Here is a 54106-nt window from a genome sequence, read left to right as displayed (position 1 = left end):
TTCTTGCAGGCCCAGACGAACTTGCCCGACCACTTGAGGGCCGAGGCGACCATGTCATCGATCAGGCGGTGCTCGTACGTGATGCCGGCGGCCTTGAACTTCTCGGCGAAGCCTTCGGTGTCGAACACTTCCTGGAACAGATCCTTGAAGCGGCCGTCATAGGCCTTCATGATCGTGTTCTTGGTGGAGAGGTACAGCGGCCACTTGAGGTTGAGCGCGTAGTTCATCGAGGCGCGGGCGAAGTCGCGGATCGATTCGTCGAGGTTGTACATCGCCATGGCGACCCCCGAACTCGGGAAGTCGAACACGTCGAGGTCGATCTTCTCGCCGTTTTCGCCGTCCCAGACGAGGCGCAGCTTGCCGGCGCCGGGGATCAGGGTGTCGGTGGCCTTGTACTGGTCGCCGAAAGCGTGACGGCCGACGACGATCGGGTCGGTCCAGCCCGGAACCAGGCGGGGGACGTTGCTGATCACGATCGGCTCGCGGAAGACGACGCCGCCCAGGATGTTGCGGATGGTGCCGTTGGGCGACTTCCACATCTTCTTGAGGCTGAATTCCTCGACGCGGGCTTCGTCGGGGGTGATGGTGGCGCACTTCACGGCCACGCCATACTGCGCGGTGGCGTTGGCGGCATCGACGGTGATCTGGTCGTCGGTCTCGTCGCGCTTGGTGACAGAGAGGTCGTAGTACTTGAGGTCGACGTCGAGGTAGGGGAGAATCAGACGTTCACGGATCCACTGCCAGATGATCCGCGTCATCTCGTCGCCGTCCATCTCGACGATGGGGTTTACAACCTTGATCTTTGCCATTCGCGAAAGCTCCCCTGGGGATGAGAATTTGGCCGTCTCTTAGGCACGCCGGTTGCCGCTGGCAAGGCAAGTATCGGCTTTACAGGCCGTGTTTGCGACGCCAGCCTGACACAAATCGCAGGGAGGAAGGGTTGCATGAGTGAAGAGGTGCTTGTCGCGGTGCGCGATGGCGTGCTGGAAGTGACGATCAACCGGCCCGAGGCGCGCAATGCCATGACCAAGTCGGCGGCGGAAGCGATCGCCGCGGCCATGGACCGGCTCGACGCGGAAAGCGATCTGCGCTGCGCGATCCTGACCGGGGCAGGGGGCACGTTCTGCTCGGGAATGGACCTCAAGGGCTTCCTGCAGGGCGAATTACCTGTCGATTCGCGCGGCGGATTCGGCGGTTTGACGACGTGGACGCCGAAAAAGCCGGTGATCGCCGCCGTCGACGGGTTCGCATTGGCCGGAGGCATGGAACTGGCGTTTGCCTGCGACCTGATCGTTGCCCATGCCGAGGCGAAGTTCGGGATACCTGAAATCAAGCGCGGCCTGGTCGCGGCGGGGGGCGGGGCCGTGCAACTGCCGCGCCTGTTGCCGCGTCCGCTGGCGATGGAACTGGCGCTGACCGGCGATCCGATCGGAGCGCGGCGGGCACTGGAACTGGGGCTCGTCAACCGGATCACCGAGGGGCCGGCGATCGAGGGCGCGCGCGAACTGGCTGGCGCCATCGCGGCGAACGGACCGCTGGCAGTGGTCGCCACCAAGGGAATCGTGCGCGATTCGTGGCTCTGGCCGGTAGAGGAGATCAACCAGCACCAGAATCCCTACATCGCGCACATCTTTACCTCGGAGGACGCGAAGGAAGGCGCACGCGCCTTTGCCGAGAAGCGCAAGCCCGTGTGGAAAGGGCGCTGAAAGCAGAAAACCCGCCGTTTGCACGGCGGGTTTTCAAGGAATGGTGGGCGTAGCAAGGATTGAACTTGCGACCCCTACGATGTCAACATAGTGCTCTACCACTGAGCTATACGCCCATTCCAATCGAGCATCCTTGCAGCGTTGCCCGGTGAGGCTGGCCGCTCGGAGGACTGGCCCTTTAGCGTTGCGATTTTATCTATGCAAGACGCTTTGGGCAGGAAATTTCATGTCAGAGTTGCGCGTGGGCGCTCAGGCCGAAGACGCGCTGCACTTCCATCACGAGGTCGCGCAGGTGGAAGGGCTTGGAAAGAACCTTGGCCTGTGGGGCCTCGCGGCTGGCGCGTAGGGTCACCGCGGCAAAGCCGGTGATGAACATGACCTTGGTCATCGGCGAAACCTCGGCGCAGTGCTGGGCCAGTTCGATACCGTCCATTTCGGGCATGACGATGTCCGAAAGCAGCAGGTCGAACTCTTCGGTCTCCAGATAGGGCAGGGCTTCCGTACCGCGATCGACCGCAACGACATCGTAGCCGGCGTTTTCAAGGGCCCGCGCCAGGTAGGTGCGCATGGCCTGGTCGTCTTCGGCTAGGAGGATGCGGATCATTGCCTTAATATCCAGATTGTTGTGGGCGACTGCGACTGTGTGTGATGGCCCTTGCCATAGCCTTGTGCGGGTTAATTTTCTTGCCCGGATTTGGCACTGCCCAGTAACGGGACGCTTTGACACGGCAAGATGAAAAGGACAGCCTTGGAGGCATGGCCGAGAGTTTCCCCGAGAGTGATTCGCAAAACGAGGCTGGGGGGCGGATTCCGGGCGCACCGGGAATTCCAGCGTTCGCTTTGCAGGCCCATGAACCTTCGGCGATCCCCGTCCTGATTGCCGTGCCTCACAGCGGCCGGGCCTACCCGCGCGCGCTGCTGCGCGAGATGCGTCACGCCGAATCGGTCGCCGTCCGGCTGGAAGACCGTTACGTCGATCGCCTGGCGCACGGAGTTGCGCGCGAAACGGGAGCCAGCCTCCTGGTCGCCAATGCGCCGCGGGCGATGATCGACCTCAATCGTGCGCCCGACGATGTCGACTGGGAAATGATCGTCAAAGCCGATCGTCCCGAAGGCGCGGCGGCGCTGCCCAGTCGGCGCGCACGTAGCGGCCTCGGCGTGATCCCGCGGCGGCTGCCGGGAACCGGCGAGCTTTGGCGCCGTCGGCTCCAGCTCGCTGATCTCAAAGGCAGGATCGAGGGGGTTCACGAACCCTATCATGCGGCACTGGCCGGTGCACTGCAGAAGCTGCACGAACGGTGGGGCGCGGCCCTGCTGGTCGATCTGCATTCGATGCCACCGTTGCAGGTGCGGGCCGGCATGGCGGCGCCCTCAGTGGTGGTCGGCGACCGGTTCGGCGCAACCTGCCACGGCAGCCTGATTGCGACGACGTTTTCGCAACTCGCCGAGTCGGGGCGGGAATCGGCGCACAACCGGCCTTATGCGGGCGGCTATGTTCTCGAACGGCACGCCGATCCGCGCGGCGGGTTCCATGCACTGCAGTTCGAGATCGACCGCAGCTGCTATCTGGACAGCGCGCTTCTCGAGCCCGGGGTGGGCATGGCCTCGATGATCGAGGATCTCAGCGCCCTGGTGCGCAGGCTGGCGGCAGTCGTGTCCGACCTGGGGCAGGAAGCCGGTTCCAGAGGATGGTCGCTGGCGGCAGAATAGGCTGACCGCAGAAAGCTGATGCGCCCAATAAAAAACCACCTCGCGCATTGCGCGAGGTGGCCAAGGTTCAGGGAGGAGGTGCACGATGTGCACCAACCCGACCGGGCCATGAGGGTAGCGCCGATCAAGCATTGCAAGCATACGCATGCCTGAAGCGACATTCAAGTGATTCGTGGATGCAAACCGAACGTGATTTGTCCAGCGCTGGTTTGCTGCGCCGGGAAGATTGGGTGGAAGTGTGACAATTCTGCCATAACTTCCACCCGATCCTTTGAAATCAGGCGTTTGCCATCGGTTGCGGCATCTTGCCCTGGGCCATCTGGCGGCCGAAAATGTCGCGCACGAGGTCCAGCGAGAACAGGTGGGCGTAGATCAGCGGCAGCATACCGTTCTGGTTCCACTGGCGAAGGATATCGCCGCGCACTTCGCGCAGCTTGTTCTCGTCGACCATCTGGAAGCCACGGTAGTTGAACGGCTGGCCGTTGCCGATGTCGATGTTGAGCTCACCGTCCATCAGCAGGTCGTGCTTCTTGAGTTCGGCCATGAAGTTGCCGGTCTTGGACCCGGCCATCTCGAAGTTCTCGCAGAACTTGAGCATGTTCGTCGTGGTCTCGGACGGTTCCGCGCCGGAGAACAGGGCCTCGCCCTCCTCGATCTCGCCGATGAGGTCGCTGGTCGGATCGACACAGAGCGAAAGCTCCTCGGCGTCGGGCCGCAGCCTGGCGAGCATGAAGGGATAGCGGCGGACATAGGCCGGGACGTAGATCGGCGTGTTCACGGTGCCGTCCTCGTCGACGAAGACGTTGACGCCCTCGTTCATGCCCATCAGCACCAGCGGCACCGGGTTCTCGCCCGACGTGAAGATGATCGGGAAATTGCGCTGCGCCTGCGGGAACTCCTCGACGGTCAGCGGAACGGAGTTGACGCCGACCAGCCAGGTCGCCTTGTCGGTGGAGCGCGTCTTCCAGTTCGCATGCTGCTGCGAATTGAGCGGGATGAGATCCTTGTAGAACAGGGGCAGGGCAGAATTTTGCGGCGCGGTGGCCATACGGTAATCTCCGCGGATGTGGGCTCTGATTTTTACGTGCCGACGCTTTAGGGGCAGGCTTCGGTGCGCGCAAGCGCGGCGCCAGCGATCCGGGGGATTGCCCGGGCCGGAAGAATCTAGATCAGTTTGCCCGGGTTGAGCAGCCCTTGCGGATCGAGTGCATGCTTGACCGCGCGCAGCATCGAGAGAGCGACGGGATCGCCAAGGCGGGCCAGTTCGTCTCTCTTGAGCTGGCCGATGCCATGCTCCGCCGAAATCGATCCACCCCACTCGGTCACGAGGTCGTGCATGCGCCGGCTGATCGCCTTGCCATCGGTCTTCTGCCAGGCAAGCCCGTCGGCCACATGCGGGGCGATGACGTGGTAGTGGACATTGCCGTCGCCCAGATGGCCGAAGGCGACCGCTTCCGTGCCGGGCCACTCGGCCTCGATCATCGGCCCGGTGGCCTCGACGAATGCGGGCATCTTCTCGACCGGGACGGAAATGTCGTGCTGTACGGCGGGGCCGCGTTCGCGTTCTGCCGGCGCGACCGATTCCCGCAAGAGCCAGAACGCTTCTGCCTGCGCTTCGCTGGCGGACATGGTCGCGTCCTCGAGCAGGTCCTTGTCGAAAGCTTCGGCCATCATTGCCTCGCAGCGTTCGCGCAGGGTGGCGGCAGAAGTACGATCGGCGACCACTTCGATCAGCACATGCCAGGCATGCCGGCCGGCCAGCGGCGCACGCGCATCGGGCAGGTGGCGCAGGACAGCATCGAGGCAGGCCTGGGGCATGACTTCAAAGCCTTCGAGTGCGTCTCCGGCCATGTCCTCGCAGTGGAGCAGGAGGGTGCGGGCGGCGCCCAGCGAGGGCAGGCCCGCCCAGATCACCACGCGATCGGCAACCGCGGGCACCAACTTGAGCGTGGCGGCCGTGACGATCCCCATCGTACCTTCCGACCCGATCAGCAATTGCTTGAGGTCGAAGCCGCGATTGTCCTTCTTGAGTGGGGTGAGCATGGAAAAGACCTGCCCGTCCGCCAGAACCGCTTCGAGCCCGAGCACGAGTGCCCGCATCGAGCCGTGGCGCAGCACCTGCGATCCGCCGGCATTGGTCGAGATCAGCCCGCCCACGGTCGCCGACCCCTTGCCGCCCAGGGTAAGCGGAAAGCGCAGGCCCTTGTCTTCCACCGCTTCGTGCAGTGTTTGCAGAACCACGCCTGCGCCGCAGGTAACGCGCCGCGCTTCCACGTCGATCTCGTGGATCGTGTTCATGCGGCGCAGTGACAACAGCAGCGCCTTGCCCGAATCGTCGGGCGTCGCGCCGCCCGACATGCCGCTGTTGCCGCCCTGCGGCACGATCGGTACGCCATGGGATGCGCACAGGCGGACGAGCCGGGACAGCTCCTCTGTGCTGGCCGGTGATGCCATGGCGCAGGCGCTTCCGGTAAAACGGCCTCGCCAGTCGGTGAGCCAGGGCTGGATCAGATCCGCATCGCGGGTCAGGCCGCGCGGCCCAAGGCTGGCGGCGGCATCGTCGAGAAAGTCGGTGGTCGTGGTCATGTCGACGCTATGGCACAGCCTGCGGAGGGTTTCATCCTCCCACGTTGCAATCGTGTCGCAAGACGATGCCGAGTTAAGCGGCGGTTCAAGGTCTTGCGGTAAAGCGGCGGGATCGGCATTGCCGTGTTTCCGGGGACCCGCACAAGAATGAATCTCGCTTCCGCACTGCTCTATCCGATCGCCATGCTGCTGCCCGCAGCCGGCGCGATCGATAGCGATTCGCGGGGGAACGAGGTGATGGTCCAGGCCGTGCCGTCCGGCGAGGACGGACAGGCTTATGCATGGCCCCGGGTTGCGCCGCAGGCGGTGGCACCGGGCTGGTCGGTCAGGATGCGGATGCTTCGGGATGTCGAGCCGGAGCCGGCCTGGCAGGTGCATATCGAGCAGCGCATGCAGATCCGCATCACGCCGCGCGCGCCGGCCCGCATGCCGCCCGACATGTACGTCGGCATTCCAGAGGGCGACATCAGCGTGCAATTCACCGAACGCAAGATGGGCAAGTGCCTGCCGGTGTCCGGGATTGCCGGTGTCCAGCCTGATCGCGGAAGCCGGTTGCTGCTCTACATGCGTGATCGCCGGCTGGTGGTGGCGGAGCTGGAACGCTCGTGCCGCGCGCGCGATTTCTACTCCGGCTTCTACCTCGCGAAGACTCGCGACGGGCAGTTGTGCGTCGACCGCGACAGGCTGCTTTCGCGAAGCGGCATGAATTGCAAGCTGACGCGTATTCGGCAACTGGTCCGGCGCGAACGCTGATCAAAACCGCGCCTGAAACCGCCCTCAGGCCGGAATTCCTTGACTTTGACGCTCTATCGCGCATAGGGCGCGCGCAGTCGCACAAACGGCTTGCGACGGGGCGTTTCATCCTGCCTTGAGCCGATGGCCTGCGGGTACTCTCACATTTCCGGAAAACAAACTGCCTATGAGCTTCGCCGATCTCGGCCTGTCTGATGAATTGCTGCAAGCGGTGGAAGCCGCTGGCTACACCGAGCCGACTCCGATCCAGGCGCAAGCCATCCCGCCGGTCCTGATGATGAAGGACCTGATCGGCATCGCCCAGACCGGTACCGGCAAGACCGCCAGCTTCGTGCTGCCGATGATCGACATTCTCGCCCATGGCCGCCGCCGCGCGTTGATGCCGCGCTCGCTCATTCTCGAACCGACGCGCGAACTGGCCGCGCAGGTGGCCGAGAATTTCGAGAAGTACGGCAAGAACCACGATCTCAAGATGGCGCTGCTGATCGGCGGCGTGCAGATGGGCGATCAGGTGAAGGCGCTGCAGGAAGGCGTCGACGTGCTGATCGCCACGCCGGGCCGCCTGATGGACCTGTTCGAACGGGGCAAGATCCTGCTTACCGGCTGCGAACTGCTCGTCATCGACGAAGCCGATCGCATGCTCGACATGGGCTTCATCCCCGATATCGAGACGATCTGTTCGAAGCTGCCGGTCAACCGCCAGACCCTGCTGTTCTCGGCAACGATGCCGCCGGTCATCAAGAAGCTGGCCGACCGTTTCCTGTCGAACCCGAAATATATCGAGGTTGCGCGTCCGGCGACGACCAACACCAATATCGTCCAGCACAAGGTGGCGGTGAACGCGCGCAAGAAGCGCGAAGTCCTGCGCCACCTGCTCAGGACCGACAACGTCTCGACTGCGATCGTGTTCTGCAACCGCAAGACGACGGTGCGCGAACTGGCCAAGAGCCTGAAGCGCCATGGTTTTGCGGCAGGCGAGATCCACGGCGACATGGATCAGCCCGCGCGTCTGGCCGAGCTGGAGCGCTTCAAGGCGGGAGACGTGAACATCCTGTGCGCCTCCGACGTCGCGGCTCGCGGGCTCGACGTGAAGGGCGTCAGCCACGTCTTCAACTTCGATACGCCCTGGCACCCGGACGACTACGTGCACCGCATCGGCCGTACCGGGCGTGGCGGCGCGACGGGCCGGGCCTTCACGTTTGTGGCCCCCGAGGACGCGGAAGCGATCGATAATGTCGAGAAGCTGACCGGGGGCAAGATCCCCGAGTTCGATCTCAAGCTCGAAGAGCCTGTCGAAGCGCGTGAGGAAAGGCCGAAGACGAAGTCGAAGCGACCCGCGCCGGAAAAGCGCGAGGAGCGTGTCGAACGTGCGCCGCGCCGCGAGCCTCGTGCCGAGGAAGAGCCGCGCCGGGAGCGTCGCCAGCGCCGTGCCGAGCCCGAGCCGGCCGACGACGGCTGGAACGGGCCGGTCCCCGATTTCCTCAACGTTTCGGCTTTCGCCTGATCGCGATCGATCGACGCTGGCCATGCCGATCGCCCCGGTCGGGGCGGGTCCTACTGGTTAGGAAAGTTTATACGATGTCCTACTAAGAAACTCCGGAGAGGCGTTCGGAGTTTCTGATGCAGGAATTGATCTGGACCATCGTTATCGCGACGCTGGTCTTTCTCCCGTTGGAGCTTGTGCTTCCGGCGCGCCGGGCCGGTTGGGGGGGCTGGCAGCGCATTCGCACCGATTTGCTGCACGTCTTCGTCGGGGGCATGGCGATCCGGTTCGGTACCGCGCTGCTGGCCGTCGCGCTGCTGTTCCCGTTCCGTATCGAAACGGCAATCGATCTGCCGCTCTGGCTGCAGGTTCCGGCCGTGCTCGTGCTGTGCGACCTGATGTTCTGGCTGGCCCACCGCCTTTTCCATGCCGTGCCTGTGCTCTGGCGTTTTCATGCCATTCACCATTGCAGCGAGAAGCTCGATTTTCTGGCTGCCTTTCGCGTCCATCCAGTCGACCAGATCGTCAATTCGACGATTATCGCGGCGCCCGTCGTTCTGCTCGGCTTCTCGCCCGAAGCCCTGGCGATCTATGCGGTGGCGTACAAATGGCACGCGCTCCTGCTGCATTCGAACGTTCGTCTGTCTCTGGGGCCTCTCGACGCCCTGATCGCGACACCGGCTTTCCACCACTGGCACCATGCCGATCAGCCGGACGCCTACGATCGCAATTTCGGCGGCCAGCTCCTCATATGGGACCGCCTCTTCGGCACGCTCAACTGGCGCGGAGGGACCTTCCCCGAAACGTACGGAATCGAAGAGAACCTGCCTGAAAACTACATTTCGCACATGGTCGCGCCTTTCGTGCCTTCCAAGGAACCCGCTTATGAAGACGCAACTGCTCCGCTTCGCTGAGTGCTCGTTCATGCTCTGGCTGGGGATCCTCGCGATCTTCCGGCTGGCACCTGCCTTCAGTACGCACCCGCAGGTTGCGCTGTTCATTCTGGGCGAGATCATCAACATCGTCCTGATCATCAGCCAGCGGCGCGGGCAGGTGGCGGAACGCCTCTTTCCGGTAACGGTGGCCTTCCTCGGAACCTGCATCGGCCTGCTGTTCATCCCGCAGGGCGTGACCCTGCTGCCGGAATTCGTGACGACGACGCTGATCATTTGCGGGACGCTGATCGCGATCGCCGCCAAGCTTTCCCTGCGTCGCAGCTTCGGGATCATTGCCGCAAATCGCGGGGTCAAGGACAACGGGGCCTATCGTTTCGTACGCCACCCGATGTACCTGGGCTACATCGTGAGCCAGGTCGGCTTCCTGACGATCTACTTCTCGTTCTACAACGTGCTGATCTACAGCATGACGTGGCTTTGCTTCTGGCTGCGTGCCGTGGAAGAGGAAAAGGTGCTGCTTCTGGACCCTGCCTACAGCGCTTATGCTACCCGTGTTCGTGCGAGATTGGTGCCCGGCCTGATCTGAGCGCGAGTACTCGGGCTGTCCTCAGGTTCGAATGGGCCTAGCTCGCAGGTTTGACGAAGCTGTCGATCACACGCTTGCGGCCTGATTGCTCGAAATCGATTTCCAGCTTGTTGCCTTCCTGCGCCGCCACGGTGCCGTAACCGAACTTCTCGTGAAACACGCGGGCGCCGATGGCGATGTCGGTGCGGGGTTTGGCCGCGAAGCTGGCGGCGCTGCGGGTGCTTTCGGCGATCTTGCGCGGTTTGGGATCGAATTCCTGCCGTGCCGCGCGTTGCCAGCCCGGGCCGCGCGTCGCCGTGCGCTCGGGCTGTGCGCGGGCGACGTCGGCAAAGGGATCGGCATGTTCAGACCACTGCGCACGCCAGAGCGACGCGCCGCCCGAGAGCGTGGTTTCGCTCTCGACATGATCTTCGGGCAATTCGGCGATGAAGCGCGAGGGGATCGAACTGGTCCACTGGCCATAGATGCGCCGGTTGGCGGCGTGCAGGATCGTGCACTTACGCCGCGCGCGGGTGATCGCGACATAGGCGAGGCGGCGTTCCTCCTCCAGACTGGCGAGCCCGCCTTCGTCGAGCGAGCGTTGCGAGGGGAATACGCCTTCTTCCCAGCCGGGCAGGAAGACGTGGTCGAATTCCAGTCCCTTGGCACCGTGCATGGTCATGATCGTGACTTTCTCCTCGTCCGCGGAGGCGTCGTTGTCCATGACGAGGCTGACGTGTTCGAGGAAGTCGCCGAGGCTCGCGTACTCTTCCATGGCCCGCGCGAGTTCGACGAGGTTCTCGAGGCGTCCGGCGGCTTCGGGCGTCTTTTCCGCCTGCAGGGCATCGGTATAGCCGCTCTCGTCGAGGACGGTGCGCATGAGGTCGGCCGGGTTCTCGGTTTTCTCCAGATCGCGCCAGCGGGCGAAGTCGCGCATCAGCGCAAGGAACGTATTGCGCGCGCGGGCCGGCAGTTCGTCGGTATCGACAATCTCGATCGCGGCCGCCGCCAGGGGAATCCTCCGGCTGCGGGCAAGCAGGTGCAGCTTTTCCAGCGCCTTTGCACCAAGCCCGCGCTTGGGCGCATTGTAGATACGCTCGAAGGCCAGATCGTCCGCAGGCTGGGCAATCACGCGCAGATAGGCGAGGGCGTCGCGGATCTCGGCACGTTCATAGAAACGAAAACCACCGATAATCCGATACTTGAGGCCGATGCTTATGAAGCGGTCCTCGAATTCTCGGGTCTGGTACTGGGCGCGCACGAGGATTGCGATCTGATCGAGTGGCGCGCCTTCGCGCTCCAGTCGCTCGATCTCGTCGCCCACGCGGCGCGCCTCTTCGGGGGCATCCCAGACGCCGATGACGCGCACCTTGTCGCCGGGGTGCTTCTCGGTCCACAGCGTCTTGCCGAGGCGCTGGCTGTTCTCGTTGATGAGGCCGGATGCAGCGGCGAGGATCTGCGGCGTGGAGCGGTAGTTTTGCTCCAGCCGGATCACTTTTGTTCCAGGAAAATCCTTTTCAAACCGTAGGATATTGGCAACTTCTGCACCGCGCCATGAATAGATGGACTGGTCGTCATCACCCACCACGCAGATGTTCTGGCGGCCTTGCGCGATCAGCCGCAGCCACAGGTACTGGACCTGATTGGTGTCCTGATACTCGTCGACCATGACGTACTTGAAGCGCTGCTGGTACTGTTCGAGCACATCGCGATGGGTGCGCAGGATGTTGAGCATGTGCAGCAGCAGGTCGCCGAAATCACAGGCATTGAGCGCCTTCAGGCGGTCCTGATAGACCTGATAGAAATGGCGGCCCTTGCCGTTGGCATAGGACTCGTTCTCGCTGGCATTGATGTCGGCGGGATTGAGACCGCGGTTCTTCCAGCGGTCGATACAGCTTGCCAGCTGGCGCGGCGGGAAGCGCTTCTCGTCCACCCCCTCGGCCTGGATCAGCTGCTTGAGCAGGCGCAGCTGATCATCGGTATCGATGATCGTATAGTTGGACTGCAGGCCGACCAGCTCGGCATGGCGGCGCAGCATCTTGGCTGCGATCGCATGGAACGTGCCGAGCCAGGGCATGCCTTCCACGGCAGGGCCGACCAGTTGCCCGACGCGCTCGCGCATCTCGCGCGCGGCCTTGTTGGTGAAGGTCACGCAGAGGATCTCGCTCGGCCAGGCAAGCCGGTTGCGGATCAGGTTGGCCAGCCTGCGGGTAAGGGCGGCGGTCTTGCCAGTGCCGGCGCCCGCCAGCATCAGCACGGGGCCTTCCGTCGTCAGCACGGCTTCGCGCTGGGGCTCGTTGAGACCTTCGGTCAGAGGGTCGTCGTTTTCGGCGGGCACGCCGTTGGATCGGGGTTCTTGCAGGCTGTTCACCCGTGAACAACTAGGGAACGAACTTTCCCTGCGCAAGGCCGCATCGGGTCGATCAGTTCGTGCGGCGAAGGATGTGCAACCGGGCCTTGCCGATGTCGCGCATGGTTTCTGACTCGAAGCCCTTGATAGAGGGGGATTCCCCCTTGCTTGTCTCTAGGCTCACCCATGTCGTGTCGCCGATCCATCCCAGCCGGGCGAGCTTGTCGATCGCGACCGAGCCCGCCCCGGTGTCGTAGGGCGGATCGAGCAGTACGAGATCGAGCGGTTCCTTCGTCGGGCCGAGCGACAGCACCGAGCAGGCGCGCACGTCGCATCGTGCTTGAGCTTGCAGGTTGGCGATGTTGCGCCGGATTGCCCGGATTGCGGCGGCATCCTGATCTACGAACAGACAATGCGCGGCGCCGCGCGAGAGCGCTTCGAGACCGAGCGCGCCCGAACCGGCGAACAGATCCGCCACTTTCAGTCCCTCGAACGAACCCAGCCGGCTGGTGAGCATCGAAAACAGCGTCTCGCGTGTGCGGTCCGCAGTCGGGCGCGTGGTGTCGCCTTCCGGCGCTGCCAGCTTGCGGCCGCGCCACTCGCCGGCGACGATCCGCATCCCTGTCTTCGCCGGTTTCATCAGGCTTTACCTCCCGGCAGCGTGCGGCGGAAATTGGCAAGATCGCGCTCGGAGACTTCCCCGGCCGCGCCCTTGGGCAGATCGCCCAGCACGAAGGGGCCATAGGCCACGCGGATCAGACGGCTGACCTTGAGACCGAGATATTCGAGCACGCGGCGCACCTCGCGGTTCTTGCCCTCGGTCAGCGTCATTTCGATCCACTGGTTGCGCCCGGTCTTGCGCTCCATGTTGGCGTCGATCTTGCCGTAGCGCACGCCGTCGATCTCGACGCCGTCGATCAGGTCCTCGAGCTGGGCCTGCGTGACATCGCCGAACGCGCGCGCGCGGTAGGTGCGCGGCACCCCGGTGGCGGGCAGTTCGAGCTGGCGCTTGAACTCGCCGTCGTTGGTAAGGAGCAGCACGCCCTCGGTATTGAGGTCGAGGCGCCCGATCGGCATGACGCGCCCAGTGCCGGGCGGCAGGGCATTGCGTAGCGCGGCGTAGATCGTCGGCCGCCCCGCCGGATCGCGCTCGGCCGTGAGCAGCCCTGCGGGCTTGTGGAAGACGAAAAGGCGGGTGGCTTCCGCCGCCTTCACCGGGTTGCCGTCCACCGTCACGCCCCTGAGGCTGGTGAGCACGGTGGAAGGTGTCTCGATTACCTCGTCGCCCAGCTTCACCCGGCCCTCGGCGATCATCCGTTCGGCTTCACGCCGGCTGGCGACACCCGCGCGCGCCAGCAGCTTGGCAATGCGCTCGCCTTCGCGGGCGGGAAGTGAGGGATCCTTCGGGGTGGGGGCGGCCTTGTGCGAGCTGCCACTCGGGTGCGCTCGGCCGCCCTTTGGAGAGCGGGCACGGGGAGGGCCATTGCAGGAAACGCCGCCGCGCTTCGGGCCGCCGGGCTTGTGGGGAGGTCTGGACATCGCGGCGCCATACCTGTTGATCGCGCGTTCATCCAGTCTTCCCATAGTCGGGTGGTACGCTAAGTTGGCCGGCATCTGTTGAAGGAGCAAGGCGTGGACGCCCATACCCGTACCGAGCGTCGCAGCGTCTTGGATTCGATCAAGCCCTATCTCGAAAAGGAATCGCTGGCGGCCTTCTTCCTGGGGGTTTCGTCGGGCTACCCTTTCGCCTTGCTGGCGGCCACGCTGACGACCCGGCTGGCGCAGGATGGGATCGAGAAGTCCACGATCACGGCCTTCACGCTCGCCTTCTTCGTCTACAACCTCAAGCCGCTCTGGGCCTGGGTCGTTGACGGCGTGAAGATCCCGGTGCTGGTCCGGATGGGGCAGCGCGTTTCATGGATGCTCGTGGCCGGCGTATTGGTGATGGCCGCGACCGTGAACCTCGGTCTGGTCAATCCGTCACCGGACAATATCGGCCCCACCGTGCTGGCAGCCGTCCTGCTGGGACTGGCGGGCGCCAGCTTCGATATCGTTATCGATGCCTTTCGTATCGAAACGCTCAAGCCCTACCAGCTCGGCATCGGATCGGGCATGAGCCAGTATGGCTGGCGTATCGGGGCTGCGGCAGCGGGAGCCGTGGCGCTGGTGCTTGCGGCGCGATTCGATTGGCACCTTGCCTATGCCGCATGTGCCGTCTTCGCCCTTCCTGCCATGTTGACGGCAATCCTGATGGGCGAACCGAAGCGGCACGAAGTCCTGCATGAGAAACGCGAACTGACCGAACTCTGGACCTCGATTGCCGGGCCGTTCCAGGAATTCTTTCAGCGCAACGGCGCCTTCCTCGTTCTCCTGTTCATCCTCGTTCACAAGATCGGCGATACGCTGGCGAACCTGACGTTTCGCCTGCTGTTCAACGATCTCGGTTTTACCAACGATGAGATCGCCTTGTACGACGTGGGCTTGGGATTCTGGGCGCTGATCGTTGGCGTCTTCGTGGGCGGTGTGATCTACTCGCGGATGGGCCTCAAGCGCTCGGTGCTGATCGCGCTCGTTCTCATGGCGGTGTCGAACCTGAGCTTCGCGGCGCTGGCGGCGGCTGGCCATAGCAACGTGGGAATGGCCGGGGCGATCGGCTTCGAGAACTTTGCCAGCGGCTATGGCGGCGTAGTCGTCGTCGCGTACTTCTCCGCGCTGTGCGACCTGCGCTTCACGGCCGCGCAATATGCCCTGATTTCGGCAGGCGCGAGCATTGTCGGCCGGTTCCTTACGGGGACGACTGCAGGTGCGCTGATCGAGGCTATGGGCTACGTGAACTTCTATCTGCTCACCACGGTCGCGGCATTGCCGGGCATCGTGCTGTTCTGGTGGATGATGCGCACCGGGCTTGTAGACGATGCGATGGGCACGGCCGGCGAAGTTGGCGAGGGCGACGCCCGCGACTAGTCCGGGATTTCGCCGTTCTCGCGCAGGACGGTCCCGGCAAGGTAGAGCGACCCCGCAATCAGGACGATCTCGTCCCCGACAGGCTTCAGGCGCCGCAGGGCCTCGGTCACGTCGCTGGCTGCTGTTGCCTCCGGCGCGAAGACGCGCTGGAAGGCCGAAGCGTCGTGGCAATCATGGGCCGGCACGGGAACAACGGTCACGCTGGCCAGACGACCTGCCAGAGGGCCGATCAATGCGTCCGGGTCCTTGTTCTTCAGCATGCCGATGACGAGGTGGACGTAGGGGCGCCGCTCGTTGAAATGTCTGGCCAGTGCCTTGCCCGCATCGGGGTTGTGCCCACCATCGAGCCAGCAAGGCGTCCCGGGCGGCAGCAACGCGGTGAGCGGGCCGTCGCCCAGCCGCTGGAGCCGGGCTGGCCAGCGGGCCCACTCCATGGCGGCGACGAGTGCGGCGTCGGGAACATCGACGGTGTCCTGATGGCGCAGCATGGCAATGGCGAGGCCGGCATTGATGGCCTGATGCTCGCCGGCCAGGCGAGGGTGGGGCAGGCGCAGGCTGCCTTTCCCGTCGCGGTAGAGAAGGCCGTCGCGGGTGGGGGTGATGGACCAGTCGAGTGCCTGCCGGATCACCGAAGCGCCGGCTTTGGCGGCCTGCGCTGCGATGGTCTCGTTCATTCCCTGCGTGTAGTCGAGTGTCACCAGAGGCGCGCCGGGCTTGGCGATACCGGCCTTTTCGAAAGCGATGCGATTGTGTGGCTCGGCGGGGGTATCGGCGTCGGGAGACAGCAGGAACGCCTCGTGATCTATGCCGAGCGTTGCAATGCCGCATACGGCCGGAGTCTCGATCACGTTGGTCGCATCGAAACGGCCGCCGAGGCCGACCTCGATCACGCAGGCATCGGCAGGCGTGCGGGCGAAGGCGAGGAACGCGGCCGCCGTGGAGACTTCGAAAAAGCTCGCCCCGATCCCGCCAACCTCGGCGGCATCGAGCACTTCGCCGAGGAGGTCTGCCAGCATCTCGTCCGAGATGAGCTGGCCTGCCACGCGGATGCGCTCGTTAAAGCGCACGAGGTGCGGGCTGGTGAAAACGTGGACGGTCTTGCCCGCCGCTTCCAGCGCGGCCCGCAGGAAGGCGCAGGTCGAGCCCTTGCCGTTGGTTCCGGCGACATGGAATACCGGCGGCAAGTCATGCTGCGGATTGCCGAGGCAGTCCAGCAGGGCGCGGATCGTCTCAAGGCCAATCCGTCCCTGCGGCACGGACAGTGCGCCAAGCCGGTCGAGCTGGGCCTGAACGCGCGGATCGTCGGACACGGCGAAGTCGAAAGGCCGGACCACGGGGCGCTCAGCGCGCCGAATGCACCGCTTCGGCGAGCGCCGAGGTCAGTTCCTTCAGGGGACCGGCAGCCTTGTCGCCGTGCTGCTTGACCAGATCGACGAAGGCCGAGCCGACCACGACGCCGTCCGCGACCTTGGCGATCTTGCTTGCCTGTTCGGGCGTGCGCACGCCGAAGCCAACAGCGACGGGGATATCCGAGGCGGCCTTGAGCCGGGCGACTGCATCCTCGATCGATGCCTGCGCGGCCTGCTGCATGCCGGTGATGCCGGCGACCGAAACGTAATAGAGAAAGCCCGAGGAGCCGGAAAGCACAGCGGGCAGACGCGCGGCATCGGTGGTCGGCGTGGCGAGGCGGATCAGCGATACGCCTGCTGCGCGCAGGGCCGGGCCCAGCGCGGCGTCTTCCTCGGGCGGAATGTCGACGCAGATCACGCCGTCCACGCCTGCCTTGGCGCATTCGGCGGCGAACCACTCTGGGCCGCGGATTGTCATCGGGTTGGCATAGCCCATCAGCACCAGCGGCACCTGCGGATGGCGCGCGCGGAACTCGGCGGCCATGCGGAAGATGTCGGCCGTGCGCGTGCCCTTGTCGAGGCTGCGGATATTGGCTTCCTGGATCGCCGGGCCGTCGGCCATAGGATCGGTGAAGGGCATGCCCAACTCGATCACATCGGCGCCGCCTTCGACCAGGGCGTCGAGATTGGCGGCAGTGTCGCCGTCACCCCCGGTGATGAAGCAGACGAGGGCGGGGCCGCGCGAGAATGCGGTGTTGAAACGGGTCATGTCGGCTTTCGATATGCGGTTGAATACAAGCCCAGTACGATTGCAAACCCGAGGCTATAGATCAAAGCTGCAATCCAATCGCGTTCAAGCGTCGGAAAGGCCAGCCAAGCAAGCAGCCTCAATGCAAAAATGGTCGCGAATACGATAGACGCTCTCTTGAGCGCATCCCATGGCCGCAGCTGGAGTTGGCCTTGCAAGATACGGATTGCAGCGTTCATCAGCAGCAACAAACCTCCAGCGAGGATGGTCAGGCCTGCCATCGCTTCGCTCCCGTCCCATTTTGAGGGGAGAATGCGGAGAACTATTCCGCCAATGATGCCGGCAGCTCCCAAAAAGTAGCCAAGGCGTTTCAGAGCTCCACCCCCAGCGCCTCGGCTACGGTGAAGATGTCCTTGTCCCCGCGTCCCGAGACATTGACGACAAGGATCTTGTCCTCGTCCATCTCGGCGGTGAGCTGGGGCAGGGCCGCCAGCGCGTGTGCGCTTTCGAGCGCCGGGATGATCCCTTCCAGCGAGCAGCAAAGGGTGAAGGCTTCCAGCGCCTGATCGTCGGTGATCGGCACATAGCGGACGCGGCCGCTTTCATGGAGCCACGAGTGCTCGGGGCCGATGCCGGGATAGTCGAGGCCGGCGCTGATCGAGTGGGCTTCGGTGATCTGGCCGTCCTCGTCCTGCAGCAGGTAGGTCTTGTTGCCGTGGAGAATGCCGGGGCCGCCGCCGGTGAGGCTGGCTGCGTGCTCGCCGCTCTCGATCCCGTGGCCGGCTGCCTCGATCCCGGTCATGGCGACTTCGGGATCATCGAGGAAGGGGTGGAACAGGCCGATGGCGTTCGAGCCACCGCCCACGGCCGCCACCAGCATGTCGGGCAGGCGGCCTTCCTTCTCCATGATCTGTTCGCGGGTTTCCTTGCCGATCACGCTCTGGAAATCGCGCACCAGCTCGGGGTAGGGGTGCGGCCCCGCCGCCGTTCCGATGATGTAGAAGGTGTCGTGGACGTTCGCGACCCAATGGCGCAGCGCGTCGTTCATCGCGTCTTTCAGCGTCATCGCGCCGCTCTTCACCGGCACCACTTCGGCGCCGAGCAGCTTCATGCGGAACACGTTAGGCTTCTGCCGCTCGACGTCGGTCGCGCCCATGAAGATCTTGCATTCGAGGCCGAAGCGTGCGGCGACTGTCGCCGTGGCGACGCCGTGCTGGCCCGCACCGGTTTCGGCAATGATCTTGGTCTTGCCCATGCGCAGGGCGAGCAGGATCTGGCCGATGCAGTTGTTGATCTTGTGCGCGCCGGTGTGATTGAGCTCTTCGCGCTTGAAGTAGATCTTCGGGCCTTTCCCGGCGGGCGCGGCCTCGCGGAAGTGCTCCGTTATACGGGGCGCGTAATAGAGCGGGCTGGGGCGGCCGACGAAATCCTTCATCAGGTCATCGAACTCGGCCCAGAATGCCGGATCGTCCTGCGCCTTGCGATACTCTTTCTCGAGATCGAGAATGAGCGGCATCAGCGTCTCGGCGACATAGCGCCCGCCGAACTGGCCGAAGTGGCCGGAGTCGTCGGGCAGCGAACGCAGCGAATTCACGGGCGGTTGGACAGTCATGCGCCTGCGCTTGGCAGAGGGTCCGGCGCTTGTCCAGAGTGCCATTGTACAGGCTTGGCGGCGCGACCGGATGCGGGCTCTTCCCGATCGGCAGGCGGGCTGTCCGGTTCGCGGCACGGGCACCGTGAATCGCGTCCTTCGGAGCTTGACACGGGTGCGCGACGATCCGCCTTTCCAGACACTGAACGACAGTTGGGAAATGCGCTGAAATGACAAGAATTACCGTTGAATTTCAATTGTATCATGATTGTCGCGGAGTGGCCGGAGAGCTGCGACGATTTGCCCCGAATTTGCCCTGATTGGTTCAGCCAGCGGCAAGTGGAGCGGGCCTAGCCGGATGTCTCCCGGTCTGCCGGGAAGACTATCTGGAGTATCGAATATGCGTATTGCCATCGTCTCGCTTGCCGCTGCGGCCACGGCCGCGCTTGCCACCCCGGCGCTTGCCAATGAGACCCGTGTGGAGACTCGTGGCGGTGTCATCTGGAATCAGGGCGATACCGAAGCGATTGCGGGTGTCGCCGCCGGCTACGACTTCGATCTGGGTGACAAGGCCTTTGCCGGTGTCGATGTTTCGGCTGACAAAGTGCTGACATCCGATACCCGCGTCTCCTGGGGTTTCGGCGGGCGCGTCGGTCTCAAGACCGGTACGGGCGGCAAGCTCTATGCCCTGTCCGACTACCAGACCAAGTTCTGTGCCACCTGCAATGAATCGGTCGCGGTCGGCGCCGGCTACCAGCAGGACCTTGGCCAGAAGCTCTACGGCAAGCTTGAATACCGCCACTATCTGGTCGGCGACCACACGCCGGACGCCGATGCGGTCCTAGCCGGTGTCGGCATGAAATTCTGATCCGATTCACCGAGTTCGGAGCAGAGGGCGGTCCGCATCGCGCGGACCGCCCGTTTTCATGTGGGATCCGCGCAGTCTGTGGGCATTTTCGCCTCGATATCGCCGTAGGGCGGGACGCGAACAAAGGCTTCCGATGGTGTCCCGACGCCTCGTTTCAATTGCAATATGTGCATCATAAAATACCGAAAATACAAGAGAATATGAAAAATGGCAGTTTTGTGACGGTTTGGTCGACGGAGGAAAATTCCGTTCATCTGGGCGCAAGGAAAGGAGGCGCAGCGGGCGCCTCCCCCGAGGGGCGAATGAGGGCGGGACGAAAAGAAAGAAAGCAGGAGTCCTAACATATGCGTATTGCACTAGTTTCACTCGCAGCGGTTGCCGCAGCGGCTGTTGCCACCCCGGCCATTGCCAACGAAGTGCGCGTGGAAGCGCGCGGCGGCGTGATCTGGGATGGTAGCGACAGCGATGCCGTTGCCGGCGTGGCAGCAGGCTACGACTACGATCTCGGCGACAAGCTGTTCATCGGCGTCCAGGGATCGGCCGACAAGGTTCTGGCCAGCGACACCCGCGTTTCGTGGGGCGTGGGCGGCCGCATCGGCGCCAAGGTGCTTCCGGGCACCAAGCTCTATGGCGTGGCCGGCTGGCAGTCCAAGTTCTGCCGCTATTGCAACAGCGCCGTCGGTGTCGGCGGCGGCGTCCAGCAGGACGTCGGGCAGCGTTACTACGTCAAGGCCGAATACCAGCACCTGCTGGTCGGCGACCACACGCCTGACGCGGACGTCGGCCTTGTGGGCGTTGGTGTGAAGTTCTGATTTCGCTTCGCAAGAAGCAAATGCAGGAAGGGGCGGTCCGCGAAAGCGGGCCGCCCTTTTTCTATGCGGCGTGCACCGCCGCGCAGAAGGCTGCGATCCTGCCCTCGTCCTTTACGCCGGGCGCGCTTTCCACGCCCGATGAGGTGTCGACCAGCGGAGCCCCGGTCAGTGTGACGGCCTCGGCGACGTTTTCGGGTGTGAGGCCGCCGGCGAGACCCCAGGCGAGCGGGCCTTTCCAGTGCGCCACCAGTCTCCAGTCGAAGCTCAGGCCCATGCCGCCGGGAAGGGCGCCCTTTGGGGTCTTGGCATCGAACAGCAGGAGGTCGGCGGCGCCGGCATAGGCATGCGCGCGCGCAACGTCGTCGGCGCTCGCGACGGGCAGGGCCTTCCAGACCTGCAGGCCAAAGCGGGCGCGCAACTGCGCGGCGCGCTCGGGGGTCTCCTGGCCGTGAAGCTGCAGCACGTCGAGCCGGGCGGCGCTTACGGCTTCGGCGATCGCGGTATCGTCGGCGTCGACGAACAGGCCGACCCGGGAAATCCTGCCTTGCGCGGCCTCGGCGAGCTGCGCTGCCTGCGCGAGCGTGACGTTGCGCGGGCTCTTGGGAAAGAACACGAAACCGGCAAAGGCAGCGCGCCCCCGGATCGCCGCCTCCAGAGCGATGGGCGTGCTGATTCCACATATCTTGATCGCCGCTGTTGGCATTGGTGCGTTCTTGCCTAGACTGGGTCCCCGACGTTCGAAGAGGGACCGGGATGAACCGTCTGGCGCGCTATCTAATGCCATTTGCCGCAGCTGCAATGCTTGCAGGCTGCGGCGTCAAGGAGTCCATCGAGGATGCCTCGGCCCAGGTCGACCAGTTTCACGCCGCGCTCGATGCCGGCGACTGGCAGGCGGTCTGGAAACGGGCGGACCCGGAATTGCGCAAGGCCACCCGGCGCGAACAGTTCGGCAGGCTGCTCAAGGCGGTCCACCGCAAGCTGGGTAATGTGCAATCGAGCAGGCAGGTAGGCTGGAACGCCAACGCCACGACCGGTGGATCGTTCGTGACGTTGACGATGCAGACGACGTTCGAGAAGGGGGTCGGGACCGAGCAGTTCGTCTACCGCAAGGGGGATGGCGGCAAGCTCATGCTGGTCGGTTACGACATCCAGTCCCAGGACATGATGCTCAATTAGGAGCCAGTTCGAACTGGACGTTCAGATTGACCTGGACGTCCAGTTCACCGGCCGCGACCGGGGGCGGTGCCGGCGATGCCTCGGCGTACATCCGCTTGGCCGCGGTCACCATGATCTGGGGGGAATAGCCGCCGGATTCCGAGATCGACAGGATCCGCACGACATGCAGGCCCGCCGCCTGTGCGTAGAGATCGGCCCTGCGGCGTGCTTCCTTGATGGCGTCCGCGCGCGCTTCGTCCTCTGCCTGCTCGGGCTCGGCCAGCGTGAAGCCGGGGCCATTGACTTCGTTGGCGCCTGCGGAAACCAGCGCATCGATCACCTTGCCGTAATCCTCCAGCTTGCGCTGGCGTACGTTCACCCGGTTGCTGGATTCGTAGGCGACGATGCGGCGTTCGTTGGGATCGTAGCTGCCGTCCGGCTTGCGCGCGGGCTGCGAATAGACCGGATTGATCGAAAGGTCGCGGGTCTGGATATCCTTGCTGGCGATCCCCGCACGCCTGAGCGCGGCGATGACCTGGTTCATCAGCCGGGCGTTTTCCTTCAGGGCCGCGCTCGCCGTATCGCCTCGCGTCGTCACGCCGGCCGAGAAGGTCGCCATGTCCGGCTCGCGGGTCGAGGTGCCCTGGGCGTTGACGGCCAGCAGCGTGTGTCCCTGCTCGATCGGCGCGGGCGCCGCAGTCTGCGCGGATGCCGAAACGGCGCTGAACGCAGTCAAGGGAAGGGCGAGTGCAAGCGCACTGGCCAGGGTCTTCGATTTCATCGGGCGTTCTCCAATTTCATCTTGGAGCAACTGTCTGGCGTGCCTGAGGTTTCCGCAGGCTGAACTGTTTTCAGAGCGTGGCTTCGATCGCCTTGGCCGCTGCCATAGGATCTTCCGCACGGCTGATCGGACGGCCGATGACGAGCACGCTGGCGCCGGCATCGCGTGCCTGACGCGGAGTGACGATGCGCTTCTGGTCGCCTTGCTTGCCATCGTCGAGGCGCAGGCCGGGGACGACGAAGAAGCCGTCCTTCCACTGCTTGTGGACGGCGCCGACTTCGTGGCCGGAACAGACGATGCCGTCGAGCCCGGCGGAATGGGCCAGCTCGGCCAGCCGCAGTGCCTGTTCGTTCGGATCGGACTTTACGCCGATGGCGGTGAGGTCGTCGTCATCGAGACTGGTGAGCACGGTGACGCCCACGACCTTGCAGTTTTCGCCCGCCGCGGCCTTGGCATCTTCCATCATCGCGCGGCCGCCGGCGGCATGGACAGTGACGATCGACGGTTCGAGAACGTGGATTGCCTGCATCGCCGCGGCCACGGTGTTCGGAATGTCGTGCAGCTTGAGATCGAGGAAGATCGGCAGGCCCAGCTTGTGCAATTCATGCACGCCGTGGTGGCCGTGGGCGCAGAAGAACTCCAGCCCCAGCTTGATCCCGCCGATATGGCCGGAAACCTTGCGGACCAGCGCCTCCGCGGCGTCGAGGCGAGGCATGTCGAGGGCCAGAAAGACGGGATTGTGGTTCATGGGTTCAGGCTTCCGGGGTACGGGTTGGCGAAGATGTCGGTTCGGGTGCCGTTTCGGTTGAGACGGTCTCGGCGGGGTGGGCATTGATCGAGGGCAAGGAACTGGCACGCAGCGAGTTCTCGAGGTTGGCGATCCGCCGGCTCATCCGCCAGCGCATGGCCCGCAGATAGAGCCAGACTGGCGCCATGCCGAGCAGGAAGAACACCAGCGCGACGATCCCTACCGGCCATTCGAAGTGGATGTAGTTGCCATCATCGAGCGGCCAGAAATTCACTGGCACCTTCGTCCAGTTCATGGCGATGAAAGCGACGAGGATCGCGGTGATCGCAATCCATGTTACAGTCCGGATGATCTGCATTCTTCCTCCTGCTCTCTTCGCGAATGCCCGATGCTAGGCGGGAATGCGCGGCAAGTGAAGAGTGGCGGTCAGGCTTGCTTGCCGAACACGCGATCGAAGATCGTGTCGACGTGCTTGAAGTGATAGTCGAGGTTGAACTTGTCCTCGATCACCTTTGCAGGCAGCGCTGCGGCGACATCGGGATCAGCCTTGAGCAGTTCCATCAGGCTGAGCTGACCATCCGATTCCCACACCTTCATGGCGTTGCGCTGGACGAGGCGGTAGCTCTCGTCGCGGGTAAGGCCGGCCTGGGTCAGGGCCAGCAGCACGCGCTGCGAATGGACGAGGCCGCCCATGCGATCGAGGTTCTTGAGCATGCGCTCGGGGTAAATGAGCAGCTTGTCGATGACCCCGGTCAGGCGGGCCAGCGCGAAGTCGAGCGTGATCGTCGCGTCGGGCCCGATGAAACGCTCAACCGAGGAGTGCGAGATGTCGCGCTCGTGCCAGAGCGCCACGTTCTCCATTGCCGGCATGGCGTAGGAACGGATGATGCGGGCCTGACCGGTGAGGTTCTCGGTGAGCACCGGGTTGCGTTTGTGCGGCATGGCCGACGAGCCCTTCTGGCCGGGCGAGAAGTATTCCTCGGCCTCGAGAACTTCGGTGCGCTGCAGGTGGCGAACCTCGACGGCAAGGCGCTCGATCGAGCTGGCGATGACGCCCAGCGTCGCGAAGAACATGGCGTGGCGGTCACGCGGGATCACCTGGGTGGAGACTGGCTCGACCTCGAGGCCCATCTTGTCCGCGACATAGGCTTCCACGGCCGGGTCGACATTGGCGAAGGTGCCGACCGCGCCGGAGATCGCGCAAGTCGCCACTTCCTCGCGCGCGGCGATCAGGCGCTTCTTCGCGCGGGAGAATTCGGCATAGGCCTCGGCCATCTTGAGGCCGAAAGTCACCGGCTCGGCGTGGATGCCGTGGCTGCGGCCGATGGTGGGGGTGTACTTGTGCTCCTCGGCGCGACGCTTGATCGCGGCGAGCAGGCCGTCGAGGTCTTCGAGAAGGATGTCGGCGGCACGCACGAGCTGGACGTTCAGGGTCGTGTCGAGCACGTCGGAGCTGGTCATGCCCTGGTGCATGAAGCGCGCTTCGGGGCCGACCTGCTGGGCGACCCAGTCGAGGAAGGCAATGACGTCGTGCTTGGTGACGGCCTCGATCGCGTCGATCGCAGCGACGTCGATCCTGGGATTGGTGGCCCACCAGTCCCACAGGGCCTTGCCGGCGCTTGCGGGCACGGTGCCCATTTCGCCCATCTTGACCGCGGCGTGCGCCTCGATCTCGAACCAGATGCGATAGCGTGCTTCGGGCTCCCAGATCGCGGTCATCGCGGGGCGGGCGTAGCGGGGGACCATGTTCGACTCCTTTTGCTTCCGCGCGAGCCGCTAGGGGGAGCGGGCGCGGAAGGCAAGAGGGCGTGGCCCGGCATCGGTGCCGGACCAGGTGGTTCAGAACGGCCAGATCATCGGAATCATGATGAGTGTCGTGATCGAGACGATCAGCGTCAGCGGGAAACCGAACTTGTAGAAGTCGGTGAACCTGTAGCCGCCCGCGCCGTAGATCAGGGTGTTGGTCTGATAGCCGATCGGGGTGAGGAAGCTAGCCGAGGCCGCGAACATGACCGCCACGACGAAAGGCCGCGGATCGACGTGAAGCGCATTGGCAAGGCTGATGCCGATGGGCGTTACCACCACTGCCACCGCGTTGTTGGTGACGAGTTCGGTCAGTACAAGGCTGAGCAGATAGATCGTGACCAGCGCGGCAAAGGGACCCATCGTTCCAAGCCAGGGCGTGGCCAGCGATACTATGGATTCGACAAGGCCGGTCCTTTCCAGCGCGGTGCCGATCGACAGCATGGCGACGATGAGGGCGATGATGCGCCAGTCGACCGACTTGAACGCCTCGTCCGGCTCGACGCAGCGCATGCCCAGCACGATGGCGACGCCGAGCACCGCCAGGCCTGCGAGGGGCATCACGTCCAGGGCGGCGGCAATGACGATGCCGATCATCGTGCCCACCGCGATCCAGGCCTTGTTGCGGCGGAAGCCCTGGAACGTCGGCTCGGCGATGTTGACCAGTTGCTGATCCTCGACAAGCCGGCGCAGATCCTCGGGCGCGCCTTCCATCAGCACGGTGTCGCCCACCTGCAGGGGCACTGTCTCGTAGCGCTCCTCCAGGTTGGTGCCCTTGCGATGGAGCGCGATGGGATAGACGCCGTAGCGACGGCGCAGGCGCAGGTCGGCCAGCGTGTGACCGATGATCGCAGCGCCCGGCGCCAGCAGTGTCTCGACCATGATCGAATTGCGGGTGGAAAGTTGGACGAGGTGCGGATCGGTGGCGGAAGCGGCCGTCAGGGCGTGCTGGCCGCGCTCCTTGATCGTCATGAGGTCGGTGGCGGACGTGCGCATCACCACGATGTCGCCTTCCTCCAGCAGGCAGTGGGCGAGGTCGCGGCGCAGCGATTCGTCACCGCGAAGGACATCGACGAGGCGGCGCTCGGGGCGCGAGAAGAGATCGATCTGGCGCGGATCCTGGCCGATGTAGGGGGAGCCCGCCTCAATGAAGACCGACACGACGAAACGCTTGTTGTCGCTTGTGGCGGTTACGCCCGCGACCGTGTGACGCTCGGGCAGAAGGCGGTGCGAGATCGCCAGCCAGATCACGCCGATGACCGCCACGACCATGCCCACCGGCGCGATCTCGAAAAGGGACAAGGGCGCAAGGCCGGCCTTGCGGGCCACGCCATCGACCAGGATGTTGGTCGATGTGCCCAGCAGGGTCACCGTGCCGCCCAGAACCGCAGCGAACGAGACCGGCATCAGAATCTTGGACGGGACGATGTTCAGTTCCTTTGCCAGCGTCATGGCGACCGGGATCATCATCATCACCAGCGGCGTGTTGTTGGTGAAGGCCGACATCGCCGCGATTACCGCCAGGAAGGCCGCGATCGAGAGAGTCGGCCGGGTCTTGCCGATGCCGGTGATGCGCGTGGCCAGATGGTCGAGCGCGCCGGTGCGCACCATCGCCGAAGAGATCATGAACATGCACACGATCGTCAACGGGGCAGGGTTGCTCATGGCATCAAGCACGTCGTTCGTGGCGAGGACGCCGAGCAGAAGCAGCACGGCGACAAGCACGATGGCGACCACTTCGGGAGCGGCCACCTCGAACGCGAAGGCAAGGAAGAGCAGGACGAGAAGAACGCCCATCACGGCAGGCGAGCCCACGTCGAATCCCAGGATCATTCTGTCCGCAGCCCTTTCATCCGATCGGCGTCATAGCCCGGTACGACGAGTTAGCGGGAATTGCGCGGCGTGCAAGTGTAATTGTCTATTAAAACGATTGAGAATGGCGCCGTTCCGTCAAAATCTCGTGACATAGAAACCCTTGCTTAGACTAGCTGACCGGCCACATGAAGCTTTCGGTGCATTCGCCTGTCATTTCGCCCAGTGGCGAAAAGCTGCGTTCGATAATCGTGCCGCGGCCATCGTGGCCGATCGCCAGGACGGTGCTGCAGCGCGTGCCGTAGCTCTCATCGTGGATGAAGACGGGCGAGAATCGCGGTTCGGGGCCATGTTCCGGGCGTTCTGCATCGATGGCGGGCGTCTCGTCGCGCAGGGCGTCGAGAAGGGGGGCGAATGTGCGATCGCCATCCGCAAGCCACCGTTCGAGCGCCTTCTCGACTTTCACGGTCTTGGGCCAGGGGACATCGAAGCCGCCGTTCGAAAGGCCGTGAATGCCCGTCGAAAGGCGCCTGCGCTCGAGTTGGGGGTGGTTGGTCAGGAACCATGCCTTGGCGTCCTCGACGAGCACCAGGTTGAACGGATTCATCGCCGTCATGTTTTCCGGATCGGCTCCGGTAAGCAGATCCGTCACGAGGCGCCCGCGCGAGGGACGGCCGGGCTGGGGGCCTTGCGGTACCCGGTAATTGGTGACCAGCGCGAAACGGCCCGCCTCGGTGACGCCCAGCCAGGTGCCGCCGCCGGTCAGGTCGGTGCCTGCGATGATTCCTGAGCCGTCCTCCCAGCACGCGAGCGGTGCGGCGGGCCGGGCGTGGAATTCGTCGCGGTTGCCCGCGCAGACGAGTAGCCAGTCGGGATGTGCATCCCATGCAACGGCGGCAACGCACATCAGATAAGTCCCTTGGCTCTCAGGCTGACATGCCCTTCGCGACCGATGATGACATGGTCGTGAACCGTGATGCCCAGCAAGCGTCCTGCTTCGGCGATGCGGTTGGTGATTTCGATGTCCGCGCGGCTCGGCTGGGGGGAGCCCGAGGGGTGGTTATGGACGAGGATCAGCGCTGTCGCGCCGATGTCGAGCGCGCGACGGATTACCTCGCGGGGATGGATGGCCGCTTCGTCGACCGAGCCTTCACCGACCAGATCGTCCAGCACCAGCATGTTGCGCGCATTGAGGTGAAGCACGCGTACGCGTTCCACGGTGAGATGGGCCATGTCGATCGTCAGGTAATCTATCAGTGCCTGCCACGAGCCGATCACCGGCGCCTCGCGAACCTTCTGCCGCGCCATGCGGGTGGCGGCGACGCGGACCAGTTGCAGGGCCGCCGCGCTCGCCTCGCCCATGCCGGGATGGCTGGCGAGCGTGTGCGGATCGGCCTGCAGCACGCCCGCGAGCGATCCGAAGCGCTGCAGCAGACTGCGCGCCAGCGGTTTCATGTCGCGGCGGGGAACAGCCTGGGTCAGCAGGAGTTCGATCACCTCATGATCGGCGAGCGCATCCTGTCCGCCGTCCAGCAACCGTTTGCGGAGCCGCTTGCGATGCCCGCTGGGATCGTTGGCCGCGTCGATGTGCCTTGGCACGGGAGCAGCCCGTTCATCGAAGAGTGGGGCGTCGTCTGGCATAGAGTGCACAAACAATTGCCTTTCTGGCGCTGTCAGCGCAAGTGATGGAGTGCATGGCGCAAGAGCAGGACCAGCCCCCGGAGCCCGATTTCGCGGCGAGCGAGACGAGCGTGACGCCTGCGCGCTGCGTGCGTTGGCGCAGGGTAATGCTTGCGCTTGCTGCGCTGCTGGTCGTGGTGCTCGGCTCCGTCTGGGTCATGCGCAAGGATATCGCTGACGATGTGATCTCCGGCGAACTCGAATCGATGGGACTGCCGGCGCACTATGAAGTGGTATCGATCGGTCCTTCTGAACAGGTGGTCCGCAATCTGGTGATCGGCGATCCGAAGAAGCCGGATTTCAGCGCGGCGGAACTTCGCGTGGCGACCCGGCTGTACTGGGGCCTTCCGGGGATCGGGCGGATCACCGTGGTGCGCCCGCGCCTCTATGGCGCCTACCATGATGGCAAGATGAGCTTCGGCAGTCTCGACAAGGTGCTGTTTACCGGGAAGGCTGGGCCCTTCGAGATGCCCGACCTCGATGTCGCGGTAGTGGACGGGCGCGCTTTGATCGAAAGCGACAATGGCCGGATCGGTGCGAAGCTGACCGGTGAAGGCCCTTTGCGCGGCGGTTTTTCCGGCGAACTGGCAGCAGTCGCGCCGGAATTGTCGTTCGACGGCTGCAAGGCCGGGCGCACCAGCATTTACGGCAAGGTGACCACGGCATCCGAAAAGCCGCGCTTCGAAGGGCCGGTGCGCATGGCGGGCCTTGGCTGTCCGGACCGTGAAGTCGCGGTGGCGCAGGCAGGGCTGACGCTCGACGTCACGCTCGACAAGGCGCTCGATGGCGGCGAGGGCAAGCTCGGCTTCAAGGCCGGGGCAGGGCGCTATGGGGACAATCGCCTCGATGGCGCGTCCGGTACTGCCAATTTCACCTACCGTGGCCGTTCGCTCAATGCCCGCTACGACCTTGAGGCACGCGGTGTCAGGACGCCGCAAGCCCGGCTTGCCCGCCTCTCGTTCGATGGCCGGGCCCGTTCCGCCGAGGGGCTCGCCCGCTTCGATGTCGACAGCGACATCGGCGGAAAGGGCATCGCCCTGGGGACCGCGCTGGACCAGACCCTGCGCGATGCACAGCGGACGGGCGAGGGCACGCTCGTGGCGCCCCTCGCCGCGCAAATGCGCAGCGCGCTTGCCCTGGAAACCCGCGCCAGCACGCTTGTTGCCAACGTGCTCCTTCGGCGAACGGACGAGGGGTTTAGTCTCGTCGTGCCGCAGGGCTCTCTCAAGGGAGGCAGTGGGTCTTCGCTGCTGACGCTTTCGCGCGTGCAGGCGATGTTCGGTACGGGTGGACTGCCTCGCGTGACCGGCAATTTCGCCACCGGAGGGCGCGGATTGCCACAAGTCTCCGGCCGGATGGAAAGCGGCAACGACGGCAGGCTGGCGATGCATGTGACGATGCCGGGTTACCGCGCCGGCGACACGCGCGTTGCATTGCCGCAGCTCGCGCTGGTTCAGGGTGCCGACGGTGCTCTGACCTTTACCGGCAAGGCCAGTCTCACGGGCGATCTGCCCGGCGGACGGGCGGAAAACCTGATCCTGCCGATTGCGGGAAGTTGGGGAGCGAATGGCGATCTTGCGGTCTGGCCGCGCTGCGCTCAGGTGGCTTTCGACCGGCTGCAGTTCGCCAGCCTGACACTCGACCGGCGCAGTCTGTCGGTTTGCCCTGTGGAAGGGCGGGCTGTCGTTCAGGGCAGGGGTGGCAATCTGCGGGTGGCCGCGGGCGTTTCCGGGCTCGACCTGTTCGGGCATCTCGGGGAAACGCCGATTCGCATCGTCAGTGGGCCGCTCGGGTTCGTTCAGGACGGCACCGGCCCCGGCGTGCTCAAGGCCACGGCACTCGCGGTCGATCTCGGGCCGGAAGACGGCGTTTCGCAGTTCCGAATCGCGGATCTCGACGCGCGCGTCGGTGCCGAGACCGCCGGGACGTTCGGCGGGGCCGACCTGGGCCTCTACGCTGTTCCCCTCGATTTGCGCAGGACGGCCGGCAACTGGCGCTATGCGGATGGCGTGCTTACGATCGATGGCGCCATCTTCACGCTCGTCGACCGTGAAAAGGTCGCCCGTTTCCAGCCCATGGTCGCGCGCGATGCTACCCTGCGCCTTGCCGACAACATAATCACCGCGCAGGCGGTCATTCGCGAACCGGAAAGCGGCCGGGAAGTTGTGCGCGCAGACATCGTGCACGACCTCGGCAGTGCCACAGGCCATGCCGACCTTACCGCGGACGGCATCCGGTTCGACGACAAGCTGCAGGCCGATACGCTCTCCGCCCTGGCGCTGGGCATCGTCTCCAGTCTCGAAGGAACGGTTCGCGGGACCGGCCGAATCGACTGGAACGAGAAAGGCGTCACCAGCCATGGCCGCCTTGCTACCGACGGCGTCGACTTCGCTGCGCCCTTCGGTCCGGTAAAAGGGCTGTCGGGCGAAGTGGTGTTCACCGATCTTCTCGGCCTCGTCACCGCGCCCGACCAGCGATTGAAGCTTGCCTCGATCAACCCCGGCATCGAAGTGACGGACGGCATCCTCTCCTTCGAGATGAAGCCCGACCACTACCTGCAGGTCAATAGTGCCCACTGGCCTTTCATGGGGGGCACGCTTGCGCTCGAACCCGCGCACATGAAGATCGGCGTTGCCGAGACGCGCTACTACACGCTGAAGGTCGAAGGGCTCGATGCGACGACGTTCGTGCGGCATCTCGAAATGGACAACCTCAACGCATCGGGTGTCTTCGACGGCCGTTTGCCGCTGGTGTTCGACGAGAACGGCGGGCGGATCGAGGAAGGCCATCTCGTTTCGCGGCCACCGGGCGGCAATGTCGCCTACGTCGGCGAGCTGACGTACAAGGACTTGTCCGCAATGGGTAATTTCGCCTTCGATACGCTCAAGTCGGTGAATTTCCAGAGCATGGAGATTTCGCTCGGCGGCGATCTGGCGGGAGAGATCATCACCCGCGTCAGCTTCACCGGCCTCAGCCAGGGGCTCGGTGCCAAGCAGAATTTCCTGACGAAGCAGGTCGCGAAGCTGCCGATCCGTTTCGTGCTCAATATCAAGGCGCCCTTCTTCAGCCTGTTCGCGCCGCTGCGGTCGCTCTACGATCCCAGCTACGTGACGGACCCGCGCACGCTCGGCCTTATCGGCATAGACGGTGTCCCCAAGGCGCGGGGACGGCAGGCTCCCGCCGTTTCAGCCATTCAGCCTCCAGTCAGTGAGAATAACCCATGACGGCATGTGAATTGACCGGAGGCTTTCCGGCTGCAACAAATCCGGCGATGAGATGTCGGGGCAAGATGAAATTGCAGCAAGGCCAAGGGTTCGGCGGGCGCGCCGTTCGCGCCGTATGGAAGCAGGGGCCGGTGCTGATGGTCGCGGGTGCGATCGGGGTGCTTGGGGGATGCGTCAATCTGGCGGCGCCCGACAAGCCGATCGTGATCGAGCTGAACATCAATATCCGGCAGGAAGTCGTCTATCGCCTTGACGCTGAAGCGGCCAAGACGATCGAGGAGAACAAGGACATTTTCTGATGACCAGGTTGTCTATCAAGGGTTTCAAGGTGGCCGGGATGGCCGTGGCGGCCGCGCTCATGGCGACGGGCCCCGTCGTGGTCCAGGCGCAGGGTCGCAGCCCCGAATATGCCGCCGCGCGCGCCGCGGGGCAGATTGGCGAGCAGCAGGACGGCTACCTGGGCGTGGTCGGCAGCCAGTCGCAGGACATCGTCAAGATGGTGCGCGATCTCAACAACAAGCGCCGTGCGGTCTACACCGAGGGCGCTGCCGCCGCGAAGAGCACCGTTCAGGAATATGCCACGGCAACCGCGTGCCGCCTGCTGGCCGACACCAAGCCGGGCGAGAAATATCAGGCGCCCGATGGCTCCTGGCAAACGCGCGGCGCAGCGATGCCGTCGCGCCCGGCGGGCTGCAAATAGGGGCGACTGTCGGGACGGGGCGCGAACGCCTTTCCTGATTCGTTCGAAAAGGCCGGTCGACAGCGATGTCGTCCGGCCTTTTTCGTGACCTATCGCCAACGCGGTATCGGTCCGGCAAATCCGGGGCATTGTGGCTGTGCGGGCCGATGCGGTATCTTGCCCTGCGGAAGAGTTGCAGCGCAGCACGCGCCACGGTTGACTCGGGAAAAGCCGCAACCTAAGGGGGCGGCGCTCTTGGCGGACGGCCGTTGTGCGCGTCGTGTGTTCCCGTGTCTCATGAGGAGCCTGACATGAACGACGAGCCTGAAACCCGGGACCCTGTTGGTGAGGATGCGCGTATCGACGCGCTCGACGAGCGGCTGAAAGCCCTTCGTGAGCGGGAAGAGAAGCGCAACCAACCGACGGCGGGCGTGGAATCGGACGAGAATTATCGTCTTGGGAACCGCGTGCTGTCGGAATTGCTGGGGGGTGTCGCGGGCGGCCTGTTTCTCGGTTGGGTGATCGATCACTTTGCCGGAACGTCGCCCTGGGGTCTGTTGGTGATGTTGTTCTTCGGAATCTTCGTCGCCTTCAGGAACATTATCCGGATTTCGAACCGGCGTCCCGACTGATCCCAAATTTCTTTTTGGGCCAGGGGAAGGGGCGCTGTTGTTCAACAGGCGACAGGGATATTCGCGTGGCAGCTGAAGGCAAGGTCGACCCGATGCACCAGTTCACCATCGAGCCGTTGTTCGGCTCTGATGGCTGGCAGATTGCGGGCTATAATATCGCCTTCACCAATAGTGCGCTGTGGATGGCGATCGCTACCGTGCTTCTGCTCGTTTTCGTGGCAGGCGGTGCCAAGCGTCAGCTCGTGCCCGGCCGCTGGCAGATGGCGGTGGAAACCTTCACCGGCTTCATCGATGGCATGCTGGCCGCCAATGTTGGCGCCGCCGGCAAGAAGTATGTGCCCTACATCTTCTCGCTGTTCATGTTCATTCTCTTCGCCAACTTCCTCGGCCTCATGCCGCTCGGCGTGCTGGGGCTGCATCCCTTCACGTTCACCAGCCACTTCTCGGCCACCGGCGTTCTTTCGATCCTGTCGTTCTCGATCGTGATCATCGTCGGTTTCGCCAAGCACAAGCTGCACTTTTTCTCGCTCTTCGTGCCGCACGGTACGCCTGCTGCGATGATCCCGGCCATCTTCGTGGTCGAGCTGATCTCGTTTCTGGTGCGTCCGTTCAGCCTCGGCCTGCGACTGTTCGTCGCGATGATGGCCGGCCACGTCCTGCTCGAAGTGCTCTCCAGCTTCGTGATCAGCTCGGGTAACGCCAGTATCGGCCTCTTCGCCATTGCCGGCCTGCCCAGCTTCATCCTGATGGTCGGCATCTGCGCTCTCGAGCTGCTGGTGGCCGCGATCCAGGCATACGTTTTCGCTCTTCTCACCTGCGTCTATCTGAACGACGCCGAGAACCTTCACTGATTTTACCGCCAATCGAGTTTTCCAAAGGGAGTTTTTGAAATGGACGCAGAAGCTGCAAAGCTGCTTGGTGCTGGTTTCGCCGCTATCGGCGCTGGCCTCGCTTCGATCGGCGTGGGCAACGTTTTCGCCAAGTTCCTCGAAGGCGCGCTGCGCAACCCGGGCGCCGCTGACGCCCAGCAGGGCCGCCTGTTCATCGGCTTCGCCGGTGCCGAGCTTCTGGGCCTGCTCTCGTTCGTTATCGCCGCGCTGCTGATCTTCGCCTGATCGCACGCGTTTCCGTTTGACCGGGCTGCCCGAACCCTTTGGTGGGGCGGCCCGGATCGACGGACCTGAAGTTTTTGACGGCCACCTCGAGACAAGGCTGACCCATGCCTCAAATCGAACAGCTTGCCGCGACCTATTCCAGCCAGATCTTCTGGCTGCTGGTCTTCTTCGGCTTCACCTTCTTCGTCGTCGGGCGGGGCATGGTGCCGAAGGTGATGGATACGGTCGCGCAGCGCGACAAGCAGATTGCAGACGACCTCTTCGCCGCCGAGCGCGCTCGCAAGCAGGCCGACGAGGAAGAGGCTGCCTGGCGCACGCGTGAAAACGCGAACCGTGCCGAGGCACAGAGCCTGATCGCGGATGCACGCGGCAAGGCTGCCGCCGCCACCGCAGACCGCCTTGCGGCTGCACAGGGCGTCATCGACGGCAAGCTTGCCGATGCCGAAAGCCGTATCGCCGAGGCACGTCGTTCGGCATCGGCCGAGATCGAGGACGTCGCGGCAGACGCTGCGCGCGAAATCGTCAGCCGCGTCGCCGGCCTCTCGGTCGACGAAGCTGCTGTCCGTTCCGCCGTGAAGGAGAACCTGGTCCATGGCTGACAATGTTGCCGTAGAGCAGGGCCTTGCCCATGAAGGTGCCGAAATCACCGGCGCGACCACCGCGCATGTAGAGCACCACGCCGAACCGGCGCTGCTCGGCATTGCGCCGCCGGTCGCCGTCGTCAGCGCCTCGATGATCGTGCTGCTCGCCATCGCGATCTGGAAGGGGGCTCCGAGCCTCCTGACCAAGGGCCTCGATTCCCGGATCGCCGAGATCAAGGCGCAGCTCGAGGAAGCCAAGACTCTTCGCGCGGAAGCTGAAGCGCTGCGCAAGGAGTATGCCGACAAGATCGCCAATGCCGAAAAGGACGCGGCCTCGATGCTCGAGCATGCCCGTCACGAGGCTGACGCGATTGTCGCCAAGGCAGAAAAGGACGTGGCCGACGTCATCACCCGCCGCGAGAAGATGGCGCAGGACAAGATCGCGGCCACTGAAATCGCTGCCGTCACCGATCTGCGCAATCAGGCCGCCGCCGCCGCAGCAGCAGCAGCCAAGGGGCTGATCGCGACCAACCATTCGGCAGATGCGGACAAGGCGCTGGTCGACCAGGCGATCGCCGGGATCTGAACGCCTCTTTCCGGCTAGCCGGTACAACAAAAAAGCCCCCGTCCCCGGACGGGGGCTTTTTTGTTGGTGGGGTGATGGCGTTCGTCGATGGCGATTGCCGTTTCGGCGGCCCTGGACGGTGGCAGTTCAAGCTCTGTCGAAGTGGCATTGAGCAAGAAGGTGGTGCGGGCGAGGGCGTGGGCACGTTCTTTCAAATGCGAGCCCGCAGTTCATGGTCCGTCGTCTTGCCGTTTCGTTTTCGCTTGGTCTCCTGACCGTTGCCTCGCCTGCGCTTTGCGATGATCGCGCCTTCGAGGCAGATGCTGCGGCGGTCTACCAGGGGCTCGCGCCGACCGGCATGGCAGTGGCCGTCGTCAAGGATGGCAGGCTGGCCTTCGACCATGGGTTCGGCACGCGAGAGGTCGGCAAGGCGCAACCGGTCGACGCGGATACCGTGTTTCCGATCCATTCGATGACCAAGGCCTTCACCGCCGCGGCACTGGCCGTGCTGATCGACGAGGGCAAGCTGAACTGGGACGACAAGGTCGTCGCGCACTTGCCCGAATTCGCGATGAGCGACCCCTATGTGACCCGCGAAATGACGGTGCGCGACCTGCTCGTTCATCGTTCGGGCCTTTCGCTCGGGGCAGGCGACCTGCTGCTCTGGCCCGATGCGAAGGCGACGCCGGGCGAGGTCGTTGCGGCGTTGAGGCATCTGCCCCTTGCCACCGGCTTTCGCGAGCGTTTCACTTACGACAACATCCTCTACATGGTCGCCGGTGAAGTGGTGGCGCGGGTGTCCGGAATGTCCTGGGCGGATTTCGTCGAACAGCGGCTGTTCGTGCCGCTTGGCATGACCTCTTGCTCGGCTGACCCCGCGAGACCCAGGCCGCTGCCGACGGCCTTGCAGCATTCGCGGGCCGGAGCCGATGCAAAGGTAGAAGCTCTGACGGATCTCGATGCCGTCGCCGATCCGGCGGGCAGCATTTCCTGTTCTGCACGTGACATTGCGCGCTGGGCCGTGTTCCAGATGGGCGACGGCACTGCCGCCAGCGGCGTGCGGGTCCTGACGCCGGAGCGCCTGCACGAGATGCAGGAAGGCGATGTCATCATGCACACGTCGGGCATGCGCCGCCGCCTGGCCAATTCCCATCTGACGGCCTACGGCTTGGGTTGGACGGTTTCGGACTTCGCCGGCGAACGCCTCGTTGAGCATGGCGGTGCGGGGCCGGGTGGCCTTACCAACCTCGTGATGCTGCCGGACCGCAAGGTGGCGGTGGTGGTGTTGACCAACGATATCGTTCCCGCCCACCTGCTGGCCTATCAGCTTGCCGACCGGGCGGTGCGCGGTGAAAACGCTGCCGACTGGAATGGCGAGGTCGTTCGCCGGTATCGCGAATTCATGGCGGAAAAGACGAAGGCATCGGATGCGGCCGCAACTGCGGATGCCGCAACGGGCATGGCCACAGCGCACCCGCTGTCAGCCTATGCGGGGACTTATCGCGATCCCTGGTATGGGGACATCGTCGTGCGCGAGACGGGCAGCGGGCTGGAAATCCATCTGACCCGCTCGAAGTTGCTGCGCGGCCCGCTGGTCCATCGCGACGGAGAGACGTTCGTCGCGCGCTGGCCGGACCGACATCTCAATGCCGATGCCGTCGTGACCTTCGTTGCCGACGGGGAGGGGCGTCCGGCGAGGCTCACGATTGCGCCGGCCACCCCTGACGTGGACTTTTCCTTCGACTATCGGGATCTTCACCCCGTGCGCGTGGCGGGTCATTCCTGGAGCGCCTTGCCTTGAATGCTCATGTGGGCCCCGCAGGGGCGCTGCCGGGGAGCCGGTCTACGAGACAGAAAAGCCTCCGTCCTTCGATGGAAGCTTTTTCTTTTGCGCTTCTTTCTTTCGTTTTTGATTCAGATCTCTGGCTTTGTCCGGATGAAGGTCTAGGCTTGCCGCATTGCCCTTGAGGAGAGGTGATGCATGTTTGTGAAGCTGACCAGTGTCGATCGCACCCCGACCGTGATTAACGCGTCGCAGGTCACGTTCATTTCGCAGATATCGGAAGGTACGCGCATCCGCTTCGGCGAGGGGCGCAGCATTACCGTTGTCGAGCCGCTCGAAGAAGTGATGAGCAGGCTCGACCGCACCCAGTCGTTTCGCGAGACCTGACGGGAAACCGGTTGGCTGCCGGCGGCCTGTTCGTGTTCCGGCTTTGCCCGGCACGAACGGGCGAAGGCTGGCGAGAGCCTTCAGAAGCTGTCCTTGGCCGCTCTCAGCGCGGCGAACGTCGCCACGGCATCACCGCCGCCCCAGCGTGCCCGCATGTCCGGATCGTCGGCGCGCAGGAAGGGGTTGGTCCTCAGTTCCCGTTCCAGCTTCATGGGCACGGTGGGCAGGCCGGCGGCACGCAAGCGCGCGATGTCCTCGGCATAGGCTGCCAGATCGGCGTTGTCGGGATCGGCATGAAGCGCGAACCTGAGGTTCGCTTCGGTATATTCGTGTGCGCAGTAGAGCATCGTTTCGCCGGGCAGGGACTTGAGCCGCTGCAGACTCGCCCAGAACTGCGGCGCGGTACCTTCGAACATGCGGCCGCATCCCAGTGCGAATAGTGAATCGCCGACGAAGGCCATGCGTGCACCGGCCAGGTGGTAGGCGACATGACCCATCGTATGGCCGCCCACGTCGATGACCTTGCCTTTGCGGTCGCCGATCGAGACGGTGTCGCCGTCCTCCACGGTGCGGTCGACCCAGGCGATCTTGCCCGCATCGCCGGCAGGCGCGGTGACATGGCAGCCCGTGACCGCCTTGATCGCCTCGTTTCCGCCTGCGTGATCGGGATGCCAGTGGGTGTTCCAGATCTGGGTGATCTGCCATCCCTTGTGTCCCGCCTGACGGAGGTATTCGTCCGCGTCGGGCGTGTCGATGCAGACGGTTTCCTCGCTCTCCGGATCGTGAAGCAGATAGCCGTAGTTATCGGACAGACAGGGAAACTGGTGAACTTCTAGCATGGAGATCTCCTTGCCTTCCTATGTAGCCATGTTGGCCCAAAGCAAAAGCCCGCCCGGATTGCTCCGGACGGGCCCTTGGTGATTTCGGTGTCCCGGAAGGGACGCCTCAAGATCAACGGTTCTTGAGCGCCTCGCCGAGGATGTCGCCGAGCGACGCACCCGAGTCGGACGAACCGTACTGTTCCACGGCTTCCTTCTCTTCGGCCAGCTGGCGGGCCTTGACCGAGAAGTTCGGCTTCTTGGAGCGGTCGAAACCGGTGACCATGGCATCGAGCTTCTGGCCGACCTGGAAGCGGTCGGGGCGCTGCTCGTCGCGGTCGCGGCCGAGGTCCGAACGCTTGATGAAGCCGGTGGCGCCATCGTCGCCAGCCTGGACTTCCAGGCCGCCGTCGCGGACTTCGAGGACGGTGACGGTGACGACTTCACCACGGCGCAGCGAACCGCCGGCCGCAGCCACGCCGCCAGCCGCCGGAGCGCCACGCTCAAGCTGCTTCATGCCAAGGCTGATGCGTTCCTTCTCGACGTCGACGTCGAGAACCACGGCCGAGACTTCCTCGCCCTTGCGGTGCAGGGCCAGCGCGTCCTCGCCGGAGATGCCCCAGGCGATGTCCGACATGTGGACCATGCCGTCGACGTCGCCGTCGAGGCCGATGAACAGGCCGAATTCGGTCGCGTTCTTGACTTCGCCTTCCACGGTCGAGCCGACCGGGTGCTTCTCGGCGAAGGCTTCCCAGGGGTTCTGCTGAGCCTGCTTGAGGCCGAGCGAGATGCGGCGCTTGTCGGAATCGACTTCCAGCACCATGACTTCGACTTCCTGCGAGGTCGAAACGATCTTGCCCGGGTGGACGTTCTTCTTGGTCCAGGACATTTCGGACACGTGGACGAGGCCCTCGATGCCCGGCTCCAGCTCCACGAAGGCGCCGTATTCGGTGATGTTGGTGACCGTACCGGTGAGCTTGGCGCCGACCGGGTACTTGGCGGCCGCGCCTTCCCAGGGATCGCTCTCGAGCTGCTTCATGCCCAGCGAGATGCGCTGTGTGTCCTGGTTGATGCGGATGATCTGGACGGTGACGGTGTCACCGATGTTGATCACCTCGCTCGGGTGGTTGACGCGCTTGTAGCTCATGTCGGTGACATGGAGCAGGCCGTCGATACCGCCGAGGTCGACGAAGGCGCCGTAGTCGGTGATGTTCTTGACGACACCCTCGATCACCTGACCTTCGGACAGCTTCTCGATCAGCTCGCTGCGCTGCTCGGCACGGGTCTCTTCGAGGACGGCGCGGCGCGACACGACGATGTTGCCGCGGCGACGGTCCATCTTGAGGATCTGGAAGGGCTGCGGCACGTCCATCAGCGGCGCAACGTCGCGCACCGGACGGATGTCGACCTGCGAGCCGGGCAGGAAGGCCACGGCGCCATCGAGGTCGACCGTGAAGCCGCCCTTGACGCGGCCGAAGATCACGCCCTCGACGCGCTTGCCTTCGCCGAATTCGTTTTCGAGCTTGTCCCAGGCGGCTTCGCGGCGAGCGCGGTCGCGGCTGAGCATCGCTTCGCCGTCGGCGTTCTCGACGCGGTCGACATAGACTTCGACTTCGTCGCCGACTTTCAGGCCGTGGTCGTCTTCACCGCGCGCGAATTCGCGCAGCGGCACGCGGCCTTCGCTCTTGAGGCCTACGTCGATGACGGCCTTGTCGTTCTCGATGGCAGTGATGGTGCCCTTGACGACACGGCCTTCGAAGCCGTCGTCGGCAACGCCGCCGAGCTGTTCGTCGAGCATTTTCGCGAAATCGTCGCGAGTCGGATTGGCAGAAGTAGCCATTATCAGGTCTTTCCTGTTCAACGATTTTTCCGGCCAGGCGGTTGTTTCCGCCGGTCTTTCTCCGCCATCCGCACCATTGCATCGGCGGGCCAAAAGGGCCGAACTGCCACGGGCGCCGGATGCGGTCCGCAGCGTCCTTCGGGCCACGGGGGCCTTCGGACCGGCGCGCCCTACGCGCGCGGAGCGTGAAATGCAAGGAAAATGGCGGCCTTCGCCTGGATCAGTGCTGCGGTTGATGGCCCGCTTTGCGCATGGTCAGCATCCATGTGGCGAGATCGCGCGCTTGGGTGCGGGTCACCGTGAAATCCATCGCAACCGGGAAGTTGTGCGAATCGACCAGGAACTGGCCCAGCGTTTCTACCGTCAGTCCGTTTCGATTGGCGATATCCTCGAACGGCGGGGATTCGGGATTTGGAGAAACGGTGTTGGGGACCACGCCATGGCAGGATGCACAGCGTTCCTGCGCAAAGGACAGGCCACGTTCGGCACTTGCAAGGGGCGAGGCCGTGACAGCGGGCGGCGCAGCCGTTGCGGTACAGCCGGAAGAAAAAACGGCGAGGAAGGCCGCAAGACGGATTCTCATCACTGGCCTTTCTCCTTGACCGCGGAGATGGCCGCCGCGATGGCCTCGTCGCGCGACAGGCTGGACGTGTCCAGCCGCACCGCGTCTTCGGCTGCGCGCAGGGGTGCCTCTTCACGCTCGCGGTCGCGTTTGTCGCGTTCGGCCAGGTCGGCGGTGATCTCGGCGAGCGAGACGTCGCGGCCTTGCTCCTGCATTTCCAGGAAGCGCCGACGGGCTCGCGCCTCGACCGACGCGGTGATGAATAGCTTTACATCCGCGTCGGGGGCAATGACCGTTCCGATATCGCGTCCGTCCAGCACGGCACCGCCCGGCTGCGTGGCAAAGGCACGCTGGCGATCATGGAGAGCCCGACGAACGGCAGGATGCCTCGAAGCCTTGCTGGCAAGGCCGCCCGTCGCCTCGGAACGAAGTTCGGGGTCGTCGAGCAGAGTTTCGGAGAACTGGCAGGCGGCCAGTGCATCGGCGGGATTTTCGGGGTCGCCGCCATTGAGAAGGCATTGCCGCCCGACGGCGCGGTAGAGCAGGCCGGTATCGAGATGCGGCAGGCCGAAATGCGCGGCGAGGGCCCGGGCAATCGTGCCTTTGCCTGATGCGGTTGGTCCGTCGACGGCGATGATCATGCGCCGCCCCATGACCTGCTGCGTCCGTGTTGGCAAGGTGCCGCCTTCATGCGTTCGGCCGAACGAGAACTCAGTCAGCGATGTCCTCGGCCCAAAGTGCTCCGTTTTCGGCAATGAAGCGGGCCATCAAGTCCACGCAGCGGAGGTCGTCGACGATTTCGACGTCGACGCCATGGTCGCGCAGGAATTGTTCGTTTCCACCGAAATTGCGGTTCTCGCCGATCACCACGCGGGGGATCTTGAACTGCACGATCGTGCCCGCGCACATCATGCAGGGCGAAAGCGAGGTGTAGAGCGTGCAGTCGCGATAGCTGATCTGGCGTCCGGCGTTCTGAAGGCAATCCATTTCGCCGTGGAGGATCGGGTTGCCCTGCTGCACCCGTCGATTGTGCCCGACGGCAATGATCTCGTTTCCGCGTGTGAGCGCCGAGCCTATCGGCAAACCGCCTTCGTTGAAGCTCTCCAGGGCTTGTTCATAGCAGGCGTCAATGGCGCGGCGGTCGATTTCCGAAAGACCGCTCCCTGTCATGCGGACAGCCTTTCCAGCATCGCCTCGAACACCGGGAAGCTTGTCGCGATCGGGCGGGTGTCGTCGACTTCCACGCCTTCGCGGCTCGCGAGGCCGGCGATGGCCATCGACATGGCGATGCGATGATCGAGATGCGTGGCGATGGCTTCGCCGTTGCCCTTGGGGGTGCCGGGCAGCAACTCGCCGCCGGTGCCGGTGATGACGAGCCCGTCCTCGCGTTCCTCGATGCGGGCCCCCGCGGCAGTGAGTGCTGTCGCCATGACCGCGAGGCGATCCGATTCCTTGACGCGCAGTTCGTCGAGGCCGCTGGTCACAGTGACGCCGTCAGCCAGTGCGGCGGCGACGAAGAGGGCGGGGAACTCGTCGATCATGCTGGGCGCAACGGCCGGATCGACCTCGATCCCCTTCAGCGCGGAATGCTTCACCAAGAGGTCTGCCACGGGTTCGCCGCCGACTTCGCGGGCGTTCAGTTCCTCGATTCTTCCGCCCATCTGCCGCAGTACGCCGACCAGTCCCGCGCGCGTGGGATTGAGGCCGACGTTCTCGATCACGACTTCACTGCCCGGCGTGATCAGCGCGGCGACCAGGAAGAAGGCGGCGGACGAGGGATCGCCCGGTACGTCGATGGTCTGCGGCTTCAGTTCCGCCTCGCCGCGAATGGTGATGACGCGGGTGCCGTTCGCCTCGATGTCGACGTTCAGGTCCGCACCGAAGCCACGCAGCATGCGTTCGGAGTGGTCGCGCGTGGGGACTGGTTCGATGACGGTAGTGATTCCCGGGGTGTTGAGCCCGGCCAGCAGGATCGCGCTCTTCACTTGCGCGGAGGCAACCGGCAGGCGGTAGGAAATCGGAACGGCCGGGCAGGCACCGTGCACGGTCAGGGGAAGGCGTCCGCCCTCGCTCGGCTCGAAGCTGGCGCCCATCTGCGACAGCGGCTCGATCACGCGGCCCATGGGGCGCTTCGACAGAGAGGCATCGCCCACGAACGAGGTGGTGATCGGATGGCTGGCGACCAGCCCCATCAGCAGTCGCGTCGACGTGCCGGAGTTGCCCATGTCGAGCGGGCCCGCGGGCTGGAGCAGGGCGCCCACGCCCACGCCGTGCACCGACCATGCGCCTTCTCCAGTCCGTTCGACCGTGGCACCCATTGCCCGCATCGCCGCCGCCGTGGCGAGAACGTCCTCGCCTTCCAGCAGTCCGGTGACGCGTGTCTCGCCCACGGCCAGGGCGCCGAGCATGATCGAGCGGTGGCTGATCGACTTGTCGCCGGGTACCCGGATCCGCCCCTTCAGAGGCCCTGCGGGCAGGAAGCGGCGGGGGCGCTTGGCGGTCGGATCGGCATGGCTCACGGGATGGCGGTCTTTCGGGGACAGGAGGGCCTAATTTCGCCGGGCTTTTGACAGCGCGGGCCGCCTATGGCAAGGCGCGCGCCCTGATGGGGCCGGCACGCTTGATTTTGCGTGTGCACCCTACCATCAAGACACGGAATTTCTGCTTCCGCGCCTTTGCGGTTGCACAAGACGAGGACATTTCATGGCCAAGCCTGAGTGGGGCGCCAAGCATGGCTGCCCGAAATGCGGCACCCGCTTTTACGATCTGGGCAAGGACGACCCGGTCACCTGCATCGAGTGCGGCTACGCGTGGCACCCCGAGCCGGTGCTGAAGTCCAAGCAGCCGATTCCCTTCGAGGAGGTCCAGAAGAAGGAGACCCCCGAGCAGGAGGACAGCGACCTGGCCGATGACGATCTGGACATCGACGAGGATAGCGATTCGCCCGACAACGACGTCGATCTCGGCGGCGACGACGATCTCGGTATCGGCGGCGGCGGGGACGACGACGACCGCGACGAGTGAGTTGGCGGGCGCCCGGCGGAAAAAATCGGGCGCCTCCAAATTCCCTCTTGCCAAGCGTGGAGCCCCCCACTAGAGGGCGGCCTCCCAGACGCCAAGCAAGGCACAAGGGACGGGACGGACCACCCAGGACCGCCCCGGATGAAATGGCACGGGGCCGTAGCTCAGCTGGGAGAGCGCTACAATGGCATTGTAGAGGTCAGGGGTTCGATCCCCCTCGGCTCCACCATTTCACGAAAGTCTCGGTTTTTCCTTGGCTTTCGACATATGAGTTTCGCGTAATAGCGATACGCTGGCCGGCGAGGTTTCGTCCGCCGGCGTTTTTCGCGTAATGTTGCGCTCACGCCGGTCCGCGAGGTTTCGCCCACCGGCGTTTTCGGCGTTTCGACGCCTTGTGAAGGAGTGAGCGGCCCATGTTCGCCACAAGCGACGTAAGGAGCGACCATGTTTGACTCTCTGTCCGATCGTCTCGGCGGCGTGTTCGACAAGCTGCGTGGTCGTGGCGCGCTCAAGGAGCAGGACGTTCGCGATGCCATGCGCGAAGTGCGCATCGCGCTGCTCGAAGCCGACGTTGCGCTTCCGGTTGTCCGCCGCTTCATCGATCAGGTGACCGAGAAGGCCGTGGGCCAGTCGGTGCTGCGCTCGGTCACGCCGGGTCAGCAGGTGGTCAAGATCGTCAACGATGCGTTGGTCGAGATGCTCGGCGGCGATGTGACGCCCGAACTCGATCTCAATGCCGCCCCGCCGGTCGTCATCATGATGGTCGGCCTGCAGGGCTCGGGCAAGACCACCAGCACCGCCAAGATTGCCAAGCTGCTCAAGGACAAGCAGGGCAAGAAGGCGATGATGGCCTCGCTCGACGTCAACCGTCCGGCGGCGCAGGAACAGCTCAAGGTTCTCGGCGAGCAGGTGGGCGTTGCCACCCTGCCGATCATCCCGGGCCAGCAACCCACTGAAATCGCCACCCGCGCGCTGCAGGCTGCGAAGCTGCAGGCGATCGACGTGCTGCTGCTCGACACCGCCGGCCGTCTCCACGTCGATCAGCAGCTCATGGACGAGATGAAGGCCGTCGCCCAAATCTCGAACCCGCGCGAAACGCTACTCGTCGTCGACTCGCTGACCGGTCAGGACGCGGTCAACGTCGCGCAGAGCTTCTCCGGGCAGGTTGATCTCACCGGCGTCGTGCTGACCCGCATGGACGGCGATGCCCGCGGCGGCGCGGCGCTGTCGATGCGCGCGGTCACCGGCAAGCCGATCAAGTTCGCCGGTACCGGTGAAAAGGCCGACGCGATCGAGGTCTTCCACCCCAGCCGCGTCGCCAACCGTATCCTCGGCATGGGCGACATCGTCTCGATGGTCGAAAAGGCCGCCGAGGCCGTCAAGGTTGAGGATGCCGAAGCGCTGGCCAAGCGCATGGAGCAGGGCAAGTTCGACATGAACGACCTGCGCATGCAGCTCAAGCAGATGCAGAACATGGGTGGTCTCGGCATGCTGGCGGGGATGATGCCCGGCATGAAGAAGGCCAAGGCCGCGATGGCCGCCTCGAACATGGACGACAAGGTGCTGGTCCGCATGGACGCGATCATCGGCTCGATGACGCCCAAGGAACGCGCCAATCCCGCGCTGCTCAACGCCAAGCGCAAGATCCGCGTCGCCAAGGGGTCCGGCACGCAGGTCCAGGACATCAACAAGCTGATCAAGATGTATCAGGAAATGTCCAAGGCCATGAAGCAGATCAAGAAGATGGGTGGCCTCAAGGGCCTCGCCGCGATGTTCGGCAAGGGCGGGCTCGATGCCGCCATGCCGGGGCTTGGCGGGCAGGGGCTCGGTCCCGGTGCGGGCGGACTGCCCGGCCTCGGCGGCGGCGGTGCACCCGATCTCAGCAAGTTTTTGAAGAAATAAGCATTCGAATTTGAAGGAAAGGTAGAACAATGTCCGTTTCGATCCGTCTGTCGCGCGGTGGCGCGAAGAAGCGTCCGTACTATAAGGTTGTCGTTTCCAACTCGCGCTCGCCGCGTGACGGCAAGTACCTGGAGCAGGTCGGCACCTACAATCCGCTGCTCGCCAAGGACGACGAGAACCGCGTCAAGCTCAACGAGGACCGCGTGAACTACTGGCTCGGCGTTGGCGCCCAGCCGACCGACCGCGTCGCCCGCATGCTCGACAAGGCCGGCATCAAGGAGCGCAAGGCCACCAATAACCCGCAGAAGGGTGAGCCGGGCGAAAAGGCCAAGGAACGCGCGGAGGAAAAGGCCGAGAAGCTGCGTGAGGCCGAAGAGGCCGCCGCCGCTGCTGCTGCCGCTCCGGCCGAGGAAGCTCCGGCCGCCGAGGAAGCTGCCGCAGAGGAAGCTTCCACCGAGGAATCGACCGAGGCCTAAGCCTTGGCCGGTAACGATCGCCCCGTCACGCTGGCAGCCATCACTGGCGCCCACGGCGTGACGGGCGAAGTACGCCTCAAGCTGTTCGGAGAAGGCGTGGCTGCGCTCAAGCGCTACCGCGCCTTCAATGATTCATCGCTGACGCTGAAAAAGCTGCGCGACGACGGCAAGGGCGGCGCCATCGCCCGCTTCGAGGAAGTGGCGGACCGTAACGCGGCTGAAAAGCTGCGCGGTACGGCGCTAACCGTGCCGCGTGCGGCGATGCCGGCGTTGGGAGAGGGCGAGTACTACCACGCCGACCTGATCGACCTGCCCGTCGTTTCGGATGAGGGCGAGGCGCTTGGCACTTGTGTCGCCGTCGAGAATTTCGGCGCCGGCGACGTGCTCGAGATAGAGCGGCCCGCAGGCGAGGACGGCAAGAGCAGGCGTTTCATGGTGCCCATGACCCGGGCTGCCGTGCCCGAGTGGAACGCGGAACGCATCCTCGTCAGTTCGGCCTTCGTCGAAGCATGACCTTTGCTGCTACTGTCCTGACGCTTTACCCCGAGATGTTCCCCGGCCCGCTCGGCGTGTCGCTGGCGGGCAGGGCGCTCGAACAGGGCAAGTGGTCGATGGACGCGGTTCAGATCCGCGATTTCGCCACGGACAAGCACCGTACCGTCGATGACACGCCGGCGGGTGGCGGTGCTGGCATGGTGCTCAAGGCGGACATCCTGGCCGCCGCGATCGATCATGCGCGCGTGGCCAATCCCGATGCGCCGGTCATCGCCATGACCCCGCGCGGAAAACCCATCACCCAGGCCCGCGTGCGTGAGTTGGCAGCGGGGTCGGGCGTGATCGTCCTGTGCGGCCGCTTCGAGGGTTTCGACGAGCGGATCTTCGAGGGCCGGGACGTGGAAGAGGTCTCGGTCGGTGACATCGTGTTGTCCGGCGGAGAACCTGCCGCCCTGATGCTGTTAGACGCTTGCATTCGCTTGCTTCCCGGCGTAATGGGCGCGCCTTCAAGCGGAACCGAGGAATCGTTCGAGGACGGTCTTCTCGAGTATCCGCACTATACCCGACCTGTCGAATGGGAAGGGCGCACGATCCCTGAAGTGCTGCGATCGGGGGATCATGCGAAAATCGCCGCCTGGCGGAAACAACGGGCGGAAAATGACACACGGTTACGCAGGCCGGACCTTTGGGAGCGTCACAGGGACGCTCGGGTCCAGTCTGCCTCTGGCGCGCGGCATGAAGATGAGGATTTGGGTTCATGAACCTGATTCAGCAGATCGAGGCCGAGGAAATTGCCAAGGCCGGCAAGGATATTCCCGAGTTCCGTCCGGGCGACACCGTTCGCGTCGGCGTGAAGGTCGTTGAAGGTACGCGTAGCCGTGTGCAGAACTTCGAAGGCGTGTGCATCGCGCGTTCGAACCGTGGCTTCAATTCGAACTTCACCGTTCGCAAGATCAGCTTTGGTGAAGGCGTGGAGCGCGTGTTCCCGCTGTATTCGCCGAACCTCGATTCGATCACCGTGGTCCGCCGCGGCGTCGTGCGTCGTGCCAAGCTGTACTACCTGCGTGGTCGTACCGGTAAGCGCGCCCGCATTGCCGAGCGCCGCGATGTTCGCACCGGAGCCGAGGCGTAAGCCAGGCAGCTCGCCCGGTCGCTTGCGGCCGGGTAGCAGAAGAGGCGGTTCGCTTTCGGACCGCCTTTTTTATGCCCGGTCCCCGGGCATGCGGTCCGGGTCGATTTCCGATTAAGGAATTTTCATCGAATCGCCGTATCAGCATGAGGCGTCCCGCCGGGGCGCTTTATGTTGCGATGCGGCGACTCCGGGCTCTGCGCGAGTCCTGTGCATCGCAGCCTATGAGTTGCTGCGTTGCACAAACAGGAATTGTCGTAAGAATGGCGGAAAAACGCGTTAAACTGCGGGTTTTGGGGCGCTTTAGGCCTTGCCAGCGCCGATAAAACCCGCTCAATTCCGTCGCACCCGAGGCGATTCAAAATATCCCATCACAACCGGTTCCACTAAAAAGGTAGGGGGTTCCCGCAATGAACAAGAACGATCTCATCAGCGCTGTTGCCGACACGAGCGGTCTGACCCGCAGCGATGCGACCAAGGCCGTCGAAGGTGTGTTTGACGCCATCACTGGTGCGTTGAAGAAGGGCGACGAAGTGCGTCTGGTGGGCTTCGGCACTTTCTCGGTTGCCAAGCGCAAGGCTTCGACCGGTCGCAACCCGCGCACCGGCGAGCCGATGGAAATCAAGGCTTCGGCTCAGCCGAAGTTCAAGGCCGGTAAGGGCCTGAAGGACGCTGTCAACTAAGCAGCCTTCCGGTCTGTAACGCCTCACAGGCCGAAACGAATACGCCGCGCCAACCTTCGGGTCGGCGCGGCGTTTTTCATTTGGACGGCGGTTCTTTCAACGACTGGCGTATCGTCCTCGTCCCGGGGCAGTGCCCGGGACGAATGAAGCGATCCTACCGTTCCGTCTTCAGCAGGGCCATCGGTGCGATCTTCGAGCGCGGGTTGACCGTCCACGACAGGGCGGCCCCGCCGGGTGCCGCCTGCGGCCCCTCATCGGTATTGTTGGCCAGGACCTGGGCGTCCGTGAGCACGGTGAAGGTGCCATCGGCCATTGCGGTGGGGCCGTCGTCCGAATCGTCGGACTTGGGCATGCCCGACATCATGCCAGCCATCGCACCGCCGCCGCTCGGCGGCCCGAAGCCGGGCGCATCGATGCGCACCGAGCCGTCCTGTCGCAGCATGACCTGCACGAAGGCATTGCTCATCGGGAACCCTTCCATGGTCGGGAACACGAAATCGTGGTCGAGCTTGCCCGAAATGGCGAAATCGACGTCGAACTTGCCGTTGCCAAGATACTCGACCTTGTTCCAGCCGGCCTGGCGCCGAAGCTTCGCCGCCAGTTCGTTGCCCGATTCGGGATTGCTGGGGTCCATGCCGCCCAGCAGCATCTGCGCGGCCTGGGCGTCGCTCTTCTTCTTGCTTTCGCGCTGGCTTTCCCATTCCGCCTTTTGCTGTGCGATCTCTTCGGGCGTGCAATCGCGTTCGTCGTAGGTTTCCTCGCCGTGGCACGCCTCGGGGGTGAACGTGCTGTCCTTTTTGGATTCCATCAGCGGTGCCATCAGGATCTCGCCGGTGTAACGGAACGCAAAGCTGCGGTCCTTGCGCAGGTCCAGCTGCGAGGTGAACTTGCCCGGCGCGAAGATGCAGGCTGCGGCCAGCAGCGACAGTGCGGCGACGGCAAGCCCCGCCAGCGTGCGTCGCACGCCGGCTCGTTTGGAAATTCCTGGCATTTAGCCCCTCCTTGAATCGAGTCCCCGCGTCTTTTTACACAGGTTCGCGCGTTGCCGCTGCATAGAGTGCGATGGCGGCCGCATTGCTGACGTTGAGGCTCTCCATGGCGTGGCTGATCGGCAGCTTGGCAATGGCATCGCAGTGCTGGACGATATTGTGCCGCATGCCTTCGCCTTCGGCGCCTAGAACCAGTGCGACGGGACCGGCGGGCAGGGCTTCGGCCAGCGTCGCTTCGGCCTCGCCGTCCAGCCCGATGCGCCAGTAGCCGGCCTCGGCGATGTCCTCGAGTGCGCGGGCGAGGTTTACCACGCGCACCCACGGCACGATTTCGAGAGCGCCGGAGGCGGATTTTGCCAGCGTGCCCGATTCGGGCGGGGCATGCCTGTCCTGCGTGACGATCGCGCAGGCATCGAAGGCTGCGGCGGAACGAAGAATCGCACCGACGTTATGCGGGTCGGTCACCTGATCGAGCACCACGACCGGGCGCGCGGGATCGCCGTCCAGCACGTCGGAGAGGAACAGGTCGTCGAGCGGCTCGCATTCGAGCACGAGTCCCTGGTGCGGTGCATCGCGCGCAACGAGGCGCGCGAGATCGGCGGGCTGTGCCCACTCGACCGGGAAATCGGCCGGGAGTTCGCCATCGAGCGATTCGACGCCTTCACGCGTGGCCCAGAGCTTGCGGTGGCTGCGGTTCGGGTTCTTGAGCGCGGCCTCGACCGCGTGCCGTCCCCACAGGCGCACCATCCCCGAACTGGCCCGGCCGCTGCCCCTGCCGTTCTTCATCCGGCCGGCGCGCCCGCGCAGGGCCCGGCCCGGGCGTTCACCGTCCCGGCTGTCGCCGCGCTTACTCATCGATTGTCCTTTCAGCGAAAAATGGGCTGTCGCAAAAATGTGGTACCGCTTTGGCAGCGACCCCATTGACAGGCAAGGCTCGGTTCGGCAAAGGCGCGGCTCCTCGGCAACGGGGCTCCCTTCACGGAAGCCTCGACCACGCCGATTTTCCCGCAACCGGGACGATCGGCAGCCAGCAACTGGTGTGGACAGGTGGCCGAGTGGTTAAAGGCAGCAGACTGTAAATCTGCCCGCGCAAGCGTACGTTGGTTCGAATCCAGCCCTGTCCACCACCAGCTTTCCCGTTATTGCACGTGAAAGCCCGTAGAAATCCCGGAAATCCTAGGGTATTCTCTCCGCGCAGGACCGCCTGCGCCCGCCGCATTTCGCCTGCAACCGGGCTGGAATGTGGGGGAAGTGTGGGGGAGGATTGGCTTTCCCCCACATTCTGATCCTCCAATGTGGGGGAGGAAAGTGTGGGGGAATGACATGGGAAAGCTGACGGCAGTGGCGGTTAAGGCCGCTTTGGCAATTCCCGGTACCTATCAGGACGGCGACGGGCTGTTTCTGAAAGTCGACAAACGCGGCGGCGCATCTTGGACTTTGCGACTCCAGCGCGACGGAAAGCGGCAGGACATCGGGATTGGTTCTGCCCGGCTGCTGACACTGGCGGAAGCCAGAGAGCGAGCGAGAGAGCTTCGCAAGGCGGTAAAGGTCGAACGTCGTGACGTTCTGGTGGAGAGAAAGGACGAAGCCGCTGCCAAGGTGACGTTCCGCGAAGCTGCGAAGACCTACCACGCTGAAAACGAATCAGGTTGGAAAAGCGAGGTCTATCCGCGCCAGTGGCTCGCCAGTCTGGAGAATTACGCTTTCCCCAAGCTCGGTGATCGTCCGACAGGCGGGATTACGGCGGCTGATATTATCGGTGTGCTGACGCCGATCTGGCAGGACATTCCAGAAACCGCCCGCCAAGTGCGCAACCGAATATGCGCTGTGCTTGATTATGCCCATGCAAAGGGCTGGCGCTCGACGGAAGCACCATCGGGCAGCGGAAGCCTAAAGGCGGGTCGGGGCCTGCCCCGGCAAGTGAAGGAGCGGGAAAACCGGAAGGCAATGCCCTACGTCGCGGTGCCTGCGTTCATCACCGCTTTGCAGCGAAAACCATCATATGGGCGGCTCGCGCTCGAATTGCTGATCCTGTGCGGCGTGCGCTCGCAGGAGGTGCGGCTGGCGACATGGGCTGAATTTGACCTGGAGGGCCGTCTGTGGACGATTCCAGCCGATCATATGAAAAGGGGTAAGGCGCACATCGTTCCGCTCTCTGAGGCTGCTCTGGCGGTTCTGGCGAAGGCGGCAGCATTGAAGCTGGCGGGCACCGAAATTGTTTTTCCCGGCACGGGCGGCAAGCCCATGTCAGATATGACGCTGTTGAAGGTGCTGCGTGACGCTAGCGAGCCCTACCATGTCCACGGCTTCCGTTCGGCTTTTACCGATTGGGCCGCAAACGAGGGCTTTGCCGATGCCGTGGTGGAAGCCGCCCTTGCGCACAAGACGCCGGACGCCGTGCAGGCTGCCTATCGCCGGACTACCTATTTGGGTACGTCGAAACAGCCGGGCGCGCGTATAAAGCTCATGACGGCGTGGGGGCAGTATTGCGCAAGCGGTGCAGCGGGCGGGGGCAATGTTGTGCGGATAGTGGAACTTCGCAATGGTTGATGACCATGACCCGGCCGATACGTCGTGCTGGCCTCCGGAGTTCCTGCTGTCAGGCGATCTAGACGAGGCTGAAAAACAGCTTTGGATGTCGTTGCGGATTGAGATTGGCTTGAAGGACGGAAACCTTAAGCCGCTGGCGGAACATCTCCGCAGAGGTTTTCCATTGCCGCAGAAGATTGCCGAAATGATTGCTGATGTCATTGAGCGCAGACCCGGTGCGGTTTGCAGCATCACCGCGAGGAAAGCGAAGCGGGGAAGACAGCCCGATCCCTTGGGGCAGAAGCGCGAAGAATATCTTCAAATCGGCCGCGTCGTTGATCGGGCGATAAATTCTGCGAATCATGGAGAATATGAGGCCGCATTGCTCCAAGCGGCTGAGGGTCTCGGTATTGGCCGGACAAAAGCTTACCAAGCACACCAGACATTTCTTGGGCATTTGAAGGAAGTGGCAGGGGAGGTCGGGGCTCCCAAAGCCAAATAGCAGAGCATGATTTCCTTCGCCGTAAATGTACATTTGGGCGAAGCGCTATCTTGCTGACACGTTCTGAAACGTGCGTAAATTCACAAGCCGTCTAACTGAAACAGGAGGCGGCAATGAATATCGATCCGATCCTACCGATGCCTGACATTTTGAAGGCATCAAATCTATCGGCACCCACAATCTATCGGGAGCAGCGCGCAGGGCGCTTTCCGCCGTTCGAGCGAATTTCTGCCCGGCGTGTCGGGCTGCGACTATCTGTACTGAACGAGTGGCTCGGCGGGCGCAGGCAGTGGGGAGATGTCGCATGAGCAGAAAGGCACCCATTGAGCAGTTTGATTGCGAAACGGCGATCCCATCTGAACATTTTCGCGTTTGCCCGAGCTGTGGGAGGACACCCCAGTTGGAAGCGATCCTTTGTGCGCAAGAGGACGCTTGGAGAATGTTGGCAATCGGAAAAACTCTCGGAGCCTCACTTTTGGCAAGCGGCGAGCTAGAATCTGTCCGGATTGGTGCTCGGCGGCTGGTGAAGATCGCTAGTGTCCGGCGCCTGGCTGGCATCGAACCCGATCAGGACGGGGAGGGGTGATCCATGGCTTCTCCGAAAGCGGTGGTGGTTGCGCAGCCCGCCGCCCCTCGGGCTGATGGCCAATTGGATCGGTTGTCCAGAAGGCCAGCAAGTGATCAGCGGCAAAATTTCAAGAATTCCCGCTTTTTGAAAATTTGGAGTTCCGGAAATTTTTCCTCCGGATCTGCCACGCGCAATCACCGGGTTGAACGTGAGGTTGCTCTGAGAGGGCGAGGTGATCGAAGAGCATCGCTCACTACCCGCGCACGCGCGATTATAGAGCAAGCCCTTTTTAGGCCATGCCACGGTTTTCGGCCATTTTTCGCGTAAATTTGCGCAAATTTCGCCGATATTTTTGTGACCGGAATGGACTGGAAACGTCCATTTTAAGACTTTCAAGGAATGATCCGATGAATATCTATGAATTTTGCGAACAATTCAGAGTTCCTCTTGGCAAAGCTCGCAAGATGGAGAAGGCAGGAGTTTTGATTCTGGACTCAGGTGAGAGTGAGTATGCTGCGGAAATTCGGCTTCAACTCCGCAAAGGACAGCCGCTTACCGTCCTTCAAATTCTCCATATTATCGAGGACCGGGGCATCCTGTCCGAACTTTGGCAATATACTGAAAAGGCCAAGGGGCAGTTCGAGGCGCTGGGTAATTTCAATGAGGAAGCAGCGCCCAAGGAGGTTGCCTATCGTATTAGGGACGCGGCGCATCGAGATGATGCGGCGATAAGCGTCATGGTCGGCTGGCTGATGGAGGCGATCCCTGACGAACCTGTACGGCACCATTGGCTTGCTGTTCGGCTACTTCTGGGAATCCCTGCAAGTGTCAGGAAACTTGAAGTGCCGTATATCAGAAGCGCACTGCTGAATTGCCGCAAGAGCCCTGATTTTGCACGCTGGTGGCGCAGCGAGCAAGTGGGCTCCGTTTCCCGCACTGTCTATCAGCGGCCGGAAAGGCTGTACGATCTGTGAGCAGTAGTTGCGGCACGTGGCGTGCCAACGGGTGATTCAGCTTCTATTGCCCAGACGTTGGCATTCCGTGGGTCAGCGCCGCTACGTCGCATTTCATCGCCCGGCACAATTTGATGAGAGCGGAAAGCGTCAGGTTGTGTTCCCCGCGCTCGATCCGGCCGACGTAGCTCCGGTCTAATCCTGCCTCGTGTGCCAAACCTTCCTGCGACATGCCCAGGTCACGCCTGCGGGCGCGAATGCGTTGGCCGAGAATGTCGAGATACGGGTCCACCTCCGCATCTCGCTGCGGGGG

60 protein-coding genes and 3 tRNA genes (1 of these 63 cut by a window edge) are annotated in these 54106 nt (G+C 63.9%); 33 read left to right on the top strand and 30 right to left on the bottom strand.

Translation table 11 applies throughout. From position 1 onward, the window contains the following. Nucleotides 1-809, bottom strand: the 5' portion of a protein-coding gene (locus tag NZK81_RS13960; RefSeq protein WP_260046748.1) for an NADP-dependent isocitrate dehydrogenase. Its footprint begins 421 nt before the window's first position; only the first 809 of its 1230 coding nucleotides appear in the window; its start codon is at nt 807-809; its stop codon lies beyond the left edge, outside the window. A gap of 135 nt (nt 810-944) precedes the next feature. On the opposite strand from NZK81_RS13960, the gene NZK81_RS13955 reads away from it, so the two are divergent. Beyond that, on the top strand, nt 945-1706 hold the full coding sequence (locus NZK81_RS13955; RefSeq protein ID WP_260046747.1) for a crotonase/enoyl-CoA hydratase family protein: 762 nt from the start codon (nt 945-947) through the stop codon (nt 1704-1706). Between the two features lie 41 nt (nt 1707-1747). On the opposite strand, the gene NZK81_RS13950 is transcribed toward NZK81_RS13955, so the two are convergent. Together NZK81_RS13950 and cpdR are read right to left on the bottom strand one after the other, a co-directional pair. Then, nucleotides 1748-1822: transfer RNA gene (locus tag NZK81_RS13950), tRNA-Val, on the bottom strand. 113 nt (nt 1823-1935) lie between these two features. Next, entirely contained in the window at nt 1936-2310 is a 375-nt protein-coding gene (gene cpdR / locus NZK81_RS13945) for a cell cycle two-component system response regulator CpdR (RefSeq protein ID WP_260046745.1), read from the bottom strand. A gap of 152 nt (nt 2311-2462) precedes the next feature. On the opposite strand from cpdR, the gene NZK81_RS13940 reads away from it, so the two are divergent. Then, nucleotides 2463-3416 carry an N-formylglutamate amidohydrolase gene (locus tag NZK81_RS13940; RefSeq protein WP_260046743.1) on the top strand — a complete coding sequence of 318 codons (954 nt, stop codon included), beginning with the start codon at nt 2463-2465 and terminating at the stop codon, nt 3414-3416. A 277-nt stretch (nt 3417-3693) separates the two neighbouring features. On the opposite strand, the gene NZK81_RS13935 is transcribed toward NZK81_RS13940, so the two are convergent. Continuing rightward, the gene (locus tag NZK81_RS13935; protein WP_260046742.1) at nt 3694-4464 is read right to left on the bottom strand and encodes a SapC family protein; all 771 of its coding nucleotides are present in this window, start codon (nt 4462-4464) and stop codon (nt 3694-3696) included. Between the two features lie 116 nt (nt 4465-4580). Continuing rightward, on the bottom strand, nt 4581-6002 hold the full coding sequence (locus tag NZK81_RS13930; protein WP_260046740.1) for an FAD-binding oxidoreductase: 1422 nt from the start codon (nt 6000-6002) through the stop codon (nt 4581-4583). 147 nt (nt 6003-6149) lie between these two features. Between NZK81_RS13930 and NZK81_RS13925 the strand changes: the two genes are divergently transcribed. From NZK81_RS13925 to NZK81_RS13910, 4 genes are all read left to right on the top strand, one after another. After that, nucleotides 6150-6755 (top strand): hypothetical protein, encoded by a 606-nt coding sequence (locus NZK81_RS13925; protein WP_260046739.1) that lies wholly within the window; start codon nt 6150-6152, stop codon nt 6753-6755. 166 nt (nt 6756-6921) lie between these two features. Beyond that, on the top strand, nt 6922-8259 hold the full coding sequence (locus NZK81_RS13920; protein ID WP_260046737.1) for a DEAD/DEAH box helicase: 1338 nt from the start codon (nt 6922-6924) through the stop codon (nt 8257-8259). Nucleotides 8260-8375: 116 nt separating this feature from the next. Continuing rightward, nucleotides 8376-9152, top strand: coding sequence for a sterol desaturase family protein (locus NZK81_RS13915; protein ID WP_260046736.1), 777 nt, complete (start codon nt 8376-8378; stop codon nt 9150-9152). Continuing rightward, the gene (locus tag NZK81_RS13910; protein WP_260046734.1) at nt 9124-9720 is read left to right on the top strand and encodes a methyltransferase family protein; all 597 of its coding nucleotides are present in this window, start codon (nt 9124-9126) and stop codon (nt 9718-9720) included. Before NZK81_RS13915 ends, NZK81_RS13910 begins: the two co-directional genes overlap by 29 nt. A gap of 37 nt (nt 9721-9757) precedes the next feature. Here NZK81_RS13910 and NZK81_RS13905 read toward each other — a convergent pair whose 3' ends face one another. The 3 genes from NZK81_RS13905 to NZK81_RS13895 all read right to left on the bottom strand — a co-directional run bounded on the left by NZK81_RS13905 (nt 9758) and on the right by NZK81_RS13895 (nt 13588). Next, the gene (locus tag NZK81_RS13905; RefSeq protein ID WP_260046730.1) at nt 9758-12037 is read right to left on the bottom strand and encodes an ATP-dependent helicase; all 2280 of its coding nucleotides are present in this window, start codon (nt 12035-12037) and stop codon (nt 9758-9760) included. 85 nt (nt 12038-12122) lie between these two features. Next, entirely contained in the window at nt 12123-12689 is a 567-nt protein-coding gene (rsmD, locus tag NZK81_RS13900) for a 16S rRNA (guanine(966)-N(2))-methyltransferase RsmD (protein ID WP_260046729.1), read from the bottom strand. Then, the gene (locus tag NZK81_RS13895) at nt 12689-13588 is read right to left on the bottom strand and encodes a pseudouridine synthase (protein WP_260046728.1); all 900 of its coding nucleotides are present in this window, start codon (nt 13586-13588) and stop codon (nt 12689-12691) included. The genes rsmD and NZK81_RS13895 overlap by 1 nt, the downstream gene beginning before the upstream one ends. Nucleotides 13589-13681: 93 nt before the next feature. Between NZK81_RS13895 and NZK81_RS13890 the strand changes: the two genes are divergently transcribed. Further along, complete coding sequence (locus NZK81_RS13890; protein ID WP_260046727.1) at nt 13682-15013, top strand: AmpG family muropeptide MFS transporter; 1332 nt, start codon at nt 13682-13684, stop codon at nt 15011-15013. On the opposite strand, the gene NZK81_RS13885 is transcribed toward NZK81_RS13890, so the two are convergent. The 4 genes from NZK81_RS13885 to trpB form a co-directional block, all read right to left on the bottom strand. Next, the gene (locus NZK81_RS13885; RefSeq protein ID WP_260046726.1) at nt 15010-16347 is read right to left on the bottom strand and encodes a bifunctional folylpolyglutamate synthase/dihydrofolate synthase; all 1338 of its coding nucleotides are present in this window, start codon (nt 16345-16347) and stop codon (nt 15010-15012) included. The two genes, NZK81_RS13890 and NZK81_RS13885, sit on opposite strands and share 4 nt — an antisense overlap. Before the next feature lie 7 nt (nt 16348-16354). Beyond that, a complete protein-coding gene (gene trpA / locus NZK81_RS13880) occupies nt 16355-17131 on the bottom strand; it encodes a tryptophan synthase subunit alpha (RefSeq protein ID WP_260046725.1) in 777 nt (258 codons plus the stop codon). After that, nucleotides 17128-17391: a hypothetical protein gene (locus NZK81_RS13875; protein ID WP_260046723.1), complete on the bottom strand. Its 264-nt coding sequence runs from the start codon at nt 17389-17391 to the stop codon at nt 17128-17130. Before NZK81_RS13875 ends, trpA begins: the two co-directional genes overlap by 4 nt. 89 nt (nt 17392-17480) lie before the next feature. Next, nucleotides 17481-18722, bottom strand: coding sequence for a tryptophan synthase subunit beta (gene trpB, locus NZK81_RS13870; RefSeq protein WP_260046722.1), 1242 nt, complete (start codon nt 18720-18722; stop codon nt 17481-17483). Nucleotides 18723-19101: 379 nt separating this feature from the next. On the opposite strand from trpB, the gene NZK81_RS13865 reads away from it, so the two are divergent. Both NZK81_RS13865 and NZK81_RS13860 read left to right on the top strand, forming a co-directional pair. Beyond that, complete coding sequence (locus NZK81_RS13865; RefSeq protein WP_260046721.1) at nt 19102-19569, top strand: hypothetical protein; 468 nt, start codon at nt 19102-19104, stop codon at nt 19567-19569. 344 nt (nt 19570-19913) lie between these two features. Further along, the gene (locus NZK81_RS13860; RefSeq protein WP_260046720.1) at nt 19914-20381 is read left to right on the top strand and encodes an outer membrane protein; all 468 of its coding nucleotides are present in this window, start codon (nt 19914-19916) and stop codon (nt 20379-20381) included. Nucleotides 20382-20442: 61 nt separating this feature from the next. Here the strand turns inward: NZK81_RS13860 and NZK81_RS13855 are convergent, their stop codons facing one another. Further along, nucleotides 20443-21084, bottom strand: a complete 642-nt coding sequence (locus tag NZK81_RS13855) for a phosphoribosylanthranilate isomerase (protein WP_260046719.1) — start codon at nt 21082-21084, stop codon at nt 20443-20445. Between the two features lie 95 nt (nt 21085-21179). Between NZK81_RS13855 and NZK81_RS13850 the strand changes: the two genes are divergently transcribed. Then, a complete protein-coding gene (locus tag NZK81_RS13850; protein ID WP_260046718.1) occupies nt 21180-21557 on the top strand; it encodes a DUF4019 domain-containing protein in 378 nt (125 codons plus the stop codon). On the opposite strand, the gene NZK81_RS13845 is transcribed toward NZK81_RS13850, so the two are convergent. The 7 genes from NZK81_RS13845 to radC form a co-directional block, all read right to left on the bottom strand. Further along, a complete protein-coding gene (locus NZK81_RS13845) occupies nt 21550-22317 on the bottom strand; it encodes an SIMPL domain-containing protein (RefSeq protein WP_260046716.1) in 768 nt (255 codons plus the stop codon). The genes NZK81_RS13850 and NZK81_RS13845 overlap by 8 nt on opposite strands. Before the next feature lie 70 nt (nt 22318-22387). Beyond that, nucleotides 22388-23065 carry an orotidine-5'-phosphate decarboxylase gene (gene pyrF, locus NZK81_RS13840; protein ID WP_260046714.1) on the bottom strand — a complete coding sequence of 226 codons (678 nt, stop codon included), beginning with the start codon at nt 23063-23065 and terminating at the stop codon, nt 22388-22390. A 4-nt stretch (nt 23066-23069) separates the two neighbouring features. Continuing rightward, a complete protein-coding gene (locus tag NZK81_RS13835) occupies nt 23070-23423 on the bottom strand; it encodes a LapA family protein (protein ID WP_260046713.1) in 354 nt (117 codons plus the stop codon). A 68-nt stretch (nt 23424-23491) separates the two neighbouring features. Beyond that, the gene (gene purB / locus NZK81_RS13830) at nt 23492-24811 is read right to left on the bottom strand and encodes an adenylosuccinate lyase (protein WP_260046712.1); all 1320 of its coding nucleotides are present in this window, start codon (nt 24809-24811) and stop codon (nt 23492-23494) included. 93 nt (nt 24812-24904) lie between these two features. Next, complete coding sequence (locus tag NZK81_RS13825) at nt 24905-26701, bottom strand: SLC13 family permease (protein ID WP_260046710.1); 1797 nt, start codon at nt 26699-26701, stop codon at nt 24905-24907. Nucleotides 26702-26852: 151 nt separating this feature from the next. Continuing rightward, on the bottom strand, nt 26853-27587 hold the full coding sequence (locus NZK81_RS13820; protein WP_260046708.1) for an NRDE family protein: 735 nt from the start codon (nt 27585-27587) through the stop codon (nt 26853-26855). After that, on the bottom strand, nt 27587-28321 hold the full coding sequence (gene radC / locus NZK81_RS13815; protein WP_260046707.1) for a RadC family protein: 735 nt from the start codon (nt 28319-28321) through the stop codon (nt 27587-27589). Before radC ends, NZK81_RS13820 begins: the two co-directional genes overlap by 1 nt. 53 nt (nt 28322-28374) lie before the next feature. On the opposite strand from radC, the gene NZK81_RS13810 reads away from it, so the two are divergent. From NZK81_RS13810 to NZK81_RS13765, 10 genes are all read left to right on the top strand, one after another. Then, complete coding sequence (locus NZK81_RS13810) at nt 28375-31584, top strand: YdbH domain-containing protein (protein ID WP_260046706.1); 3210 nt, start codon at nt 28375-28377, stop codon at nt 31582-31584. 65 nt (nt 31585-31649) lie between these two features. Further along, nucleotides 31650-31883, top strand: coding sequence for a YnbE family lipoprotein (locus NZK81_RS13805; RefSeq protein WP_260046705.1), 234 nt, complete (start codon nt 31650-31652; stop codon nt 31881-31883). Beyond that, complete coding sequence (locus NZK81_RS13800) at nt 31883-32284, top strand: YdbL family probable chaperone protein (RefSeq protein WP_419181683.1); 402 nt, start codon at nt 31883-31885, stop codon at nt 32282-32284. Before NZK81_RS13805 ends, NZK81_RS13800 begins: the two co-directional genes overlap by 1 nt. Nucleotides 32285-32574: 290 nt before the next feature. Further along, a complete protein-coding gene (locus NZK81_RS13795) occupies nt 32575-32895 on the top strand; it encodes an AtpZ/AtpI family protein (protein WP_260046704.1) in 321 nt (106 codons plus the stop codon). A 65-nt stretch (nt 32896-32960) separates the two neighbouring features. After that, nucleotides 32961-33746 (top strand): F0F1 ATP synthase subunit A, encoded by a 786-nt coding sequence (locus NZK81_RS13790; RefSeq protein ID WP_260046703.1) that lies wholly within the window; start codon nt 32961-32963, stop codon nt 33744-33746. A gap of 39 nt (nt 33747-33785) precedes the next feature. Continuing rightward, nucleotides 33786-34010: a F0F1 ATP synthase subunit C gene (locus tag NZK81_RS13785; RefSeq protein WP_008833283.1), complete on the top strand. Its 225-nt coding sequence runs from the start codon at nt 33786-33788 to the stop codon at nt 34008-34010. Between the two features lie 104 nt (nt 34011-34114). Further along, complete coding sequence (locus tag NZK81_RS13780) at nt 34115-34609, top strand: F0F1 ATP synthase subunit B family protein (protein ID WP_260046702.1); 495 nt, start codon at nt 34115-34117, stop codon at nt 34607-34609. After that, nucleotides 34602-35177 carry a F0F1 ATP synthase subunit B family protein gene (locus tag NZK81_RS13775; RefSeq protein ID WP_260046701.1) on the top strand — a complete coding sequence of 192 codons (576 nt, stop codon included), beginning with the start codon at nt 34602-34604 and terminating at the stop codon, nt 35175-35177. The genes NZK81_RS13780 and NZK81_RS13775 overlap by 8 nt, the downstream gene beginning before the upstream one ends. Nucleotides 35178-35388: 211 nt before the next feature. After that, a complete protein-coding gene (locus NZK81_RS13770) occupies nt 35389-36957 on the top strand; it encodes a serine hydrolase (protein ID WP_260046700.1) in 1569 nt (522 codons plus the stop codon). A gap of 180 nt (nt 36958-37137) precedes the next feature. Further along, complete coding sequence (locus NZK81_RS13765) at nt 37138-37326, top strand: flagellar FlbD family protein (protein WP_260046699.1); 189 nt, start codon at nt 37138-37140, stop codon at nt 37324-37326. Nucleotides 37327-37406: 80 nt separating this feature from the next. On the opposite strand, the gene gloB is transcribed toward NZK81_RS13765, so the two are convergent. The 6 genes from gloB to aroA form a co-directional block, all read right to left on the bottom strand. After that, nucleotides 37407-38165 carry a hydroxyacylglutathione hydrolase gene (gloB, locus tag NZK81_RS13760; RefSeq protein WP_260046698.1) on the bottom strand — a complete coding sequence of 253 codons (759 nt, stop codon included), beginning with the start codon at nt 38163-38165 and terminating at the stop codon, nt 37407-37409. Between the two features lie 112 nt (nt 38166-38277). Then, a complete protein-coding gene (rpsA, locus tag NZK81_RS13755; protein WP_260046697.1) occupies nt 38278-39984 on the bottom strand; it encodes a 30S ribosomal protein S1 in 1707 nt (568 codons plus the stop codon). A 220-nt stretch (nt 39985-40204) separates the two neighbouring features. Beyond that, a complete protein-coding gene (locus NZK81_RS13750; protein ID WP_260046696.1) occupies nt 40205-40567 on the bottom strand; it encodes a cytochrome c in 363 nt (120 codons plus the stop codon). Continuing rightward, entirely contained in the window at nt 40567-41187 is a 621-nt protein-coding gene (cmk, locus tag NZK81_RS13745; protein ID WP_260046839.1) for a (d)CMP kinase, read from the bottom strand. Before cmk ends, NZK81_RS13750 begins: the two co-directional genes overlap by 1 nt. Before the next feature lie 70 nt (nt 41188-41257). After that, a complete protein-coding gene (locus NZK81_RS13740; protein ID WP_260046694.1) occupies nt 41258-41716 on the bottom strand; it encodes a nucleoside deaminase in 459 nt (152 codons plus the stop codon). Then, nucleotides 41713-43065: a 3-phosphoshikimate 1-carboxyvinyltransferase gene (gene aroA / locus NZK81_RS13735; RefSeq protein ID WP_260046693.1), complete on the bottom strand. Its 1353-nt coding sequence runs from the start codon at nt 43063-43065 to the stop codon at nt 41713-41715. The genes NZK81_RS13740 and aroA overlap by 4 nt, the downstream gene beginning before the upstream one ends. 184 nt (nt 43066-43249) lie before the next feature. Between aroA and NZK81_RS13730 the strand changes: the two genes are divergently transcribed. The 8 genes from NZK81_RS13730 (at nt 43250) to NZK81_RS13695 (ending at nt 48252) form a co-directional block, all read left to right on the top strand. Beyond that, complete coding sequence (locus NZK81_RS13730; protein WP_260046692.1) at nt 43250-43570, top strand: TIGR02300 family protein; 321 nt, start codon at nt 43250-43252, stop codon at nt 43568-43570. 150 nt (nt 43571-43720) lie between these two features. Beyond that, nucleotides 43721-43796 (top strand) — tRNA-Ala (locus tag NZK81_RS13725). A 215-nt stretch (nt 43797-44011) separates the two neighbouring features. Then, nucleotides 44012-45469, top strand: a complete 1458-nt coding sequence (gene ffh / locus NZK81_RS13720; protein WP_260046690.1) for a signal recognition particle protein — start codon at nt 44012-44014, stop codon at nt 45467-45469. 29 nt (nt 45470-45498) lie between these two features. Then, nucleotides 45499-45945 (top strand): 30S ribosomal protein S16, encoded by a 447-nt coding sequence (rpsP, locus tag NZK81_RS13715; RefSeq protein ID WP_260046689.1) that lies wholly within the window; start codon nt 45499-45501, stop codon nt 45943-45945. A 3-nt stretch (nt 45946-45948) separates the two neighbouring features. Continuing rightward, nucleotides 45949-46458, top strand: a complete 510-nt coding sequence (rimM, locus tag NZK81_RS13710) for a ribosome maturation factor RimM (RefSeq protein WP_260046688.1) — start codon at nt 45949-45951, stop codon at nt 46456-46458. Beyond that, a complete protein-coding gene (trmD, locus tag NZK81_RS13705) occupies nt 46455-47201 on the top strand; it encodes a tRNA (guanosine(37)-N1)-methyltransferase TrmD (protein ID WP_260046838.1) in 747 nt (248 codons plus the stop codon). Before rimM ends, trmD begins: the two co-directional genes overlap by 4 nt. After that, a complete protein-coding gene (gene rplS, locus NZK81_RS13700; protein WP_260046687.1) occupies nt 47198-47572 on the top strand; it encodes a 50S ribosomal protein L19 in 375 nt (124 codons plus the stop codon). Before trmD ends, rplS begins: the two co-directional genes overlap by 4 nt. A 407-nt stretch (nt 47573-47979) precedes the next feature. Then, nucleotides 47980-48252, top strand: coding sequence for an HU family DNA-binding protein (locus NZK81_RS13695; protein WP_007013794.1), 273 nt, complete (start codon nt 47980-47982; stop codon nt 48250-48252). A gap of 154 nt (nt 48253-48406) precedes the next feature. Here the strand turns inward: NZK81_RS13695 and NZK81_RS13690 are convergent, their stop codons facing one another. Continuing rightward, nucleotides 48407-49243 (bottom strand): hypothetical protein, encoded by an 837-nt coding sequence (locus NZK81_RS13690; protein ID WP_260046685.1) that lies wholly within the window; start codon nt 49241-49243, stop codon nt 48407-48409. Between the two features lie 34 nt (nt 49244-49277). Next, nucleotides 49278-50096, bottom strand: a complete 819-nt coding sequence (locus tag NZK81_RS13685; protein ID WP_260046684.1) for a TrmH family RNA methyltransferase — start codon at nt 50094-50096, stop codon at nt 49278-49280. A 186-nt stretch (nt 50097-50282) separates the two neighbouring features. On the opposite strand from NZK81_RS13685, the gene NZK81_RS13680 reads away from it, so the two are divergent. From NZK81_RS13680 to NZK81_RS13665, 4 genes are all read left to right on the top strand, one after another. Next, nucleotides 50283-50368 (top strand) — tRNA-Tyr (locus NZK81_RS13680). A 196-nt stretch (nt 50369-50564) separates the two neighbouring features. Beyond that, nucleotides 50565-51791, top strand: coding sequence for a tyrosine-type recombinase/integrase (locus NZK81_RS13675; protein ID WP_260046682.1), 1227 nt, complete (start codon nt 50565-50567; stop codon nt 51789-51791). Then, entirely contained in the window at nt 51784-52272 is a 489-nt protein-coding gene (locus NZK81_RS13670; protein ID WP_260046681.1) for a hypothetical protein, read from the top strand. Before NZK81_RS13675 ends, NZK81_RS13670 begins: the two co-directional genes overlap by 8 nt. Before the next feature lie 113 nt (nt 52273-52385). After that, the gene (locus NZK81_RS13665) at nt 52386-52580 is read left to right on the top strand and encodes a helix-turn-helix transcriptional regulator (protein ID WP_260046680.1); all 195 of its coding nucleotides are present in this window, start codon (nt 52386-52388) and stop codon (nt 52578-52580) included. A gap of 182 nt (nt 52581-52762) precedes the next feature. On the opposite strand, the gene NZK81_RS13660 is transcribed toward NZK81_RS13665, so the two are convergent. Continuing rightward, nucleotides 52763-53236: a hypothetical protein gene (locus NZK81_RS13660; RefSeq protein ID WP_260046679.1), complete on the bottom strand. Its 474-nt coding sequence runs from the start codon at nt 53234-53236 to the stop codon at nt 52763-52765. Between the two features lie 11 nt (nt 53237-53247). Between NZK81_RS13660 and NZK81_RS13655 the strand changes: the two genes are divergently transcribed. After that, complete coding sequence (locus NZK81_RS13655; RefSeq protein ID WP_260046678.1) at nt 53248-53814, top strand: hypothetical protein; 567 nt, start codon at nt 53248-53250, stop codon at nt 53812-53814. Nucleotides 53815-53857: 43 nt separating this feature from the next. On the opposite strand, the gene NZK81_RS21735 is transcribed toward NZK81_RS13655, so the two are convergent. Continuing rightward, the gene (locus NZK81_RS21735) at nt 53858-54085 is read right to left on the bottom strand and encodes a helix-turn-helix domain-containing protein (RefSeq protein WP_419181682.1); all 228 of its coding nucleotides are present in this window, start codon (nt 54083-54085) and stop codon (nt 53858-53860) included. Nucleotides 54086-54106 lie beyond the last annotated feature (21 nt).

The sequence above is a fragment of the Novosphingobium mangrovisedimenti genome (assembly GCF_025153475.1).
GTDB lineage: Bacteria > Pseudomonadota > Alphaproteobacteria > Sphingomonadales > Sphingomonadaceae > Novosphingobium > Novosphingobium mangrovi_A.
This window is presented reverse-complemented; position numbering and strand designations above follow the sequence as displayed.

What these genes read in the sequence shown, in the direction of transcription:
- NZK81_RS13955 (WP_260046747.1), top strand. Translation starts at nt 945, where the DNA reads ATGAGTGAAGAGGTGCTTGTCGCGGTGCGCGATGGCGTGCTGGAAGTG.
- cpdR (WP_260046745.1), bottom strand. Translation starts at nt 2,310, where the DNA reads ATGATCCGCATCCTCCTAGCCGAAGACGACCAGGCCATGCGCACCTAC.
- NZK81_RS13940 (WP_260046743.1), top strand. Translation starts at nt 2,463, where the DNA reads ATGGCCGAGAGTTTCCCCGAGAGTGATTCGCAAAACGAGGCTGGGGGG.
- NZK81_RS13935 (WP_260046742.1), bottom strand. Translation starts at nt 4,464, where the DNA reads ATGGCCACCGCGCCGCAAAATTCTGCCCTGCCCCTGTTCTACAAGGAT.
- NZK81_RS13930 (WP_260046740.1), bottom strand. Translation starts at nt 6,002, where the DNA reads ATGACCACGACCACCGACTTTCTCGACGATGCCGCCGCCAGCCTTGGG.
- NZK81_RS13925 (WP_260046739.1), top strand. Translation starts at nt 6,150, where the DNA reads ATGAATCTCGCTTCCGCACTGCTCTATCCGATCGCCATGCTGCTGCCC.
- NZK81_RS13920 (WP_260046737.1), top strand. Translation starts at nt 6,922, where the DNA reads ATGAGCTTCGCCGATCTCGGCCTGTCTGATGAATTGCTGCAAGCGGTG.
- NZK81_RS13915 (WP_260046736.1), top strand. Translation starts at nt 8,376, where the DNA reads ATGCAGGAATTGATCTGGACCATCGTTATCGCGACGCTGGTCTTTCTC.
- NZK81_RS13910 (WP_260046734.1), top strand. Translation starts at nt 9,124, where the DNA reads ATGAAGACGCAACTGCTCCGCTTCGCTGAGTGCTCGTTCATGCTCTGG.
- rsmD (WP_260046729.1), bottom strand. Translation starts at nt 12,689, where the DNA reads ATGAAACCGGCGAAGACAGGGATGCGGATCGTCGCCGGCGAGTGGCGC.
- NZK81_RS13895 (WP_260046728.1), bottom strand. Translation starts at nt 13,588, where the DNA reads ATGTCCAGACCTCCCCACAAGCCCGGCGGCCCGAAGCGCGGCGGCGTT.
- trpA (WP_260046725.1), bottom strand. Translation starts at nt 17,131, where the DNA reads ATGACCCGTTTCAACACCGCATTCTCGCGCGGCCCCGCCCTCGTCTGC.
- NZK81_RS13875 (WP_260046723.1), bottom strand. Translation starts at nt 17,391, where the DNA reads ATGGCAGGCCTGACCATCCTCGCTGGAGGTTTGTTGCTGCTGATGAAC.
- trpB (WP_260046722.1), bottom strand. Translation starts at nt 18,722, where the DNA reads ATGACTGTCCAACCGCCCGTGAATTCGCTGCGTTCGCTGCCCGACGAC.
- NZK81_RS13865 (WP_260046721.1), top strand. Translation starts at nt 19,102, where the DNA reads ATGCGTATTGCCATCGTCTCGCTTGCCGCTGCGGCCACGGCCGCGCTT.
- NZK81_RS13860 (WP_260046720.1), top strand. Translation starts at nt 19,914, where the DNA reads ATGCGTATTGCACTAGTTTCACTCGCAGCGGTTGCCGCAGCGGCTGTT.
- NZK81_RS13855 (WP_260046719.1), bottom strand. Translation starts at nt 21,084, where the DNA reads ATGCCAACAGCGGCGATCAAGATATGTGGAATCAGCACGCCCATCGCT.
- NZK81_RS13850 (WP_260046718.1), top strand. Translation starts at nt 21,180, where the DNA reads ATGCTTGCAGGCTGCGGCGTCAAGGAGTCCATCGAGGATGCCTCGGCC.
- NZK81_RS13845 (WP_260046716.1), bottom strand. Translation starts at nt 22,317, where the DNA reads ATGAAATCGAAGACCCTGGCCAGTGCGCTTGCACTCGCCCTTCCCTTG.
- pyrF (WP_260046714.1), bottom strand. Translation starts at nt 23,065, where the DNA reads ATGAACCACAATCCCGTCTTTCTGGCCCTCGACATGCCTCGCCTCGAC.
- NZK81_RS13835 (WP_260046713.1), bottom strand. Translation starts at nt 23,423, where the DNA reads ATGCAGATCATCCGGACTGTAACATGGATTGCGATCACCGCGATCCTC.
- purB (WP_260046712.1), bottom strand. Translation starts at nt 24,811, where the DNA reads ATGGTCCCCCGCTACGCCCGCCCCGCGATGACCGCGATCTGGGAGCCC.
- NZK81_RS13825 (WP_260046710.1), bottom strand. Translation starts at nt 26,701, where the DNA reads ATGATCCTGGGATTCGACGTGGGCTCGCCTGCCGTGATGGGCGTTCTT.
- NZK81_RS13820 (WP_260046708.1), bottom strand. Translation starts at nt 27,587, where the DNA reads ATGTGCGTTGCCGCCGTTGCATGGGATGCACATCCCGACTGGCTACTC.
- radC (WP_260046707.1), bottom strand. Translation starts at nt 28,321, where the DNA reads ATGCCAGACGACGCCCCACTCTTCGATGAACGGGCTGCTCCCGTGCCA.
- NZK81_RS13810 (WP_260046706.1), top strand. Translation starts at nt 28,375, where the DNA reads ATGGCGCAAGAGCAGGACCAGCCCCCGGAGCCCGATTTCGCGGCGAGC.
- NZK81_RS13805 (WP_260046705.1), top strand. Translation starts at nt 31,650, where the DNA reads ATGAAATTGCAGCAAGGCCAAGGGTTCGGCGGGCGCGCCGTTCGCGCC.
- NZK81_RS13800 (WP_419181683.1), top strand. Translation starts at nt 31,883, where the DNA reads ATGACCAGGTTGTCTATCAAGGGTTTCAAGGTGGCCGGGATGGCCGTG.
- NZK81_RS13795 (WP_260046704.1), top strand. Translation starts at nt 32,575, where the DNA reads ATGAACGACGAGCCTGAAACCCGGGACCCTGTTGGTGAGGATGCGCGT.
- NZK81_RS13785 (WP_008833283.1), top strand. Translation starts at nt 33,786, where the DNA reads ATGGACGCAGAAGCTGCAAAGCTGCTTGGTGCTGGTTTCGCCGCTATC.
- NZK81_RS13780 (WP_260046702.1), top strand. Translation starts at nt 34,115, where the DNA reads ATGCCTCAAATCGAACAGCTTGCCGCGACCTATTCCAGCCAGATCTTC.
- NZK81_RS13775 (WP_260046701.1), top strand. Translation starts at nt 34,602, where the DNA reads ATGGCTGACAATGTTGCCGTAGAGCAGGGCCTTGCCCATGAAGGTGCC.
- NZK81_RS13770 (WP_260046700.1), top strand. Translation starts at nt 35,389, where the DNA reads ATGGTCCGTCGTCTTGCCGTTTCGTTTTCGCTTGGTCTCCTGACCGTT.
- NZK81_RS13765 (WP_260046699.1), top strand. Translation starts at nt 37,138, where the DNA reads ATGTTTGTGAAGCTGACCAGTGTCGATCGCACCCCGACCGTGATTAAC.
- gloB (WP_260046698.1), bottom strand. Translation starts at nt 38,165, where the DNA reads ATGCTAGAAGTTCACCAGTTTCCCTGTCTGTCCGATAACTACGGCTAT.
- rpsA (WP_260046697.1), bottom strand. Translation starts at nt 39,984, where the DNA reads ATGGCTACTTCTGCCAATCCGACTCGCGACGATTTCGCGAAAATGCTC.
- NZK81_RS13750 (WP_260046696.1), bottom strand. Translation starts at nt 40,567, where the DNA reads ATGAGAATCCGTCTTGCGGCCTTCCTCGCCGTTTTTTCTTCCGGCTGT.
- cmk (WP_260046839.1), bottom strand. Translation starts at nt 41,187, where the DNA reads ATGATCATCGCCGTCGACGGACCAACCGCATCAGGCAAAGGCACGATT.
- NZK81_RS13740 (WP_260046694.1), bottom strand. Translation starts at nt 41,716, where the DNA reads ATGACAGGGAGCGGTCTTTCGGAAATCGACCGCCGCGCCATTGACGCC.
- NZK81_RS13730 (WP_260046692.1), top strand. Translation starts at nt 43,250, where the DNA reads ATGGCCAAGCCTGAGTGGGGCGCCAAGCATGGCTGCCCGAAATGCGGC.
- ffh (WP_260046690.1), top strand. Translation starts at nt 44,012, where the DNA reads ATGTTTGACTCTCTGTCCGATCGTCTCGGCGGCGTGTTCGACAAGCTG.
- rpsP (WP_260046689.1), top strand. Translation starts at nt 45,499, where the DNA reads ATGTCCGTTTCGATCCGTCTGTCGCGCGGTGGCGCGAAGAAGCGTCCG.
- trmD (WP_260046838.1), top strand. Translation starts at nt 46,455, where the DNA reads ATGACCTTTGCTGCTACTGTCCTGACGCTTTACCCCGAGATGTTCCCC.
- rplS (WP_260046687.1), top strand. Translation starts at nt 47,198, where the DNA reads ATGAACCTGATTCAGCAGATCGAGGCCGAGGAAATTGCCAAGGCCGGC.
- NZK81_RS13695 (WP_007013794.1), top strand. Translation starts at nt 47,980, where the DNA reads ATGAACAAGAACGATCTCATCAGCGCTGTTGCCGACACGAGCGGTCTG.
- NZK81_RS13690 (WP_260046685.1), bottom strand. Translation starts at nt 49,243, where the DNA reads ATGCCAGGAATTTCCAAACGAGCCGGCGTGCGACGCACGCTGGCGGGG.
- NZK81_RS13685 (WP_260046684.1), bottom strand. Translation starts at nt 50,096, where the DNA reads ATGAGTAAGCGCGGCGACAGCCGGGACGGTGAACGCCCGGGCCGGGCC.
- NZK81_RS13675 (WP_260046682.1), top strand. Translation starts at nt 50,565, where the DNA reads ATGGGAAAGCTGACGGCAGTGGCGGTTAAGGCCGCTTTGGCAATTCCC.
- NZK81_RS13670 (WP_260046681.1), top strand. Translation starts at nt 51,784, where the DNA reads ATGGTTGATGACCATGACCCGGCCGATACGTCGTGCTGGCCTCCGGAG.
- NZK81_RS13665 (WP_260046680.1), top strand. Translation starts at nt 52,386, where the DNA reads ATGAATATCGATCCGATCCTACCGATGCCTGACATTTTGAAGGCATCA.
- NZK81_RS13655 (WP_260046678.1), top strand. Translation starts at nt 53,248, where the DNA reads ATGAATATCTATGAATTTTGCGAACAATTCAGAGTTCCTCTTGGCAAA.